The sequence below is a fragment of the Streptomyces sp. enrichment culture genome (assembly GCF_964272895.1).
GTDB lineage: Bacteria > Actinomycetota > Actinomycetes > Streptomycetales > Streptomycetaceae > Streptomyces.
On the sequence record NZ_OZ186832.1, the window covers coordinates 6752035 to 6807434 of the forward strand.

Genomic DNA, 55400 nt, shown 5'->3' on the forward strand with positions numbered 1-55400 from the left:
CATCCCCTTCGTGCTGGTCGACCGGGTGGCCGAGGGCGCCAGCGAGTGCTCGGTGTCCGTGGACGACGTGGCGGGCGGCGCGCTCGCGGTCCGGCACCTGATCGACGCCGGGCACCGCTCCATCGCGTACGTCAGCGGCCCGCCCGGCTTCAACCAGGTCCGCGACCGCCGCACCGGCGCCCTGAACGCCCTCGCCGAGGCCGGCCTGGGCCCCGAGTGCCTGCGCGAGCTGCCCACCGAGCGTCTCGACGTCGCCGCCGGCCGGGACGCCGGCGCCCGGCTGCTCGGCCTGGCCGACCGCCCCACCGCCGTGTTCTGCGCCAACGACCTGCTCGCCCTCGGTGTCCTGCAGGCGATGTACGCGGCCGGCGTCGACATCCCCGGCGACCTGGCGATCGTCGGCTACGACGACATCGAGTTCGCGGCCGCCGCGGCGGTGCCCCTGACCTCCGTACGCCAGCCCGCCGTCACCATGGGCGCCCTCGCCGCCGAGCTGCTGCTGGAGGAGACCGAGGAGGGCGACACGGTCCACGAACACCGCCGGGTCGTGCTCCAGCCGGAGCTGGTGGTACGCCGCTCCAGCCTGTCGGCGCGCTGAGCGGCGGTTCAGTAACGGTTCATGATCCCCGGGTTCGGCAGCAGCCGGTGCCTGTGTTGGACTGGGAGCAGACCTGCACGTGGAGCCTGCGATCCAGGCTCTCGACCGCACCGGGAGCACCGTTGACCCAGAGCTACCGCCAGCCCGGCGTCGTCCTCACCGACCGCCGCTTCACCGTGCCGCTCGACCACGACGACCCCGCGGGCGAGACGATCGAGCTGTACGCCCGCGAGGTCGTCGCGAGCGACAAGGCGCACCAGGGCCTGCCATGGCTGGTCTACCTCCAGGGCGGCCCCGGCTTCGGCGCCAACCGCTTCATCGGCAAGCCGGCCTGGCTCGGCCGCGCCCTGAAGGAGTACCGCGTCCTCCTCCTGGACCAGCGCGGCACCGGCCACTCCACGCCCGCCAACCGCCAGACCCTCCCGCTGCGCGGCGGCCCGGCCGAGCAGGCCGACTACCTCACCCGCTTCCGCGCCGACTCCATCGTCCGCGACTGCGAGGCCATCCGGCCCCAGGTCACCGGCGGCGCCCCGTGGACCGTCCTCGGCCAGAGCTTCGGCGGCTTCTGCACGGTCACCTACCTCTCCACCGCCCCCGAGGGCCTGGCCGCCGCCCTCATCACCGGCGGCCTGCCCTCCCTGCACGCCCACGCCGACGACGTCTACCGCGCCGCCTACCCCCGCATCGAGCGCAAGGTCGCCGCCCACTACGCCCGCTACCCGCAGGACGTCGACCGCGCCCGCGCCATCGCCGAGCACCTTCTGCACCACGAGGTGACCCTCCCGAACGGCTACCGCCTCACCGTCGAGGCGTTCCAGTCCCTCGGCATCCTCCTCGGCAGCGGCGACGGCACCCACCGCCTCCACTTCCTGCTCGAGAACGCCTTCGTCCCCACCCCGCAGGGCCCCGCCCTGTCCGACGCCTTCCAGGAAGAGGTCCAGAGCCTCCTCTCCTACGCGGGCCACCCCCTCTACGCCCTCGTCCACGAGGCCATCTACGCCCAGGACTCCCGCCCCACCGCCTGGTCCGCCGAACGCGTCCGCGCCCAGTTCCCCCAGTTCGACGCCGCCAAGACCCTCACCGGCGACGGCCCCCTGCTGTTCACCGGCGAGAGCATCCACCCCTGGATGTTCGACTGCGACCCGGCCCTGCGCCCCCTCGCCGAGACCGCCGGCCTCCTCGCCACCCGCACCGACTGGACCCCGCTGTACGACACGTCCCGCCTCGCCGCGAACGAGGTGCCGGTGGCGGCCGCGATCTACCACGACGACATGTACGTCGACACGGCCCACTCCCTGGAGACGGCTCGCGCCGTCCGGGGCCTGCGCACCTGGGTGACGGACGAGTTCGAGCACGACGGAGTGAGGGCGGGCGGCCCGAAGGTACTGGACCGACTCCTGGCTCTTGTCCGAGACGAGGTGTAACCCCCTGGGGCCGCGGGGAACTGCGCGAGCAACCACCACGAACCCGCGGTCAAAGGAAGGCAGTTACCCCTACGGCGCTACTCTGCACCCCATGACAGAGATCATCCAGCTCCAGCCGATGCCCGACGACTGGCAGCGCGCCCTCGCGGTCGTCGCCCACCCCGACGACCTGGAATACGGCTGCTCCGCGGCCATCGCCCAATGGACGGACGCCGGCCGCGAGGTCGTCTACGTCCTGGCCACCCGCGGAGAGGCCGGCATCGACACCCTGGAACCGGCCAAGTGCGGCCCGCTGCGCGAACAGGAGCAGCGGGCCAGCGCGGCGGTCGTCGGCGTGTCCGAGGTGGAGTTCCTGGATCACCGGGACGGCGTCATCGCATACGGCACCGCCCTGCGCCGTGACATCGCGGCAGCGATCCGCCGCCACCGCCCCGAACTGGTCATCACCCTCAACCACCGCGACACCTGGGGCGGCGTCGCCTGGAACACCCCCGACCACGTGGCCGTCGGCCGGGCCACCCTGGACGCGGCGGCCGACGCCGGCAACCGCTGGATCTTCCCGGAGCTGACCGAGCAGGGCCTGGAGCCCTGGAACGGCGTGCGCTGGGTCGCGGTGGCCGGCTCCAGCACCCCCACCCACGCAGTGGAGGCGACCGCCGGCCTGGAGCGGGCGGTGCGCTCGCTGCTGGAACACCGCAGCTACATCGAGGCCCTGACGACCGAGGACCCGGAGACGTACGTGCGCGGCTTCCTCACCGGCAACGCCGAGGCCGCCGCCGCCCGCTTCGGCGGCAGGCCCGCCGTGACCTTCGAGCTGTTCAGCCGGTGACGGCGCAGGCGTTCGAGGCGCATCGCGACCATCTGCGGGCCGTCGCCTACCGCATGCTCGGCTCCCTCGCCGAGGTGGACGACGCCGTGCAGGAGACATGGCTGAAGTACCGCGGCGCCGATGTCAGCGGCGTACGCAACCTCGGCGGCTGGCTCACCACCGTGCTCAGCCGGGTCTGTCTCGACATGCTGCGCTCGCGCGCCGCACGGCGTGAGCAGCCGATGGACGACACGTTCGTGCCCGACCCCGTCGTGCGGCCGCTGTCCGTGGTGGACCCCGAGCAGGAGGTGCTCCAGGCCGACTCGGTGGGTCTCGCCCTGCTGGTGGTGCTGGAGAACCTGGAGCCCGCGGAGCGGCTGGCGTTCGTGCTGCACGACATGTTCGCGGTGCCGTTCGACGAGATCGCGCCGATCGTGGAGCGCAGCACGGACGCCACCCGGCAGCTCGCCAGCCGGGCCCGGCGGCGGGTGCGCGGGGCCACCCCGCCCGTCGACGCCGACCTGGGCCGGCAGCGCAAGGTGCTGGACGCCTTCCTGGCCGCCGCCCGCGGAGGCGACCTCGCCGCCCTGGTCTCGCTGCTCCACCCGGAGGTCGTGCTGCGCGCGGACTCCGGTCCGCTGGTCGGCGGGGCCGCCGCGTCCAAGGTGGTCCGGGGTGCCGGTCCGGTCGCCGAACAGGCGCTGACCTTCCGGCAGTTCGCCCCGTACGGGCGCCTGGTGCTGCTGGGCGACATGGTGGGCGTGGCCAGTGTGGTGGACGGTCAGGTGCTGTCGCTCATGGGCGTCACCGTCGCCGAGGGCCGGATCACCGGCATGTACATCCTGGCCGACCCCGAGCGGCTGCACCGCCTGGACCTCTCCGCCCTCGCGGAGCAGTGAGCGCCGCCCGCGCAGCAACCGCGTCTCAGCGGTGGGTTCGCGCCCCGGCGGGCCTGCCCTCGCCCGCCGGGGCGGTCCGCCGGCGCAGCCCCAGCCGCAGACCCTGCGGCATCAGGGTGAGCCGCTCGGCGACCCGCAGCCGGTAGTCCGGGTCGGGCAGCAGCTCGTAGCGGCGCAGCAGCAGCCCCAGCACCAGCGTGGCCTCGTGCAGGGCGAACTGCCGCCCGATGCAGGCCCGTGCGCCCGTGCCGAACGGCTTGAAGGTGTGCGGCGGCCGGGAGCGCACCGCGGCCGCGTCGAAGCGGTCCGGGTCGAACCGCTCGGGATCGGGCCCCCACACGTCCGGGTCACGGTGCAGACACCCCGTCAGCACCAGCGCCCACGCCCCGCGCCGCATCGGATGCGTCCCGGCCAGCACCGTGTCCCGCCGGGCCTCGCGGGCGAACGCGGGCGCCGTGGGCCACAGCCGGAGCGACTCGTCCAGGACCCGGCGGACCTGACGCAGCTTGGCCACCTGCTCGTACCCCGGCGTCGGCGCGTCGCCCCACACCCGGTCCACCTCGGCGCGGGCGCGGGCGGCGATCTCCGGGTGGCGGGCCAGATAGTGCAGGGCGAAGGACAGCGCGCCCGAGGTGGTCTCGTGGCCCGCGACCAGGAAGGTGATCACCTGGCGCCGGACGTTCTCGGCGGACAGCCGCTCGCCGGTCCGCGGATGGGCGGTGTCGAGCATCAGGTCCAGCAGGTCCCCGTCGCCGCTGCCGCCGGACGCCCGCCGGGCGCGTACCACCTCGTCGACCGTGCGCTCCAGATACCCGATGTCGGCGGCGTTGCGGCGCGCGGCCCGCCGCAGGAAGAACGGCGAGGGCACGGTGTTGAGCCGCTGCGCGTAGCCGAGGGTGCCCACCATCGCGGTGACGAAGGGGTGCGGCCGGTCCCGTTCGAAGGAGCCGAAGTCATGGCCGAAGCCGGTGCGGGCGATCGTCTCCAGCGTCAGCTTGGTCATGTCACCGGGCACGTCCACGGACCGTCCGGCGGCCTCCGCCGCGTCCCAGTGGGCGGTGAGCCGCGCGGCCACGTCCAGCATCATCGGGTGGTACCCGGCCATCGCCTCGCGGCTGAAACCGGGCGCGAGCACGTCGTGGGCCAGCTGCCAGTTCGGTTCGTGGTTGTACGCCGTGAAGAGCCCGTCCCCGGCCACGGGCCGCAGATTGGCTATGCCGAGCCCGACATGCTTGGCGAACCGCGACTCGTCCGCGAGCTCGGCGACCAGCTCCGCGCCCCACACGAACACGAACTCCCGGCCGAACGCCCGCCGCCGGAAGATCGGCCCCAGTTCGGGCGCGAGCCGCATGGAGTCCTGCAGCGGCGAGCGTGGGTTCACGCCCAGCACATCGCCCAGCAGAGGGACGCGGCGCGGCGGGTGCGGGATGCGGTGCAGCTCCGGCCAGCCCTGCTCGGCGCTGCGGAATCCCCGGGGCAGCCCGTCCGGTGTCGTCTCCGCCATGACGTGATCTCCCTTGATCCAGCGGCCCGTCGACCGCTGTTGTACGCGGGTTCAACAGTGCGGCCAGTCTCGGGCCGTTGTTGAACCCACGTCAAGTAGAGTGCGGGCATGGCCGCGAACCAGGGTGAGCGCACACGCCGCCGGCTCAGCACCGAGCTGCGCCGTGAGCAGCTGCTGTCGGTCGGGGCGCGGCTGTTCTCGGAGAACCCGTACGACGACGTCTGGATCGAGCAGGTCGCCGAGATCGCCGGCGTCTCCCGCGGCCTCCTCTACCACTACTTCCCGACCAAACGGGACTTCTTCGCGGCGGTCGTCGAGCGCGAGAGCGAGCGCATGCTGCGGATGACGGCGGCGGTGCCGGGTGTCCCGGTCCGCGAGCAGCTGTCCGCCGGCCTCGACACCTATCTGGAGTACGTGGAGTCCCACGCCCACGGCTACCGCGCCTTCCACCGCGCCGACGCCGCGGGCGACCAGGCCGTCCGCCGTGTCTACCGGCGTGCCCTGGCCGCCCAGGAAGAGCAGATCCTCGCCGCCCTCGCCGCCGACCCCGAGTTCGGCCCCGCCTTCGCCACCCGCCCCGACCTCCCTCTCGCCGTCCGCGGGTGGCTCGCCTTCACCACCGCCGTGTGCCTGGAGTGGCTGCGCGGCCCGGACCTGACCCGCGATCAGGTCAGGGACCTGTGCGCACGGGCGCTGCTGGGCGTGGTGAACGGCTGAGGGGCAGCGGCCCGCACCTCGGGATGCGCCTTCATGCGCGAGGGCCTGCGACGGGCGACCCCCGCGCCGGACGTGCTTGGCGACCGGCGTGATCTCCGATAGGTTAGGTGAGCCTTACCTAATGAGGAGGACGACGTATGGGTGACACCTGGACGGCCGTGCCCGGCGCGGCGGAGCGGGCGCGATCGGTGCTCGCCACGGCCTGGTCGTGCGCGGTGACCGCGGACGGCGGCCGGGAGGAGCTGGTCGGCGCGCACACCGTCACCGAGGACGGCCGGGTGCTGCTGCGGGCACCCGAGGACAGCGCACTGCTGGCCGCCGCGATCTGCGCGCCGCGCGGTGAGCCGTCCGCGGTCCTGGAGTTCGCCGACGTCGCCCCCGTCCCCGTACGCAACCGGATCCGCGCCCGCCTGTGGATCGCCGGCTGGTTCGCCCCCGAGGACGGCGGTCTCGCGCTGCGCCCCACCCGCGTGGTGCTGCGCCGGCCCTCCGGTGCCGAACTCGTCGGCCTCGCCGACTTCACCGCCGCCGCACCCGACCCGCTGGCCGGCGCCGAGGCGCATCTGCTGACCCACCTCGCCGACGCCCACCCCGACGCCGTCGAGCGCCTCACCCGCCTCGTCGAACCCGACAGCCTGCACGGCGCCGTCCGCGTCCGCCCGCTCGCCGTCGACCGCCACGGCCTCACCCTGCGCATCGAACGCGCCCGCGCCCACGGCGACGTACGCCTGCCCTTCCACGCCCCCGCCGACACGGTCGCCCAGCTCACCGAGCGCATGCACGTCCTGCTCGCCCAGGCCGCCTCCGCCGCCTGCCCCCGCGCACTGCAACGGCACCGCGCAGACCGCGACCGGTGACGCGGGCCCGGCTTCCCCCGGCCCTACAGCGGCAGCGCGCAGACCGCGGCCGGTGACGCGAACGGCGGCCCCGCGAGCCGCAGTTCACCGCTCCCGGCGTCCACCCGGAAGACGCTCACCGTGCCCGACCGCTGATTCGCCGCGAACAACAGCCGCCCGTCCGGCGACAGCGCGATGTGCCGCGGGAAGTCCCCGCCGACCGGCACGGTGTCCAGCAGCCTCAGCCGCGCGCCGGCCTCCTCCACCGCGTACCGCGTGATGCTGTTGTGCCCCCGGTTGGCGAGATAGGCGAACGCCCCGTCCCCGGTGACCACGAGCTGCGCCGGATAGTTCTCGCCGGCCCCCGTCCCCGTCGGCTGCGGCTCCCCGGCCGTCAGCCGCCCGCTGTCACGGTCGTACGCGCACACGCTCACCGTGTTGTCCAGCTCGTTGGCCAGATACGCGTACCGGCCCCCCGGATGGAAGGTGAGGTGCCGCGGCCCCGCCCCCGCCCGGACGCGCTCCTGCCCGACCTCCTCCAGGGTGCCCCGGCGCAGGTCGAGGCGGTAGCTGTAGACGGTGTCCGTCCCGAGGTCCACCGCGAGGACCGTCTCCGGGTCGGGCCCGGTGACGAACTGGTGCGCGTGCGGCCCCTCCTGCCCCTGCCCGGGCGCCGGCCGCGTGTGCGTGACGACGTCGGTGCGCTCGCCGAGCGCCCCCGAGCCGTCGATCGGATGCACGGCCACGCTTCCGGACCCGTAGTGCGCGGTCAGCAGCCACCGCCCGCTCGGATGCACCGACACATGGCACGGCGCCGCCCCACCGCTGGGCCGCCGCCCCAGCACCCGGCGATCGGCCGGCCGCACCGCCGTCACGGCCCCGTCCTCGCGCTCGCTCACCGCGTACAGCGTCCGCCCGTCCGGGTGCACCGCGAGATACGACGGATCCTCGACCGCCGCGAGCAGCCCGCCCCCGCTGACCCGCCCGCTCTCCGGGTCGTAGGAGGCCAGCCCGATCCCCCGCCCGCCCCCCTCGGCGGAGGTGTAGGTACCGAGACAGAGAGGCCGCGGCCCGGCCGGTCGCGGGGTGGGAGCGGGGGAGACCGAGGGCCTGTGCGACGCGGAGGAGGAGGTCTCAGGGCCGCCCGCCGGAGGCGCGGACGTGCCGCAGCCGACCACCGGCAGCAGCGCCCCCGCCCCCAGAACCCGCCGCCTGCTCCACCCGCCACCCGCCATACCCCGACCCTCCCGACTCACCGGTCGCCAGCTCACAGCCCCCCACCTTGGCGCGACCGCGGCCCGAGGGCAAAGCGGGGGCGGCTCACCGGGAGCGGGCGCGGGTGCGGAGCGGGGCGCCCACGCGTTCGCGGATCCAGGCCAGCCAGGGGAGGCGTTCGCGCTGCTCCTGGCCGCAGCGGTCCAGTTCCTCCAGCAGGCGGCGGGAGCGGTGCTCCGTGTCCATCTCGTCGATGATGCGGTTGACCTCGGTCAGCACGGCGCCCCGCAGCTGCCACTGCGCGGGATCGTCGCGTACGTCCGCCAGGAGCAGGTCCGCCAGCTTGTCGCGGGTCGTGGCCGCCTGGCGCAGTTCGGCGGTGAGCCGGGCCTCCGCGGACTCGGCGTTCTCGCTGACGTGGGTGGTGACGAGGACGGCGAAGCTGACCACCGCGTCGGCGATCTCGGAGAGCAGCTGTTCAAGGACGGCACCGGTCTCCTCCTCGAACAGCGGCTCCGGCTCGCGCTCCTTGGCGAGGTCGGTGAGGGTGCGGGCGAGGACGCGCAGGACGACGGTGACGATCTCCAGGGTGTCCAGGCCGGTGCGCAGCACGATCCGGTACAGCAGGCCCTCGCGCACGCGCGGGTTGAGCCGCAGGCTGTCCTCGGCCTGCCGGAGGGCCGCGTCCACGCCGACGATGTCGTGGTCCAGGCGCCGCGCCTCGTGCAGCCGGGCCGCCGCCCGCGCGAACGGTGTCCGGCCCGCGGCCTCCTCGCCCAGGCGCAGCATCAGCTGGCGCACCCGGCGGGCCAGCCCCTCGATGGACTCGCCCGCCTCGCCGACCCACACGGGCGGCGGCAGCAGGATGTTGATGGCGAGGCCCACGACCGCGCCGATCAGCGTCTCCACCACCCGCGCCCAGGCGTAGTCGCCGACGGCGGTCACGCCGAGGACCAGCATGGCGCTGATCGCGACCTCGGGGACGTACTCGTCGACTCTGACCAGATGGCCCACGGCCAGCGAGGCCACGATCAGCAGCGCCAGGCTCCACCAGGTCAGGCCCACCAGCAGACTGAACGCGATGGCCACCAGGACGCCCGCGACCACCGAGTTCACCCGGCGGACGCCGTTGGTGAGGGTGGCGTAGAGGGTGACCTGGACGACCAGCAGCGCGGTGAGGGGAGCGGTGAGCGGCGGCGCGTCGTCGGGACTCAGGCGCAGAGCGATGACATACGCGATCGTCGCCGCGGCCGAGGACCGCAGCGCTTGCACCACCACAGGTTCCCGGCGCCGCCTCGCCATGCGCACGAGCGGCGCGGGCCACTCACGTACCACGCGCATCCTTTGGGCTGTTCCCCGTCGGAGGGCGGGTCGAACACGTCTCAGGTGTACAGCTTGTCCAGGAATGCGGAGAGATTCCCGGTGGCCCGTGCGATCTGCTCCTCCACGGTCAGCGACTCCTTGATGCGGGGGCCCGACTCGGGGACCTTCTTGCCGCGCAGGTAGAGGGAGCAGGCGAGATCCGTGCACATGTACAGGCCCACCGAGTTGCCCTCGCGGCCCGCCGTGCCCGCCTTGCGGGCCGTCATCAGGGACACGCCGTTGCCGGGGTGCACGGTCAGACACAGCGAGCACATGCTGCGGTGCAGGAACCCGCGCTGCGCCGACGGGAACCGCAGCGCGACGCCCACCAGCCGCCCGTCCCGCTCGGTCACCAGATAACTCCGGTCCGGCGCCCCGGGGTCCCGCCATCCGAGGAAGTCGAGATCGTCCCACGGCTGCTCCTCAAGATCCCGAGGCACCGCGAGCCGCTTCGCCTCGCCCTTGGAGCAGTTCACAAAAGAGTTGCGGATGTCGCGTTCGCCGAGTGACCTCATGAGGGCAGCCTTCCAGAAACCTAAACCTTTTAGGGACCGACCTAGGATAGGTAGCCCAGGGGAGGGGATCCAATGGATTTCACCGCCACCGCCACACCGTGGTCGACGGCCGCACTGACCCACGTCACGGCCCGCTCCTCGGGCCCGCCCCTCGACCCGGACCTGCGGATCACCCTCAACTTCCACCCCGACCGCCGGTCGGCCGGCCTCTCCGTCCTGCGCTCCCTGGCCCACGACGGCGCCTACCACTCGCAGTGGGTCACCGGCACCAGCAACGGCGGCCTCACAGCCCACCGCGGGGGTGACCGGTGGCGCTGGGAGAGCCGCATCTTCGGCGGGGCGTACGACACGGCTCCCGCGACCGAACGGCCGGTCTACGGCGCCCTCGACGTCCGCCGCCGCAGCGTCGGCGCGGCACCCCGCTTCGGCTCCTCGCACTTCCGCCTGAAGGGGGCCGTTCTCGCCCGCGCCAGCTTCTGCTACCCCGACAGCGCCGCCGAGCCCGTGGACTTCGGGGTGGCCGGCCGGATGGCTCTGGTGGCCCTCGCGGAGGCGGACGAGCGGGACGCCCTCAACGACTACATCGAGGCCCATGTGCACGGCGGTGTCGAGCTGGCGCGGGACGTGGAGGCGCTGGTGCTGGACGCGAGCTATCGCGGTACGCAGGTCGAGGCGGAGGCCCGGCTGCTGCCCTGCCCGGTGGAGTGGCACCCCGGCTACCGCATCACCGTCGCCGCCCTTCGCCGGCACGCCCACTACCGCGGGGCCGAGTACGCCGAGCTCGGGGCGCGGATCGCCGAGGGCGGGGTCGTGGATCCGCGGATCATCGGGGACGCGGCCCGCAGCGGGCGGTACGCGCTGCAGGATCTGAAGATGGTGTGGCACACGCTGGCCCGCTTCGGGTCGCCCGAGGGGGCGGGTGCGGGGGAGGGCGAGGAGGGGGCCCCGGAGGGGATCGCTTCGATCAGTACGTGAATTAAGGGCTGTCGGATGTCGCGTGGGGCCCGGTCCCGAGGGTATGTTGCAGGTCGGGCAGGGGGCGAAGGGAGCCACATGGCGGGGCGGAACGGGCGTACGGTACGGGATCTGCGGCGGGCCAACCGCACGGCCGTACTGCAACGGCTCTACTTCGACGGACCGCTCAGCCGCTTCGAGCTCGGCCCGGCCACCGGCCTGAGCTCCGGCTCCGTCAGCAATGTGGTCGCCGACCTGCTCGCCGACGGCCTCGTCGAGGAGGCCGGCAGCGTGGACTCCGACGGCGGCCGCCCGCGCACCCTGCTGCGCGTGGCCCCCGGCAGCGGCCACATGATCGGCGTCGACGTCGGCGAGACCCGCGTGCGCGTGGAACTGTTCGACCTCACCCTCACCGAACTCGCCCGCACCGAACGCCCCCTCGCCCCCCAGCGCTACGACGCCGACGTCGTCGCCGCCCACATCCGCGACGGCGTCGACGAGGTCCTCGCCGCCACCGGCATCGCCCCCGACCGGCTCCTCGGCGTCGGCATAGGCGTCCCCGGCATCGTCGAGCACACCCCCCACGGCGCCGTCGTGCACGGCCAGACCATCGGCTGGGACGCCGTCCCCCTGGAGGCGCTGCTGCGCGAGGGCTCACGGCTCCCGGACACCGTCTCCTTCTTCATCGACAACGGCGCCCGCACCCTCGGCCAGGCCGAGATGTGGTTCGGCGCCGGCCGCGGCGCCCGCAACGCCGTCGTCGTCCTCTTCGGCTCCGGCGTCGGCGCCTGCCTCGTCACCCCCGAGGTCGAGCACGGCCGTGCCGTCGAGTGGGGGCACCTGACGGTACGGGTCCGGGGGCGCCGCTGCCGCTGCGGCGCGCTGGGCTGTCTGGAGGCGTACGCCGGTGCCGAGTCGCTGCTCGAACGCTGGCGCGAGGCGGGCGGGCGGCCGCCCGAGGGTGCCGACGAGGAGACCGCGCTCACCGCGATGCTCACCGCCGCGTACCCGCCCGAGGGCACCGAGCCCGACCCGGTCGCCGTGGGCGTCCTGGAGGAGACCGCCGAGTACCTCGGCGCCGGGCTGTCCGACCTCATCAACCTCTTCCAGCCCGAGCGCATCCTCATCGGCGGCTGGGCCGGTCTCCAGCTCGGCCCGCACTTCCTGCCCGCGGTACGCCGTCACGCCGTCTCCTACGCCCTGCGCCACCCCGCCGAGAAGGTCACCGTCGACCTCGGCCGGCTCGGGCCCGACGCGGTGACCGTCGGCGCGGCGATCCTGCCGCTGGCCGACTTCTTCGCCCGCGGCGGGCGCCGGGAACCCGTCCCCACGGGACCGGCTCCGGCCTGGCGTACGGCACTCCAGGAGCGCGCCGCCCAGTGAGCGGCGTTTCGCCTGGTGCCGGCCGCGGTACCCGCGTGGGGCTCGCAGCATGCCGGGCGGAAAGGAGCGCGCCATGAACCAGGACCGCGAGGGTACGCCCGTACCGCGTGACATGCAGGACCAGGAGGCGGGTGCCGGTACCGAGGACCGCTGGGACGCGGCTCCCGAGCTCTCCGAGGACACGGCCGACGACGCGGCGCCCGACGTCCCCGACACGGACGAGGCGGGCACCGGGCGGCGGGGCGCGCCGCACGCGTCGGGCACGCATCCGGAGCAGCCGGTGCCGGACGAGCCTTCGGCGTAGGACGAGCGGGACGAGCGGTTCGGCACAGGGACGAGCCTTCGGCGTGAGGGAGGCGGGGAAGCACCCCGCCTTCGTCCCCGCTTTCGTCCCCTCCGTCGTCAATGCCCCCTCACCCCACCTTCCGCCCCCGCATCGGAACCGTCTGCGCGCCAGCGCCCTGGCGCAGTCCCTCCAGCAGTTCCTCCACCGCCTCCGTCGCCGTGTGCCTCGGCTCCCAGCCCAGTTCCGTGCGGGCCCGCGTGCTGTCCATCAGGGGCAGCCGGAGCACCGCGTCGAAGAGGTGCGGGGACGCGGGGAGCAGGCGGACGCCCCAGGCGGCGGCGATGGCGGAGCGGGCGGCCGAGCGGGAGAGGCGGAACGGGCGGGCGCCGAGCATCTCGCCGAGCAGCGCCGCGTCGAGGGGCGGATCGGCGGCCAGGTTGAACGCCCCGCGCACCTCCGCGTGGACCGCGAGCCGGTACGCCTCGGCCGCGTCGTCGGTGTGCAGCGCCTGCACCCGCAGTCCGGGGACGTCCGGCAGGAACGGCAGCAGGTCGGGACGGGCCAGCGGACCCGGCAGGAACCGCCCGCCGAAGATGCGCCGCTGCTCGCTCGCCGACTCCCGCTTGAACAGGAACGCCGGCCGCATCCGCACCACCCGCATCTCGGTGTGCTCCCGCTCGAAGGCGTCCAGGGTCCGCTCCAGATATGCCTTCTCCCGGCAGTACGCGGCGTCCGGCCAGCCGTGCGTGGGCCACGACTCGTCCACCGGGCGGTCCTTCGGCCCCGGCGAGTACGCGCCGACCGACGAGGCGTGCACCAGCGCCGGCACGCCCGCGGCCGCGGCCGCCTCGAACACCCGGATGGAACCCAGCACGTTCGTCGACCAGGTCACCGTCGGATCGTGCGTCGGCTGGAACGCCCACGCCAGATGCACCACCGCGGAGGCGCCCTCGAACTCCCGCGCGAGATCGGTCCGCTCGTCGGCCAGATCGACCGCCGACCACTCGGTCTTCGCGGGCGTCCACTCCGGCAGCCGCCGGGCCAGCCCCCGTACCGACTCCACCCGTGGGTCCTCCGCGAGCAGGCGCACCACGCTCGTGCCCACGTTCCCGGTGGCCCCGGTCACCACGATCCTGCTGCCCGCTGTGCTGCTCACTGTCGGCTCCTCTCGGCCGTTCGCCGGACGGTGGCTGCCCGAGTACCCGGTGGGGGCGGGCCGAACGCGGAAGTCGGTAGGGTGCGTGACGTGGCACGGAACTTGGGAGAACGGGTGCATCCGTCGGTGGCCGCGCCGGTGCGCCCGCAGCACGAACCGCGGGCGGTGGCCCGATGACCGGCTTCGACGCCATCGACGCCCTGCTGGCCGGCGTCCGCCAGGAAGCCCCGCTGCCCCCGGCCGAGGAGCGGCGCCTGCTGCGGGAGGGCCTGAACCTCTCCCGTGCCCAGGTCGCCCAGGCCCTCGGCGTCAGCCCGTCCACGGTCGCGGGCTGGGAGACGGGCCGCGACCCGAGCGGCGAGACGCGCGAGAAGTACGCCTACTTCCTGGACGGCGCCCGTACGAAGCTGGCGGAGCGGGAGGCGACGGTCCAGGAGCCCGTCGAGGGGGAGCAGCGGGAGCGCGAGCAGCCGGACGAGTCCGCCGACGACCCCGGCCCGGACGCCGCCGGTCCCGACGACGTCGAGGCCCTCACGGAACCCCGCCCCTGCGTGCTGTGCGGCGCCCCCGCCCGTCATCAGGTCGCCGGTTTCCCGCAGCACCTGGACCCGGCCGACTGCGGCACGCCCTCCCCGCCGTCGTCGCCGTCGCCCTCCCCGTCCTCGTCGGCCTCCCCGTCCCCCTCGGGCTCCGAGGCCCGCTCCGCCTCCCCGGCCCCCTCCGCCCGGCCGGCGCCCGCCCCCCGCAAGGACCCCGCGACGGCGCGGCCCCAGTCCGGATCCGTCCGTCTCGTCCCCGTGGGCCGCCGACTGCGCACCGCCGCCTCCGACGCGCCCGACCTGATCGGCGAGAAGGTCGCCGCGGCCCTGGACAAGCACGGCGGCGATCTGGAGGCGGCCACCGCGGCCCTGGTCAAGCGGGCGATCCCGGACGCGATGGAGCTGCTGGACGAGACCCGCAAGGGGGGCCGCTACGACATCGTGGCGCACCCCTGGATCCCGGACATCCTGCGCAAGCAGACCGCCCGCGGCGCGGACCAGATCTGGGAGGCCCGCCCCAAGTGGGCCCGCCCCGCCCTGCCGCCGGGCGCGCACGAGGTGACCGCGCTCGACATCAACGGCGCCTACCTCTCGGCACTCAAGACGCATCTGCCGATCGGCCAGCTGGAGCACTCCACCGGCTTCGACCACGACCGCCGCCGCTCCGGCGTCCACCTGATCACCCCGCCCGCCTGGGAGCACGGCGACGAGCTGCCCAACCCCATCGGCAACCGCGACGAGCCCGGCCCCCTGTGGGTCACCGAGCCCACGCTGCGGCTGCTGCTGAGGCTGTCGGGACCGAAGTACGGGCTGTGCGACCCGCCGCAGATCCACGAGTCGTTCACCTCGGGCGCCACCGAGAGCCTGCTGGAGAAGTTCCGTGTCGCCCTCAAGGACGCCCGCGACCGGGCCATCGCCGAGGGCGACGAGGTGACGCTGGAGTATGTGAAGGCGATGTACTCCAAGTTCGTCTCGACCATGGGCGAGTCGAACTACAACCGGGAGCTGTACCGCCCGGACTGGATGCACATCATCCGCTCCCAGGCGTTCGCCAACCTCTGGATGAAGGCGTACAAGGGGCACGAGGAGGGCCTGCTGGTCGTCCGCGCGATGGGCACCGACGAGCTGCACGTCGTCGGCGACTGGCGGCGGGTCTTCCCGGAGGGCCGGGGCGTGTCCGAGGTGAAGATCAAGGACGTGTACACCGTCGGCGAGGACATCGACCCCGCGGCCGCGGGCGACCCTGAGGAGTAGCCCAGGGAGAAGGGGGAGCCCCGGCCGTGACGGGGGAATCACGACCGGGGCGGCTGGGGGTGGGTGCGTGCGCCCACGTTCTGTTCAACGTGCAACCGTCCGTCGGTGTTCCGCCGTATGTCCGGCTTCATGGTGATCCGGGTCACCCTCCGTGCGTCCACTCCAGCAGCCGCTCCACCGGCCATGTGGTGACCACCCGCTCGGCGGGCACCCCGCACTCCTCCGCCCGCGCGCACCCGAGGATCTGCCAGTCCAGCTGGCCCGGCGCGTGCGCGTCGGTGTCGATCGAGAAGAGCACACCCGAGTCGACCGCCTGCCGCAGCAGCCGCCGCGGCGGGTCCAGCCGCTCCGGCCGGCTGTTGATCTCCACGGCGGTGCCGGACTCGGCGCACGCGGCGAACACCTCGTCCGCGTCGAACTGCGACTCCGGCCGCCCCCGGCCGGTGACCAGCCGCCCGGTGCAGTGCCCGAGGATGTCGGCGTGCGGATCGCGTACGGCCCGCACCATCCGGCGGGTCATCGCGCGGGCGTCCATGCGCAGCTTGGAGTGCACCGAGACGACCACCACGTCCAGCCGGTCCAGCAGCTCCGGGTCCTGGTCCAGCGTGCCGTCCTCCAGGATGTCGCACTCGATGCCGGTGAGCAGGCGGAACGGCGCCCAGGTGCGGTTGAGGCCGGCCACCACGTCCAGCTGCTCGCGCAGCCGCTCGGCGGACAGTCCGCGGGCCACCGTCAGCCGGGGGGAGTGGTCGGTGAGGGCGGCCCACTCGTGGCCGAGCGCGGCGGCCGCCCGGCCCATCTCCTCGATCGGGCTGCCGCCGTCCGACCAGTCGGAGTGCAGATGGCAGTCGCCGCGCAGCAGCGCCCGCAGCGCCGCGCCGGGCCGGTCGGCCGCCACCGCGGCGTCGGCGGCCTCGCCCTCCAGCTTCTCCAGATAGCCGGGCACCTGCCCCGCCAGCGCCTCCCGCACCACCTGCGCCGTCTTCGGGCCGACCCCCTTCAGCGCCTCCAGCGTCCCGGCGTCCGCCCGCCGCCGCACCTCCTGCGGACCCAGCGCGTCCAGCGTCCGGGCCGCCGTACGAAAGGCGCGTACGCGGTACGACGGCGCGAGGGAGCGCTCCAGCAGGAACGCGATCCGTTCCAGTGCCTGTACGGGGTCCATGGCCACCTCCTCCTCCAGGGTTGCCCGAGCCCCGGCGGCCCGCACCCGTTTGCGGTCCGGGGGCGCGGGTACTCCCTGAGGCCGTGAGACTGCGTACTGTGTCCTGCGACCGGCCGGGCTTCTCGCGCGTGCGCTGCGGACGCGGCTTCCGCTACCGGGACACCGACGGCCGGCCGCTCACCGACCCCGCGCAGCTCGCCCGGATCCGCGCGCTGGTCATCCCGCCCGCCTGGCGGGACGTGTGGATCTGCCCGCTGCCCGACGGCCACCTCCAGGCCGTGGGCACCGACGACGCCGGGCGGCGGCAGTACCTGTACCACGAGGAGTTCCGCGCCCGGCAGGAGAAGGCCAAGCACGAGCACGTCCGGGAGGTCGCCCGCGCCCTGCCCGAGCTGCGCGTCCGGGTCGCCGACGGGCTCGCCGACCGGGGGCTGAGCCGCACCCGGGTCACCGCGTGCGCGGTACGCCTGCTGGACCTCGGCTTCTTCCGGATCGGCAGCGACCGCCACACCCGCCGTAACGAGACCTACGGTCTGACCACGATGCTGCGCGAGCACGTCACCTGCGGCCGTGAGGAGATCGCGTTCCGCTATCCGGCCAAGGGCGGCACCGAGATGGTCCGCGCGCTCGTCGACGAGCAGGTCTGCGCGGTCGTCCGCGCCCTGCTGCGGCGCCGGCGCGGCGGGGAGCGGCTGCTGGTCTACTGGGAGCGCCGCCGCTGGCACGATCTGCGCGGCGAGGACCTGAACGAGGCCCTGCGGCGGCTGGCCGGGACCGAGATCACCGCCAAGGACTTCCGGACCTGGCACGCCACCGTCCTGGCGGCCGTCGCCCTCGCCGTGACCACCGAGGACGCCCGCGACAGCGCCACCGCACGCCGCCGGCAGATCGCGCGGGCCGTGCGGGAGGTCAGCCACTACCTGGGCAACACCCCGGCCGTGTGCCGCTCCTCCTACATCGACCCGCTGGTCTTCGAACGGTTCGAGGAGGGTCGCACCATCGCGCCCGCCCTGTCCCGGCTCGGGGAGCACGGCGCCTTCGGCCGTCCGGCCACCCAGGGTGGCATCGAGGCGGCGGTGCTGGAGCTGCTGGAGGGACGAACCGGATGAACCGGACCGGTCACCGTGGCCGGATCCGCTCTACTCTCTAAGACATGACCGAAATCGCGAGCCCGCACATCTCCCATCCGAGGATCATGGTGCTCGGCGTCCAGCCGGGTACGCCGCCCTTCCGGATCATGGAGATCGACGGAGAGGTCGTCGGTGAGGCCCGGACCATCACCGACGTGCTGGAGACGGCCGCCGCCTTCGGCATCACGGTGCACGACCTGGACGACCCGGAAGTGGTCCGCTGGGTCGGCGGCGACAAATTCACCTGGACACCCCGCCACCGCTAGACCGCGTGCCGGCGCGCGTGCACCGCGCGGCCCAGGCGACGGCCGAGCAGGCGGTGGCCGACGAGGGCGCCTGCGGTGTTCAGCAGCACGTCGTCGATGTCGAAGGCGCGCCCGGTGACCAGGGCGCCCTGCGCCATCTCGACCAGCAGCATGACCGTGGCGGTGAGCAGCAGGACGCGGAGCAGGCCGCGGGCGTGCGGGGCGAGCACCGGCACGAGGACGCCGAAGGGGACGCCCAGCAGCAGGTTCCCGCCGATCTGGCGGACGGCGTCCAGGGGGTCGGGCCCGTTCAGGTAGGCGCGCAGCGAACGGCCGGGGTGCAGATTGCTGTGGGTCAGCGCCTCCGAGGCCGGGGACGGCTCCAGGGTGAGCCGGGCCAGCACGACCGAGAAGGCCACCATGCACACGAACGCGGCCGCCATCGCGAGCAGCCGCACGGGAAGCGGCAGCGGCCGCACCTCGGTCCCGGGCGCCGCGGAGCGCGGGCGCCGACGCGGCAGCACACCGCGGGGACGCGGCCGCCCCTCCGCCTCGGGTGCCGCGGAGCGGGGCCGCCACCACCGTGATGCGTTGCGGTGACGCGATCGCACCTCGCTCCGGGCCGTCGCCGGACGAGGGCGCCGTCGCGGGCGTACGAGCGGAAAAGCGCGCCGCATTCGGTCCTCCAGCCGTCAACTTCCGTGGGTGACACCCCGGTTACCCCGCGTCGGCGGGCGCATGCCGGGCGCGGTGTCCCGCCGTCGCCGCAACTCCGGCGCCGGGGTCGCGGTTCGGCCGCGGCGCCGTCAGTCGCCGTAGGTCACCCGCACCCGGGTGAAGCCGAGGGAGTGCAGCAGGCCGCGCAGCATGCCGGTGGTGTTGCGCTCGGCGCGCTCGGTCAGCCCGCTCTCCTTCGCCGCGTCCGCGATGTGCCGCACCGCGAGCTGCTGCACGGCCTGTTCGCCGTTCGGGTTGTCGGAGAACAGGTCGCCGAGCCGGTCCAGCAGACCGCGCTGCTTGGAGACGGCGTAGGAGCGGTCGGGGTCGAGGGCGGGCCTGCCGAGCCGGGCGCGGGGCAGCCGCAGCGTGGCCGTGGTGCGCTCGGCGTCCACCCGGACGTCGTCCGCGCCGACCTCGCCGAGGTCGACATAGGCGTCGACGGTGCCCGCGCCGACGTACAGGGTGCGGGTGCCGCGGACGGCGTCCGGCAGGTACTTCGCGTCCTTCTCCAGGTCCACCACCACCTGGAAGGCGCCGGACGCGGCCTCGTAGCGGCTGATGTCCTGGATCGATTCGAGCAGCGGCGGGCCGGTCCGGTCGCGGGTCTCGGTGCCGAAGACGTCCTTCAGCCCCGGCAGCGCGCTCAGCGCGAGCCCGGCGGCCAGCAGGGCGAGCACCAGCAGCACACTGCCGGCCGCCCAGGCCCAGCGGGGCAGCCGGGGGTGCCGGGCTCTGGTTCCACGGGTCGTCGTCACGGGGGTCTCCTTCCTCCGTGCTGTCCGAATGCCCGTCATCGGCCGTCCCAGACAGGCCGGTTGGGGGCGTACGGGCGCGAGCGCCCTGTTCGAGTGCGGGCGCAGCGCCTACACATGACTCAGGAGGGCGCACGGCTCGGCAGCAGCGAGGTGACCAGGAGGCCCGTAGTGGCGAAGGCGAAGTTCGAGCGCACCAAACCGCACGTCAACATCGGCACCATCGGCCACATCGACCACGGCAAGACGACCCTGACGGCGGCCATCACGAAGGTGCTGCACGACCGGTTCCCCGACCTCAATCCCTTCACGCCGTTCGATCAGATCGACAAGGCGCCGGAGGAGCGGCAGCGCGGCATCACGATCTCGATCGCGCACGTGGAGTACCAGACGGAACGCCGGCACTACGCGCACGTCGACTGCCCGGGGCACGCCGACTACATCAAGAACATGATCACCGGGGCGGCCCAGATGGACGGGGCGATCCTGGTCGTCGCGGGCACGGACGGGCCGATGCCGCAGACCAAGGAGCATGTGCTGCTGGCCCGGCAGGTCGGGGTGCCGTCCATCGTGGTCGCCCTGAACAAGGCGGACATGGTGGACGACGAGGAGATCCTGGAGCTGGTCGAGCTGGAGGTGCGCGAACTGCTCACCGAGTACGACTTTCCCGGCGACGACGTGCCGGTGGTGCGGGTCTCCGCGCTCAAGGCGCTGGAGGGGGACCCGGAGTGGGGGCACTCGGTGCTGCGGCTCATGGACGCCGTCGACGCGTTCGTGCCGGAGCCGGCGCGGGACGTCGACCGGCCGTTCCTGATGCCGATCGAGGACGTCTTCACCATCACCGGCCGCGGCACCGTCGTCACCGGCCGGATCGAGCGCGGGGTGCTGCGCGTCCACAGCGAGGTCGAGATCATCGGCATCCGCGAGCGCAGGACGAAGTCGACCGTCACCGGCATCGAGATGTTCCGCAAGCTGCTGGACGAGGGCCGGGCGGGGGAGAACGTCGGGCTGCTGCTGCGCGGGGTCAAGCGGGAGGAGGTCGAGCGAGGGCAGGTGGTGATCCGGCCGGGATCGGTCACCCCGCACAAGCGGTTCGAGGCGCAGGCGTACATCCTGTCCAAGGACGAGGGCGGCCGGCACACGCCGTTCTTCCAGAACTACCGCCCCCAGTTCTACTTCCGTACCACCGACGTCACCGGGGTGGTGACCCTGCCCGAGGGCACCGAGATGGTGATGCCGGGCGACAACACCGGCATGCTCGTCGAGCTGATCCAGCCGGTCGCCATGGAGGAGGGCCTGAAGTTCGCGATCCGCGAGGGCGGCCGGACGGTGGGCGCCGGTCAGGTCACGAGGATCCTGGACTAGCGGAGCGGGGTCGGCTCGGGTCCGCTCAGGTCACACGGAGCCGTGCGTGTCATAAAGGAGCCGTACGTGTCATAAGGAGCCGTACGTGCTCTCGGGCTGCTCCAGGGCGACGTCCAGCGTCGGCTGCGGGGGCAGCAGACGGCTCACGCCGGTCACCCGCAGGACGCGCAGGATCAGCGGGTGGGTGCACACCAGGTGCAGCCGCCCGCCCCCGCGCAGCACGCGGAGTCTGGCACGGGTGAGCAGGCGCAGCCCGGAGCAGTCGAAGAACTCCACACCGCCCAGGTCCAGCACGACCCGCGCGCCGCGCCGGGCGGTGACGGCGTCCAGGTGCGGCAGGATCTCCGCCGCCGCGGCGATGTCGATCTCACCGCGGAACTCCAGGACCGTGTAGCCCCGGTCCGTACGGACGCGGAGATGCCGGCTCAGCGGCACGGGATCCTGCTGCACGACGACGTCGCCTCCAACCGGACGGGCCCAATTCCGTTTCCTGACAGGCAAGTTACCCTCGAACGCATGAATTGCAGCATGTTCGATTGACATATGTCGTTGATTTGTGGGGGAGGTCGTCCACAGGCGTTCATCCACGGTTCGCGCCGGACGCCGAGGGGGCGGGGTTCCGGTGCGCGGCCCCGCGCTCCGCGGCGCTCGCCCGGGGAACCGGCCCGGTGATCCCGGTACGGAGGGGGAGGGGAGGTCACACTGGAGGTCTCCGGCCATCCCCACACCAGGAGGGCTTTCCATGAGCAACCCGGAGTCCCTAGGGCCCACCGAGCCGCGGTTGCAGGACGTGCTGCGGCGGCTGGAGGAGGCCGTCGACGCGTGGGTCGCCACGGCGGGGGAGGAGCCGGGCGCACCCTATCTCGTACCGCTGCCCTCCGTGTGGGACGGCACCTCGCTGCTGATCGCCACACCCGCCGGGTCCCGTACCGGCCGGGACCTCGCCGCGAACGGGCGCGCCCGCGTCGGGATCGGCGGACCACGGGACGTCGTGCTGGTGGAGGGGGTCGCCGACGCCGTGCTCCCGGCCGACCTTCCCCAGGACGAGGCGGACGCGTTCGCCGCGAGGACGGGCGTCGATCCGCGCGAACTGTCCACGCCCTACCTGTACTTCCGTATCCGCCCCGTGCAGATCCAGGCGTGGCGGGAGACCGGCGAGGGCGGCGGGCGGGAGCTGATGGCGGGCGGTACCTGGCTCGTGACCGACTGAAACGGCGGCTCCGGGGGATCCGGGACGAGGGGCGTCACCGCGCCCCGGACCCCACGGAGGAGACATGACACTGGTGACCGCGTGCGTGGTCGTGCTCGACTGTGCCGAGCCGGAGAAACTCGCCGAGTTCTACAAGGAGTTGCTGGGGGCCGACGAGGTCCACTCGACCGCCAACCGGGTGGAGGTCCGCAGCGCCGCCGGCACCCTGCTGGCCTTCCGCCGCGATGTCAACGCCACCCCGCCGAGCTGGCCACGCCCCGAGAACTCCCTCCAGGTGCACCTCGAACTGGAGGCCGACGACCTCGACGCCGCCGAACGCCGCATCGTCTCCCTCGGCGGCCGCCCCACCGACACCAGCGGCCCCCACGAGGAACGCGCCTACGCCGACCCCGCCGGCCACTCCTTCGTCCTGCGCCGCCGCCCCCCGACCGCCCCCAAACAGGGCTAGGGCCTGTCGCGCCGGGCTCCTGACGCCCCCGCCTCTCGTCCTCCCCATGAAAAAGGCCGACCGCCTGCTCGGCGGTCGGCCTCGGTCGAACTCGGTCAGGCCCGGCCCTTCTTCTCGTCGCCCGGCCAGATGCCCGTCCGGCGTTCGACGGCCTTGGCCCCGCTGCGGTCCACCACGCTGCGGACCGCGGCGAAGATGGCGCCCTGGAGGGCGGCGGCCAGGAGGATCTCGCCCCAGCCCCGGTCGCGGTCGAGCGGGTCGGGGGCGTCGTCCTCGTGCCGCAGCGCCCGCCAGGTCCGGCGGAAGGCGAGCCCGGACAGCGTTCCGCCGGCATAGCCGAGGACGAAGCCGAGCGGCTTGTAGGCGATCGGGAGCTTGGCTTTCTTCTTCTTCCTGGCCACGAGGGCTCCTTTCCGGATACGCACGGTGGTGACGGACACGTACGACGTCAGGGCCGGCCCGCGGCCGGGACCTCCTCGTCCCGCCGCACCGGCCCCGGCGGCGTACCGTCGCCGAAGGGCCGCCCGCCCAGCTGCTCCCGGTGATGTGGGGTGAGCCAGCCGGACAGATCCGGCCCGAGCGGCACCAGCCGGGTCGGGTTGATGCCGGTGTGCACCTGGTAGTAGTGCCGTTTGATGTGGTCGAAGTCCACGGTGTCCCCGAACCCCGGCGTCTGGAACAGATCGCGGGCGTACGCCCACAGCACCGGATCCTCCGCCACCTTCCAGCGGTTGCACTTGAAGTGGCCGTGGTACACCGCGTCGAAGCGGACCAGCGTGGTGAACAGCCGGATGTCCGCCTCGGTGAGCGTGTCGCCGACCAGATAGCGCCGCCGCTCCAGCCGCGAGGACAGCCACTCGAGCCGCCGGAACACCCCCGCGCAGGCGGCCTCGTACTCCGCCTGCCCGGTGGCGAACCCCGCCTGGTACACCCCGTTGTTGACGTCCGTGTACACGGCCGCCATCACCTCGTCGATCTCGTCCCGCAGCCGCTCGGGGTACAGGTCCGGCGCGCCCTCGCGGTGCAGGGCCGTCCACTCGGTGGCGAGGTCGAGGGTGATGCGCCCGTAGTCGTTGGTGACCAGCACACCGCTGGGCACGTCCACGATCGCCGGCACGCTCACCCCGTCCGGATGGCCCTTCTCCCGCCGGTCGTACGCCTCGCTCAGGAAGCGGATGCCGAGGACCGGATCGCGGCCGTCCGGGTCCAGCGTGAAGCGCCAGCTGCGGTCGTCCTGGATCGGATCCGCGATCGCCAGCGACAGCGCGTCCTCCAGACCCAGCAGCCGCCGGGAGATCACCGCCCGGCTCGCCCAGGGGCAGGCGCGGCTCACCACCAGCCGGTAGCGGCCGGCCTCCACCGGCCAGCCGTCCCGGCCGTCCGCGGTGATCCGGTCCGTGAAACGACTCTTGGACCGCCTGAAGCTCCTCCGGCCGTAGGCGCTGTTGCCCTCGCCGCTGTCGGTCATGCCACGCCATCCTCCCCACCACACGGCTGCTGCCGTACGGGTACCCCGTTTCGCCGCCCGGAACGGTGTGATCCGTGACCGGCGGGGGAGTCGACGTGGGTGAGTGATGCGTCGACACCCCGGAAGGCAGACCACAGGACCGATGGCAGGACCGAGCGCGGGACCGAGGGCAAGAACGGTGGCAGGACCGAACGCCGGACCGACCGGAGGTCGGACCGAAGGACCCGCGTCACCGTGCTGGTGGCCCTCGGCGCGAACCTGGTGATCGCGGCCGCGAAGGTGGTCGGAGGACTCGTCGCCGGGTCACCCGCCCTGCTGTCGGAGGCGGCGCACTCCGTCGCCGACAGCCTCAACGAGGTCTTCCTGCTCACCGCGCTGCGCCGCAGCCGCCGCCCCGCCGACCGCCGCCACCCCTTCGGCTACGGCAAGGAACGCTTCTTCTGGGCACTGCTCGCGGCCGTCGGGATCTTCGTGATGGGCGGCTGCTTCTCCTTCTTCCAGGCCCTGGAGGCGCTGACCGGCTCGGCGCGCGAGGACTTCACGGGCTACGCCGCCGGCATGGTCGTCCTCGCTGTGGCGTTCCTCGCCGAGGGCGCCTCGCTGCTGCGGGCGCTGTACCAGCTGCGCGCCCACGACGGGCACGACGGTCTGCGCGACCCGGCCCTGCGCACGGTCGTCGCCGAGGACGGCACAGCGGTGATCGGCGTGGCCCTCGCCTTCGCGGGCATGGCGCTGCACCGGGCCACCGGGCAGGCGGCGTGGGAGGCCGCCGCCTCGCTGGCGATCGGCGCGCTGCTGGTCCTGGTCGCCTACCGGCTGGGCCGCGAGGCCCGCGACCGGCTGATCGGGCAGGCCGCCGACCCGGAGGCGAGCGGCCGGATCCGGGCGCTCCTTGAGGCGCAGCCCGAGATCGACAGCGTGGAGGCGCTGTTCACCATGCAGATCGGGCTGGACTCGACGCTGGTCGCGGCCCGGATCGATCTGGTGCCCGGCATCGACAGCGAACGCGTCGAGCAGGTCGCCGTGCGCATCAAGCGCTCGATCGCGCGGGCCGTGCCCGAGGCCGAGCAGATCTTCCTCGACGTCACCGACCGGCCCGCGCGCGAGGCAGAGCAGAGCCCCGCCGCGACGGGGGAACGCGGCGGGGCCTGACACCCGGATGCCCGGCCCGGCGTCATTCATGCCTGCCGGGCGCGGAAATCCTCGGATCCGGCGTGATCAGTGCGCTTCCTCGACCGGTTCGAGCACGAAGACGGGGATCCGCCGGTCCGTCCGCTCCTGGTACTCGGCGTACGGGGGGTAGGCGGCGACCGCCCGCTCCCACCACACGGCCCGCTCCTCGCCGGTGACCTCCCGTGCCTTCATGTCCCGCCGGACGGGGCCGTCCCGCAGTTCCACCCGCGGATCGGCCAGGAGGTTGTGGTACCAGACAGGGTGCTTCGGGCCGCCGCCGGCCGAGGCCACGGCCGCGTAGCTGCCCTCGTGCTCGACCCGCATCAACGGCGTCTTGCGGATCCTGCCGCTGCGTGCGCCCAGCGTGGTCATGATGACCACCGGCAGCCCGGTGTCGCCCAGCGTGGTCCCCTCGGTGCCGCCGGAGCTCTCGTACAGCTCCACCTGCTCGCGGACCCACCGGGTCGGGCTCGGTTCGTACTCGCCCTCAAGAGGCATACGGACTCCGTTTCCGTCGTCGCCTACGGGTGATGCGGCACCGCGTCGCGAAGCGGCCGGTACCGGAGCCATCCCTACCCGCCGCCCCGCCGGCCCTGGCGGCTTTCGGCCACCGGCAGGTCCACCGGGGGCCGGGGAGCGCGGCGCGATTGCCCCCCGCCCGATCGCACCGGGGCGCGCCTCTCGGGCACAGTCGTGATCATCGCGCGAACCGCCCGCGAGAACTCCCGAAGGAGAACGAACGTCCATGACCGCCACCCCCCGCCCGACGACCCGCGGCGTCGTCGAGGAACTGCTGCGCCGCATCGGCCAGGGCGACCCGGACCGCATCGCCGACCTGTACGCCGAACGGGTGGACTGGCGCCTGAACTGGCCCGAGCCCGAGCACGGCCGGGCCGCCACCCCCTGGGTCCGGCACCGCTCCACCCGCGCCGACGCCGCCGCCCACTACCGGGACCTCGCCGAACACCACGTCGGCGACGAGTCCGCCACCCGTGTGGAGCGGATCCTCGTCGACGGGGCCGACGCCGTGGTCCTCGGCGAGATCCGGCAGACCTCCAAGGCCACGGGACGTCCGTATCGCGCCAGATTCGCCCTGCACCTGACCGTCGAGGACGGCCTGCTGGTCCGCCACCACCTCTACGAGGACACCCTCGCCGTGGCCCGCGCCTTCACCGACGAGACGTCCCAGGGGCCGTCCGACTGATCCGGCCCGCTCGGCCAGGCACCGGCTACCCCACCGCGGTACGCAGCGCGAGGGCCGCCATCACCGCGCTCGACACCAGGGCCGTCACCAGCCGGCCCCGATGACCCGTCAGGGCGCGGCCCAGCAGGGCGCCGCCGCCGGCGAGCAGCAGCTGCCAGCTGGCGGAGGCGGCGAAGGCGGCCAGCACGAACACGGTCTGTGCCGTGGCGCCGCTGTCCTGGATGCCGTTTGCGCCGGTGCCCAGGACGAGGGCGGCGAAGTAGATGACGGTGGTCGGGTTGAGGAGGGTGACGCCGAGCAGGCCCAGATACGCCCGGTGGGCGCTGGGCGGGGGCGGGTCCGTGCGGGTGCGCAGGTCGCGGGCGCGGTGGCGGCGCAGGGCGCCTGCCGCGCCGAGGACCGCGAGGGCCAGCAGGACCAGGACCGACGCCCAGCGCAGCGGGGTCACGGCCGGGCGCAGGGTGTCGGCGAGCGCGGAGCCGCCGGCGGTGGCGAGGAGGGCGTACAGGCCGTCGGCCGAGGCGACGCCGAGCGCCGCGGCGGCTCCCGTGCGCAGGGTGGTGCGGGCGGTGAGCGAGACGAGGTAGGTGCCGACCGCGCCGACGGGTACGGCGATGCCGTAGCCGGCGACCAGCCCGGCCACGAGCGGTTCCATGGGGTGGATCCTGGGGGTTCCTCGGGGCGGCGGGCAACCGGATTTCGCCTGTGCGGCTGCCTGGCCGGCCGTCGCTCCCGGCCAAGGGTGCGGTGTGGCCCTTCGCGCCCGCGCGGCGGAGCCGCACATCGGTACGACCTCGCGCCCCCAGGGGCGTCTCACCCGGCGGAGAGCAGAGTGCTCGCCGCTTCTCTCGCCTCTCGGGCCGGCTGCGTCGTGCCCGTGATGCCCGCCGTCACCATCGCTCCCTCCGCCAGCAGGAAGAGCGGACCGGCGAGATGTCCGGGCCGCCCCGCGGACGTCACCAGGTCGGTCAGGTAGGCGCGGAACGCCGTCTTGTGGGCGCGGACCTGCTCCGCCACGCGGGGCGAGGTCGCGCCCAGTTCGCCGTGGGCGTTGATCCAGGCGCAGCCGCGGAAGCCGGGCTCGGCGAACCAGTGCTCCAGCCAGTCGAAAACGGCGAGAATCCGACGTTCCGGATCCTTGTGCCCGGCGACATGGGCGGCGAGCCGGCCGCGCCAGCGCTCGTCGCGGCGCTCCAGATAGGCGACGACCAGCTGCTCCTTGGCCGGGAAGAGCTGGTAGAGCCGCTTGAGCGAGACGCCCGAGGCGCCGCGTACGTCGTCCATGCCGACCGCCTGGACGCCGCGCCCGTAGAACAGCGTCTCCGCGGCGTCCAGGGCCTTCTCGCGGGCGGTCGCGCTGTCCATGGGCACTCCTTGACGTGAGAACGAGCGTTCTCCTACGGTAGCAGCCACCGGGAGAACGCTCGTTCTCCCTCTCCCTCAGGAGGACCCGTGACCAGCCGACCGCCCCTGCCGCCGTTCACCCGCGAGACCGCCGCGCAGAAGGTCCAGGCCGCCGAGGACGCCTGGAACACCCGCGACCCGCACAAGGTGGCCCTCGCGTACTCCGAGGACTCGGTATGGCGCAACCGCGACACCTTCCTCACCGGCCGCGACGAGATCGCCCGGTTCCTCACCGCCAAGTGGGCCCGCGAGCGGCAGTACGCCCTGCGCAAGGACCTGTGGGCCTTCGACGGCGACCGCATCGCCGTACGGTTCCAGTACGAGTGCCAGGACGCCGCCGGCCGCTGGTGGCGGTCGTACGGGAACGAGCTGTGGGAGTTCGACGAGCGGGGCCTGATGACCCGCCGGGAGGCGTCGATCAACGACGTCCCCATCGAGGAGCACGAGCGCCGCATCCACGGGCCGCGCCCCGAGACCGAACGCGGCCTCACCTTCCCGCTCCAGTAGGGTTCCCGGATGACCGGAGACGCCCCCGAGCCCTTCCTCTACGTCGTCGTCTGCGCCGCCGGGATCGCCGACGGCGTCGGCACGCTCGTCACCGCCGCGCAGGCGAGGGGCTGGCAGGTCGGCGTCATCGCCACGCCCCACGCCATGAACGGCTTCTTCGACGCGGACGCCGTCGAGGCCCTCACCGGCCGCCCCGTCCGCTCCGCCTGGCGCTCACCCGCCGACCCGCGCCCCTTCCCGCCGCCGGACGCCGTCGCCGTGGCGCCCGCCACCTTCAACACCGTCAACAAGTGGGCCGCCGGCATCGCCGACACCCTCGCCCTGGGCACCCTCAGCGAGGCATGCGGACTGGGTGTCCCCATCGCCGTGCTGCCGTGCGTGGCCGGCGCCCTCGCCGCCCACCCCGCCTACCGGGACAGCCTGATACGCCTGCGCGGCATGGGCGTGCGCTTCGGCGAGCCCTTCACCGGCGACCCCGGACCGGACGGCCGGCGCCCCGGGTTCCCCTGGGAGCGGGCACTGGACCTGCTGGAGCGCTGACGCCGTAGGCTCCCCTCGGACACCCACCGCCGACGAGGGGAACAGCGACGATGCAGTACGTGAAGCTGGGTTCGACGGGACTGGACGTGTCCCGCATCTGCCTGGGCTGCATGACCTACGGCGAACCGGACCGGGGTGTGCACGAGTGGACCCTCGGCGAGGAGGCGTCCCGCCCGCTGATCCGGCAGGCCCTGGAGGCCGGGATCACCTTCTTCGACACCGCCAACGTCTACTCCGACGGCACCAGCGAGGAGATCGTCGGCAAGGCGCTGCGCGACTTCGCCCGCCGTGACGAGATCGTGCTGGCCACCAAGGTGCACGGCCGCATGCGGCCCGGCCCCAACGGCGCCGGCCTGTCCCGCAAGGCCATCCTCACCGAGATCGACCACAGCCTCACCCGCCTCGGCACCGACTACGTCGACCTCTACCAGATCCACCGCTTCGACCCGCACACCCCGGTCGAGGAGACCATGGAGGCCCTGCACGACCTGGTGAAGGCGGGCAAGGTCCGCTACATCGGGGCCAGTTCGATGTACGCCTGGCAGTTCGCGAAGATGCAGCACACCGCCGAACTGCACGGCTGGACGAGGTTCGTCTCCATGCAGAACCACTACAACCTCCTCTACCGCGAGGAGGAACGCGAGATGCTGCCCCTGTGCGCCGACCAGGGCGTCGGCGTCCTGCCCTGGAGCCCCCTCGCCCGCGGCCGCCTCACCCGCGACTGGGGCACGGTCACCGACCGCAGCGCCACGGACGGCTTCGGCAGCACCCTCTACCAGGACGGCGACCGCGCCGTCGTCGAGGCGGTCACCGCCATCGCCCAGTCCCGAGGCGTCCCCCGCGCCCAAGTGGCCCTGGCCTGGCTGCTGAACAAGGCCCCGGTCACGGCCCCGATCATCGGCGCGTCCAAGCCCCACCACCTCGAGGACGCGGTGGCGGCGACGGAACTCCGGCTCACGGAGAAGGAGATGGAGGAGCTGGAACGCGCCTATACCCCGCATCCGATCGCCGGGCACTGAGAGACAAGGGGCGCGGGGCACTGCGCGAGAACCACAGGCGGCCTGCACACGGGGGTGAAACCGCGACCGCGACGGCGCTACTCCTCGAACAACCCCAGCTCCGCCCAGATGGTCTTCCCGTCGGCCGTGTGCCGGCTGCCCCACCGCTGCGTCAGCTGAGCGACCAGCAGCAGCCCGCGCCCGCCCTCGTCCCACGTCTTCGCCCGCCGAAGATGCGGCGCGGTGTGACTGGTGTCGGACACCTCGCAGATCAAGGTGTCCGTGTCATGGATCAGCCGCAGCCGAATGGGCCGGGCCCCGTAGCGGATCGCGTTGGTCACCAGCTCACTGACCACCAACTCCGCGGTGAACGACGCCTCGTCCAGCCGCCATGTGGCCAGCTGCTCCACCACCTGCTTGCGGATGGGGGCGACCAGCGCGGGGTCGGCCGGAATGTCCCAGGTGGCCACCCGCTCCGGCGGCAGCCCGCGCGTGCCGGCCAGCAGCAGCGCCACGTCGTCGGCGACCCCGTCCGGCGGCAGCAGCGCGGCGAGGATCCGGTCGCAGGTCTCGTCGAGGGAGCCGGTGTGCACCGCCAGCGCCTCCCGCAGCAGCGCGCGCCCGGCCTCGGGGTCCCGCGCCCGCGACTCGACCAGACCGTCGGTGTAGAACGCGAGCAGGGTGCCCTCGGGCAGATACAGCTCACCGCACTCGAACGGCAGCCCGCCATGGCCCAGCGGTGGACCCGCGGGCACGTCCACCTCCCGCGGCGGCCCGTCCGGCGGCAGCATCAGCGGGGCGGGATGCCCGGCCCGCGCCAGGGTGCACCGCCGGGACACCGGGTCATACACCGCGTACACACAGGTGGCGCCCAGCTCGCCGGGCCGGCCGCCCTCGCCGTTCTCCTCCGACAGCCGTACGACGAGATCGTCGAGGTGCGTGAGGAGTTCGTCCGGGGTGAGGTCGATGTCGGCCAGGGTGCGCACGGCCGTGCGCAGCCGGCCCATCGTCGCCGACGCCTGCACCCCGTGGCCGACGACGTCGCCGACGACCATGGCGACCCGCATGCCGGACAGCGGGATGACGTCGAACCAGTCGCCGCCCACCCCGGCGCGGGCCGCGGGGAGATAGCGGGAGGCCGCCGCCACCGCGGCGGTGCGCGGCAGCCGGCGGGGCAGCAGGCTGCGCTGGAGCGCGAGGGCGGTCTCCCGTTCGCGGGAGAAGCGGCGGGCGTTGTCGATGCAGACCGCGGCGCGGGCCGTGATCTCCTCGGCCAGCAGCACGTCGTCGGGAGTGAAGGGGTCGGGCCGCCGGAACCGGGTGAGCACCGCGACGCCGAGGGTGGTGCCGCGGGCCTGGATGGGCACCGACATCGTGGAGTGGATGCCGTACTCCTGGACCCGTTCGCGACGGGTCCGCGACCGGGTCAGCCACTGCTCCAGGTCGCCTGCGGCCACCGAGGCGACGGTGGTGCGGCCCGCGACGAGCGAGGCGGCCTGCGGCGAGGTGGCCGGGTAGTGGTCGAACTCCCCGGGCTTGACCACCGCCTCGGGGCTGCCCGGGTTCACCGACTGGTGGGCCACCCGGCGCAGCCCCACGGGCACGGTGATGCGCGCCGGGGGATCACCGCTCTGCTCGTCGGCGTCCAGCAGATCGACGCTGACGAAGTCGGCCAGCGCCGGCACGCACACATCGGCCAGCTCCTGGGCCGTGCGGGTGACGTCGAGCGTGGTGCCGATGCGCACGCTCGCCTCGTTGACCAACTGCAGCCGCTCGCGGGCCAGATAGCTGTCGGTGAAGTCGTGCGCCGTCAGGCACACCCCCCGCACCCGGCCGGTGGCGTCCACGACCGGCGTCATCCTGGCGAGCCAGGCGTGCGCCCGGTCCTCGCCGCCGGTGCGCAGATACGTCTGCACGTCCCGTGGCCGGCCGGTGGCCAGCACCTCCAGCGCGTTCTCCTCCAGCTCCTCGCTCTGCGGCTTCCCGCCGATCTCGGACAGCCTGAGGCCCAGGATGCGCTCCTCGGGCAGGCCGAGCGTGCGGGCCATGGCCTCGTTGACCGACAGCAGCCGCAGCCGCTCGTCGTAGACCGCGAGCGCGCACGGGGACTGCGCGAGCGCCGACACCTGCACCGGGTCGTCGGGCGGGCGCGGCGCGGGCCGTTCCAGCGGGGTGACGACGAGCCAGTGGCCGGGGCCGCCGTCCGGGGGCAGCCGGTGGTGGGCGAGCAGCCACACCTCGACCGTACGGCCGTCGCGGTGGCGCAGGGTCAGCGTCCCGTCCCAGCGGGCGCCCCGCAGGTCGGGGACGGGGCCGTCGACGAGCCGGGTCGCCGGACGGCCCAGCACCTCCTCGGCGGTCCATCCCAGCAGCCGCCGGGCACCCTCGTTCCACGCGGCCAGCGTGCCGTCCTCGGCGATGACAGCCCGGGCCGTCGCGGCCTCGTCGAACGGATAGACCAGGCTCATCGTCGCCACTCCATCGCGCACACTCACAGTTGACAGGCGCGTCGCTTCCGTTCCAGCGTAGTGGTTCCCGCTGTCCCGGCCCACGGGAGCCCCGCCCGACGACAGGGGGTCACCCCCGCTCGCCGTGCGCGGGGCCGGCGGCCCCCAGGCCCAGGGCGGTCAGGGCCGCCTCGCCCGCGGCGGTGTGCGCGCCGCCCGCCAGCAGCAGGGTGCGGGCCGCCTGATAGGGGCAGCCGGCCGCTTCGAAGGCCGCCGCGGCGGCGAGCTGGCGGGGCACGTCGCCCGCCAGCAGCGCCTCGGCCCGCTCCACCTGGGCGGTGGCCACGGGATTGCCCGCCACGACGGTCCGCGCGGTGTCGATCCGGGCGCGGGCCCGCGGGTCACCGGCCAGCACGGCCGCCTCCGCCCGTAGGGCCACGTACCAGTGCAGCCAGATCCAGCACACCCACTTCCACACCTCCTCCGGCTCCGGCGCGAGCCGCTCCAGGGCCGCGTCGGCGTCCCCGTGGTGGAGCAGCACCATGGCGTCGAGGACCGCGCCGTAGCCGTGCCGGTGCTGCACCGCCGTGTCCGCCCGGTCGACGACGCCGCACCAGCGCGCGCGGGCGGCGTGGTCGCCGCGCAGCCCGTGGACCATGGCCACCGACGCCGCGGCGGCACCGAGGGACAGCGACCGGGGGCGGCCGCTGTGCTCCCACGACTCCAGGAAGCGCGCACTGCGGGTGATGACCTCCTCGGCGTGCCCGGCGAACGCCTCCGTGGTCAGCAGCCAGGACATGGCGTGGTGCCCGGCCTCGGCGAGCAGCGGGTGCTCGGCGAGCTGCCGGCCCCAGCGCCGGGCGCGCGGCAGATCGCCCACCCCGAGGGCGGTTCCGGAGGCCATGGCGAGGGCGTCCATCAGCTCGTGCGTGGGCACGGGCGTGGCCGGCACCGAGGCCAGCAGGTCGATACGGCGCCGGATGGCGTCCGCGACGGCGAAGGCGTCGCCGGTCCAGCTGCCCGCCCCGGACAGCGCGTCGAGGGCGGCCGACTCCGCCACCGGGTCGCCCGAGCGCCGGGCGAGCCGCACGGCGTGCTCGGCGCTGCGGACGCTCTCCTCGGCGGTCAGCCGGGTCTCCGCCTGGAGCGCGCCGAACGCGTCCGCGACCACCGCCGCCTCCGCCAGCGCCACGGCCGCCCGCGCGTCCGGGTCGTCACCCGCGAGGTCCCGGGCCCGCTCCAGCAGGGCCCTCGCCTCCTCCTCGGGAGGGATCCGGGTGAAGGAGGTCGAGAAGCGGTACGCGACGGTGGCGGCGGTCGCCAGATCGCGTCCGGCCCCGGCCCGGTCCCCGGCCCGCAGCGCGGCCTCGGCGGCGGCGCGGTGCAGCCGGAACATGTCGTCGCCGAGCCTGCGGCATCCGGCCACCCCGGCGGCCTGCCGCAGGGTCTCGGCCGCGGCGGCCGCGTCGGCGAGCCCGGCCGCCTGCTCGTAGCGCTGCTGGGCCTCCCCGAGCAGGGTGCGGGAGAACGCCAACCCGGCCAGCGCCGAGGCCAGTTCGTAGGCGTCGCCCCGCCGTTCCGGACGGCCGGCGGCCCAGGCGAGGGCGGTGCGCAGATCGTCCGCGACGGCGTCGAACCGGGCCCGCAGGTCCGCACCCTCGGCCTGGCCGAGCGAGACGGCGGCGGCCAGGCACCAGCCGGTGTGCCGGGCCGGCACCTCCTCGTGCTCGCCGGCGTCCTCCAGACGCTCCCTGCCGTACTGGCGGATGGTCTCCAGCGCCTGGTAGCGGGTGCCGGTCCGGGAGGGCAGCACCGTCAGCAGGCTCTGCTCGGCGAGCCGGCCGAGCCCGTCCACCACCGCGGCCGGGTCCAGCGGCGCGAACCCGGCGACCTCGGCGGCCGCCGCCGCGGTGAACGGCGCGACGAACACCGACACCCGGCGCAGCAGCACCCGGTCCGGCGGCTCCAGCAGTTCGTGGCTCCAGTCCAGCACGGCCCGCACGGAATGGTGCCGGTCGTCGGCGCGCGGGCCGCCGGTGAGGATCCGCAACGGGTCGCAGAGGCCGGCCGTGAGACCGTCCAGGCCCAGCGTGGCCCAGCGTGCCGCCGCCAGCTCGATCGCCAGCGCCATCCCGCCGAGCCGTTCGCACACGGCGACGACCCCCTCGCCGACCCCCGGAGGCGGCGCCTGGCCGACCGCCGCCGCCCGGTTCAGGAACAGCGCCACGGCGTCCGACTCCTCACCGCCCTCCCGCGACAGCGGCGGCACCGGGAAGACCCGCTCGAACGGCACCATCAGCCGCGCCCGGCTGGTCACCAGGACCCGCACCTCGGGACAGGCCGCCAGCAGCCGCTCCACGAACGGCGCCACACCGTCGCGCACCTGCTCGCAGTTGTCGAGCACCAGCAGCGCCCGGTGGTCCGCGAGCGAGGCCAGGACGGCGTCGTCGACGCCGCTCCCGGGCTGCTCGCCCACCCCCAGGGCCGCCGCGACCGCCGCCCCGACCCGCCCCGGATCGGTGACCGGCACCAGGTCGACGAACCACACCCCGTCGGCGAACTCCCCGGCCGCGTCGGCCGCCACCGCCAGGGCGAGCCGCGTCTTGCCGACACCGCCCGGCCCGACGGCGGTCACCTGCCGGTGCTCCCGCAGGGCCGCGGCCAACTCCCCGCGCTCACGCGCCCGTCCGACGAACGCCGTCAGCGCAGCGGGCAGCGCGGGCGCAGGCCGGGACGGCCCGGTGCGCGGTGCCGCGGCCGCGTGCCGGGCCAGCGCGCGCCGGTCCGGCATCTCCAGCTTGCGCAGCAGGGAGGAGACATGGGACTCGACGGTGCGCACGGAGAGGAACAGCCGCGCGGCGATCTCCGCGTTGGTCAGGTGCTCCCCGAGCAGCGCGAGCACCTCGGCTTCGCGGGCGGAGATCTCTTCGGCGGACACCGGGTCATTATCCGGGCGCCCGCGGTGCGAGGGGCCGGCGGGGGAAAGCGAGTCGTTGTGCCCGGACCGTTGACTGGGCGTCGCCACTGCCACACCATGTGCCTCGTCCGAGTTTTGGGAGCGCTCCCACGGGAGCGCGGCACCGCACCTCCGAGGAGCCGAATCCGTGAACAGACGCAGTACCGCCCTGCTCCCCCTCACCGCGCTCCTGGCGGCCGCCCTGACCGCACTGCCCGCGCCGAACGCCACCGCCGAGGAGGTCGAGCAGCTCAAGAACGGCACCTTCGACAGCGGAACCGCGCCCTGGTGGGCCTCGGCCAACGTCACCGCCGGCCTCTCCGAGGGCCGGATGTGCGCCGACGTCCCCGGCGGCACCGCCAACCGCTGGGACGCCGCCGTCGGCCAGAACGACGTGACCCTGGTCAAGGGGGAGTCGTACCGCTTCTCCTTCAGCGCCACCGGCACCCCCGAAGGACACGTCGTGCGCGCGATCGTCGGCCTGGCGACGGCCCCGTACGACACCTGGTTCGAGGTGACGCCGCAGCTCAGCGTCTCCGGGAACGCCTACGCGTACACCTTCACCTCGCCCGTCGACACCACCGGCGCGCAGGTCGCCTTCCAGCTGGGCGGCAGCCCGGACGCCTGGCGCTTCTGCATGGACGACGTTTCGCTGCTGGGCGGTGTGCCGCCCGAGGCGTACGAGCCGGACACCGGGCCGCGGGTGCGCGTCAACCAGGTCGGCTATCTGCCCGCCGGGCCCAAGAACGCCACGCTCGTCACCGACGCCACCGCACCGCTGCCCTGGCAGCTGAAGAACGCCGGCGGAACCGTCGTCGCCCGGGGCCGGACCGTGCCGCGCGGCACCGACGCCTCCTCCGGACAGAACGTCCACTCCATCGACTTCGGCGCCTACCGCACGGCCGGCGAGGGCTACACGCTGACCGCCGACGGCGAGACCAGCCGCCCCTTCGACCTCGGCACTGCCGCCTGGGAGCGGCTGCGCCTGGACGCGCTGAAGTACTACTACACCCAGCGCAGCGGCACCCCCATCCGTGACGACCTGCGCCCCGGCTACGGCCGCCCCGCCGGACACGTCGGCGTCGCCCCCAACCAGGGCGACACGGCCGTGCCCTGCCAGCCGGGCGTGTGCGACTACACCCTGGACGTGTCGGGCGGCTGGTACGACGCCGGCGACCACGGCAAGTACGTCGTCAACGGCGGCATCTCCACCTGGGAGGTGCTCAGCACCTACGAGCGCGCCCGGTTCGCCCGCACCGGCGAGCGCGAGCGGCTCGCAGACGGCACCCTCGCCCTGCCCGAGAGCGGCAACAAGGTGCCGGACATCCTCGACGAGGCCCGCTGGGAGCTGGAGTTCCTGCTGAAGATGCAGGTGCCGGACGGACAGCCGCTGGCCGGCATGGCCCACCACAAGATCCACGACGAGCAGTGGACCGGCCTGCCGCTGATGCCGCACGACGACCCGCAGAAGCGCGAACTGCACCCGCCGTCCACCGCCGCGACCCTCAACCTCGCGGCGACGGCGGCCCAGGCGGCCCGCGTCTACCGGCCCTACGACCGGCGGTTCGCCGCCGAGACCCTGGCCGCCGCGCGCAAGGCATGGGCGGCAGCGCTCGCCCACCCCGACATCTACGCCTCCGAGAGCGACGGCATCGGCGGCGGCACCTACGCCGACCGGGACGTCACCGACGAGTTCTACTGGGCGGCCGCCGAGCTGTACCTCACCACGGGGGAGAAGCAGTTCGCCGAGCACATCCTGAAGTCGCCGGTCCACACCGCCGACATCTTCGGCCCCCTCGGCTTCGACTGGGCCCGCACCGCCGCCGCCGGCCGTCTGGACCTGGCCCTGGTGCCCAGCGCCCTGCCGGGCCGCGACAAGGTGCGCCAGTCCGTCGTCCGCGGCGCCGACCGCTACCTGGCCACCCTCAAGGCCCACCCGTACGGCATCCCGTACGCGCCCGCCGGCCAGACCTACGACTGGGGCTCCAACCACCAGATCCTCAACAACGCCGTCGTCCTGGCCACCGCCTACGACCTCACCGGCGCCGACAAGTACCGCGACGGCGCGCTCCAGGCCATGGACTACCTCTTCGGCCGCAACGCCCTGAACATCTCCTACGTCACCGGGTACGGCGAGGTCAGCGCACAGAACCAGCACGCCCGCTGGTACGCCCACCAGCTGGACGCCGACCAGCCGAACCCGCCGCGCGGCACCCTGGCCGGCGGACCGAACTCCAGCATCCAGGACCCCTTCGCGCAGGCGAAGCTGCGGGGCTGCGTCGGCCAGTTCTGCTACATCGACGACATCCAGTCCTGGTCCACCAACGAGCACACGATCAACTGGAACGCCGCCCTGGCCCGGATGGCGTCCTTCGTCGCCGACCAGGGCTGAGGCCCGGTGGCGCACGGTACCGTCTCGGGGCGCTGCTGACCAGGGAGTATTTACTGGCCAGTACCCGAGCGGTACCGTGGCGTCATGCCAGCTCTGAATGTGGAGTTCAGCGAGCGCGAGCTTGAGGACCTGCGGCAGATCGCCAAGGAGCGCGGTACGTCGATGAAGGCCCTCGTGCGGGAGGCCGCCGCGGCCGACATCGCCCGGCACCGGGCGCTCCAGGAGGGTGCCGAGGCATTCCGCCGCTTCTTCTCCGCCCATGCCGACGAGTTCGCCGCCGCTTTCCCGGAGGACGAGACGCCCGGCCAGGGCGAGGGGCGGGTCGCCTGACCGATGACGCCTGTCATCCACATCGACGTGCCCTGGCTGCTCCAGCGCCACGAGGAAGTGCTGCCGGAGCAGCCCACGATCAACGACTTCTCCGCGCTGGTGGCCGCCGTCGCCCGGCACCGCGTGGACCCGCCGCGCCTCGGGGTGGACTCCGACCCCGCCTGGCGCGCCGCCGCCCTGCTGCACACCCTCGCCGTGCTCAAGCCGCTGCCCGCGGCCAACGCCCGCTTCGCCTGCGCCACGGCGGTCGCCTACATGTTCGTCAGCGGCGTCGGCATCGATCCGCCCTACGGTGCCCTGGTCGACCTGGCCCGAGATCTCATCGACGGCAAGGCGGACGTCTACGGGGCGGCCGACCGGCTGCGGTCCTGGCAGATATAGCGCCTGCGGGGGCCGCCGGCCCCCTCCGAGGAAGCCGTGCCCCCGGCCGGACGCTCGGGGCCGCCGACCGAGGGCGGGAGGAACGGGGCCGGCGGCCGTTTCGCGCGAAGAGCCGCCGTTTCGCGCGGGGCCTGCCGAGGAGGCCGGTACACAGTCCACTACGCGCCCTCCTTCCATGGGAGCGTGCGCGACGGACGGGCGTGTGCGTGCCATTCACACGGGGCGCATGGAATGGCGAAAAGCAGCCCGATTCGCCGGGCGGAACTTCTTCCTGACTTTCTTTCAGCGATACGCATGTTGCCCAAGTGCCTTGTTGGCCTTGTGCGCGCTATGGAAAGGTGATGCGCCCGGAGTCCGGACGCTTTTTCCGGTCGCCCGAACTCCTGTGTGTCGCACACGCGTGGGAAGGAATCCGTTCAGTGCCACCCACCCCCCACCCTCCCCGTCCGCCCTACCCTCCCCCAGCCTTCGGCCGGGGGGACGCCCAGCGCGGCGCGTTTCCCGGAGAATCCGACGAGTCCCTCGCCGGCCGGCTCCGCGGCGGTTCCGATACGGAGGTCTCCCGTTCCACCGCCCTGCTGGTCGCGCGGCATTGGCGGTCCGCGCACGAGTACGCGGTCATCTGCCTCGCCGACGCCGGACCCGCCGCGTCCATGGTCACCGCGGCCGCCGTCCACCAGCTCCTCGACCGCCTCACCCTCGGCGAACCGGGCGTCGCGCTGCGCCCGCGGCTGCTGACCGGCGTACGGGACACCGTGCGGCTGTGGGCCGCCGAGGACCGGATATCGGCCGTTCTGCCGGGCCTCAGGAAACCGGCCGGAGGGCGCGGTATGCGGGCGGCGGCCTCCTTGATGCCGGAAAACCGCAGACTTGTCGAACGCGCATTCCAGTCGTTGCCGAGAGTCGACCAGTGCCTGCTGTGGCACACCGAGGTCGAGGCGGAAGCGGTTTCCGTTCCCGCGGCGCTGCTGGGTATGGACGCCGGGCTCGCGGCGGCGTCCGTCGAACAAGCGCGTGAGAAACTCCGGGAAGGCTGTGTCCGCGCGCATAGGGAACTCGCGCCGACAAAGGAATGCCGCTTCCACAACCGCCTTCTGGACGTCCCGATGCGGCGGGGCGGGGCGCTGCTTCCGGATGTGCGGCGCCATCTCGACGAGTGCGGTTACTGCCGTGCCGCCGCCGAACAACTGAGTTATTTCGACGGCGGTCTGGGCGATGTGATCGCCGAGGCGGTACTCGGCTGGGGTGCCCGCCGCTATGTCGACTCCCGTCCGGGACGCGTCCGCCCGGCAGCGGTCCCGCGCCGGTCCGCCCGGCACGGCGCGCCGAGGGTCCGGGGCGGCACACGCCGCCGCCTGCCGCGTACCGCCGCTGACGGGCGCTCACCGCGCGCCCTGCTCACCGGAGTCGGGCTGGCCTCGGCCGGTCTGCTCGCCGTCCTCGTCGGCGCCGGGATGTGGGACGGCGACGGCGGGGCCGAGCCGATGGCCTCCACGGGCGCCCCCTCGCCGGGCGAGGACTCCGCGAGCCCGCCGGCCGCACCGCACGGCAGCGCCGGGATGCCGACCGCGCCCCGCCGCTCCGCGCTGTTCAACGTGGGCGCGAACCGCTGCCTCGACATCGCGGGCCCGCCACGGGCCGGGGCCGGGGTCCAGCTGGCGGAGTGCTCCTCGGCGGGCACTCAGCTGTGGTCGTACACGGACGACGGCCGCCTCCTCAGCGCCGCCGCCCCCGCCCTGTGCCTGGACTCCCACATGGACGCCGGAGTCGTGATCCTCGCGGGATGCGCCGACGCCGGCACCCCGCGCGCCGACGACGTCCGCTACGACCTCACCGAAGCGGGCGAGTTCCTGCCCCGCTGGGACGACCGCCTGGCCCTGGCGGTCGCCGCCGATGACATCGTGGTCAAGGTGAGAGACGGATCCCGTGACCAGCGCTGGTCCACGACGAGGGCCACCGCGTCCGTACGCTCGGCTTCTCTGCCGCACGGGGAGCCCCAACGCCCTTGAGCGGAGCCGCAGCTACGCGGCTTCGCCGTGGGGCGCGACGAGCCACGACCGGCGGCCGGAGACCCCACCACCGGTCGTGGCCCGCCCCGCGGCGCGAGAGATCACCCCGACTCCTCGAGGATGTCGGCCGGCGACACCGTCCCCGGCCTCGCATGCCCCGAGAGCGCCAGCGTCAGATCGAACTCCGCCAGCAGGCACCGCACGACATGCTCCACCCCCGCCTGCCCGTCCAGAGCGAGACCGTACGCATAGGGCCGCCCCAGAAGCACGGCCCGAGCCCCCAGCGCCAACGCCTTGAACACGTCGTCCCCGGTCCGCACCCCACTGTCGAACAGCACGCTGATCCGGTCACCCACGGCCGCCGCGATCCGCGGCAACGCGTCGGCCGCGCCCACCGCTCCCGCCACCTGGCGTCCCCCGTGGTTGGACACCACCACCCCGTCCATGCCTGCGTCGGCCGCCAGCCGGGCGTCGTCGGGATGCAGCACCCCCTTGAGCACGATCGGCCCGTCCCAGTTCTCCCGCAGGAACGCCAGATCCGGCCATGTCTTGCCGGGATCGGCGAACATGCCGACGAAGTGCATCACGGCGGCGTCCGGATCCTCGTGCACCGGCTTGGCCAGGCCCGCCCGGAACGCGGGGTCGGAGAAGTAGTTCGCGGTTCCCACCCCGTGCAGGAACGGCAGATACCCGCGGTCGAGATCGCGCGGCCGCCAGCCGAGGAGCGGGGTGTCCAGGGTGACGACCAGGACACCGAACCCGGCCGCGCGGGCGCGCTGGAGGAAACTCCGCGTCACGTCGCGGTCCTTGGCCCAGTACAGCTGGAACCAGCGCTCGGCGTCCCCCATCGCCTCGGCGACCTGCTCCATGGGCGTGCTGGAGGCCGACGACAGGATGTACGGCACACCCTGCGCGGCCGCGGCCCGCGCGGCGGCCGGTTCGGCGTCGGGGTGCAGGATCGACAGCACGCCGACCGGGGCGAGCGCCACCGGCGCGGGCAGCCGGCGGCCCAGCACCTCGACGGACAGATCCCGGTCGCGCACGTCCCGCAGCAGGCGCGGGACGATCCTGCGCCGGTCCAGGGCGGCCCGGTTGGCGCGCATCGTGCTGCCCTCGCCCGCCGCGCCGGCCACGTAGCCGACCGGGCCCGGACCGAGGCGCTGCTCGGTGAGCGCCTCCAGCCGGGTCAGGTCCGTCGGGAGCCGCGGGACCGCGCCCGACATGCCGTGGAGATAGATCTCGTACTGGAAGTCCGCCCAGTGCCGCCCCATCCGTACGCCCCGCCTCTCGTCGCCCTGCCGTGCCGTCGCCCGGCATCCTGGTGGGTGCCGCCGGGCGCGTCCACAGGGCGGAGCGCGAAAGGGACGGTCAGTCCTCGTCCTGCGCGTCGGGCCCGCGTTCCCTGACCTGCTGGACGTGCTCCAGGGAGTCCCGCAGTTCGGTCAGCCAGTCGTCGGTGTGGCGCTTGACCAGACGGACGCACCAGGCGAGGGCGTCGCTGCGGCTGCGGGCCACGCCGGCGGCGACGAGGGTGTCGAGCACCTGGCGTTCGCTCTGCCGCAGCCGGGTCATCACCGGAGCGGCGAGATGGGTGAACAGGGCGCGGTGCGGCCCGCACCGCACGCCCCAGGAGACCTTCCTGCCGAACCGGTGCTCGGCCTCGCGGGCGACCGCCATGCGGTCCTGACGGGTGCGTTCCCGGAACTCCTCGATCCGGCGCCGTACGGCCGCCTCCCGTTCGGCGGGCGAGGCGTCCTCGGCCGGCCGGGGCTCGGGGATGCGGCCGATGACGGTGATCTCCTCGCGGTCGGCCGAGACCTCGGTCAGCTCCTCGAAGAGGCCGTCGGGCAGACGGCCGGCGAACCAGCCGCGCAGTTCCTCCTGCTGCTGCTTCGTAAGCATGTAATGACGATTACTCGCGCGCTTCATGAACACAAGGGGTCGCGGACGTGTCCGGGAGACGCGGATCCGGAATGTTTCAGGCCGATTACCCAGCGTGATAAAAGCGGTCATTCGGCCACTCCAGATGATCATGGAGCGGACTAATCGGGGCCTGGAGCGGTCGATTCCGTCACTTCTGGCCACTGATTCAATACGCAAGGTTACCGAAACCCGTGCGGTCGATGTGAATTCCGGCTGCGTTCTCGGCAGACTCGCGCTCGCCGGTCCGGCACCGCACCCGGAGGCCGTCCGGCAACCCTCGAACCGAGCGGAAGGATGCACACAATGCGAACCACCGCGCGCTGGGCAGCGACCATCGGCCTCACGGCCGGCGCCCTCTGCGGACCTCTGACCGGGGCCGCCACCGCCGCCCCCGGCAGCGCACCGGCCTCGCTCTACGCCCCGTCGGCCCTGGTGCTCACCACGGGCCACGGCGAGAGCGCGAGCGCCGCCACCGTCGAGCGTGCCGTCACGCTGGACTGCTCCACGGCACCCACCGGCACCCACCCCGACCCGGCGGCGGCCTGCGCCGAACTGCGCGCCGCCGACGGTGACCTGACGGCGGTCGCCACGCCCGAGCCCGGTGTCATGTGCACCCGGCAGTGGGACCCCGTGGTCATCACCGTCGACGGTGTCTGGCAGGGGCAGCGCGTCTCCTACGAGCGCACCTTCGCCAACGAGTGCGTGAAGAGCTCCTACGAGTCGAGCGTCTTCGCGTTCTAGGACCGGGACCGCACGGACGCGTGGATCGCGGCCGGACCCGCGGATGGGGAGTGCGGGCACGGTCGTGTGAGAAGTGCGGTTCCCGCGCCGGGGACCGGCCGGGCGGAGTGGGGCCGCCCGGCCGGACCCCGGCATCATGCGTTCTCGCCCTGATTCCGGGGCTGTTCGTGGTCGTCACCGGCGGGCCGTGCGGTCCGCCGGTGACTTGTGTCGCACCAGGGGAAGGTCCGGCTGCGGGCACAGGTGCACAGCGCCACCTTGAAGCGGTCCGAGGTCACCACGGAGCCGTCCTCCAGCTCCACCTCCACCGGGCCCTCGACGAGCAGGGGCCCCCGGCGCCGGGCGGCGATCCTGCGCGGCGGGTCGGCGGCGGAGTGCGGGGGGTCCACGGGGGAGGACGGGGGCTCTGCGGGGGAGTGCGGGGACTCTGCGGGGGAGTGCGGCGGGTCAGCGGGGGAGTTCGGCACGGATGACCACCAGTTCCTCGGTCTCGTCGGCGGCGGACAGCAGACCCCGCTCGCACAGCCACTCCCGCCGGGCCCGCAGCACCCGCCCGAAGGCGATGCGCCGACGCCGGACCACCGTGGCCTTCAGCCCGGCGGCACGCAGCCGGCCGAGGGTGCGGTCGGGCCCGCTCAGCGCCGAGTGCACCAGCAGCAGCACCCCGCCGGGGCGCAGCAGTGCCGGGGCCTCCAGGCAGATCCGGTCCAGCAGCAGCCTGCCGTCCGGCCCCGCGTCCCAGGCCCGTGCCGCACCACGCGGTGCGCCGGCCCGCGGCGGCGCCGGTACGTACGGCGGATTGGCCAGGATGAGGTCGAACGACTGTCCGCGCACGGGGTCGAAGAGGTTCCCGCGCCGCACCCGGACCGGCTGCCCGGCCAGCAGCGCGTTCACGCGGGCCGCGAGCGTCGCCCGCCAGGACACGTCCACCGCCGTCACCCGCGAGCCCAGCCGCGCCGCGTCCAGCGCCAGCGCACCGCTTCCGGTGCCGACGTCCAGGACTCGCGCGCCGGGCGGGAGCGGTTCGTCACCGAGAGCCTCGGCCAGGAGGGCGGTGTCCTCCTGTGGTGGATAGACCCCAGGGGGGCTGAATCGACTCATGCGCGCCAAGTACCCCACCCGGTCACGATGTACCGGGGGTGGTGCCGAGGGGCGTGTGCAGCGACGATGTCCCCGCGCGCCAGGCGTCGAGCAGGTGGGCGGCGAGGCGGTCCTCCAGCAGGACGGTGGTGTCGATACCGAAGACGACGTCGGCGGCGAGGTGCGGCTCGTCCTCCAGCAGGCCGTCGACCACCTCATGGCGTACGACCTGCTCGTGCACCGCGTCGGCCTCGACGTGCTCGTCGTAGAAGAACGCGGCCGCGGGGCCCGCGCCCGCGCGGCGCATCGCCTTCGCCAGGCGCCGGGAGGCGGGGGAGGAGGTGACCTCGACCGTGGCGAAGTGCCCGACCAGCGCGCCGCGCAGCGAGCGGTGCAGGCCCATCAGCGACATGAGGTTCACCGTCGCCAGGGCCGCGGCGGAGGCCGAGTCCGCGTAGCGGCCGTATGCCGGATCCAGGTCCAGGTCGCTCATCAGCCGGGCGAACAGCTCCGCGTGCACCCGGTCGGCCCGGCCGCCGCCGTACTCGTCGAACTCCACCGCCGCCATCCCCGCCTTCGCCCGGCCGTGCAGCCGCGGCAGCACCCAGGCGTGCGGGTCGGCCTCCTTCAGGTGGTACACGGACCGCTGGGCGGCGTACTCCCGCAGCTGCCACAACTCGCCCTCGGCGGCCAGGAAGTGGCTCACCCCCGAGCCCTCGGCGGGCTCCTCCAGCAGCTCGTCGAGGGCGCCGGTCACATCGTCGTGGGCCGGTACGTCCGAGCGCAGCGCGGTGAGGAAGCGGCCCTCCAGGGCCGCCCGGGTGCGCAGCAGCTCGGGGTCCCACTCGCACTCCGGCGCGACTCCGGCCAGGCCCCGGTAGTGCAGCTCGTAGCACAGATACAGGGCCATCTGCAGGTCGTCGCCGTAGGCGTCGGCGGCCGCGACCGCCTCGGAGGGCGGCAGCGGGCCCCTGCCGAGCAGATGATCGCGTACGGCCGCGGAGACCGGGCCACGAGCGGCGGGCGGGCGCGGAGCGGCGGGATCGAGATCCGTCCGCTCCTGCGTGCGGGACACGGCGAGGTCGTGATTCATGCGCCCCCGGGTACCCGGCTGAACGCGGACCACCGCATCCGACGCCGCACGGCGATGCCGGCCAGCCGGAACGCCCCCTCGCCGGCCCCCACCCGTCCCGGAGCCACCGCGCGGCCCCGCCGGCCCCCGCAGACCCGCCGGACCCGTCAGACCCGCATGCCCCCCGGACCCGTCGGATCCCTGGGCCCCCGCCTGGCCCGGACGGACCTCGGACTCGGCAGGCCGCCAGATCTCGCCGGAGTCTCTGGACTCAGCTGGACCGGACGGTCGGCCGGACCCACTGGACTCCGCTGGGCCGGACGGCCCGCCGGGCCCCGCAGGCGCGCCGGCCTCGAGGTGTCCCGCAGGCCCGCGGCATCTCGCCGGATCGTTCGACCTTCCTGGACCGGAGGGTCGCTGGACTCCACGGGCCGCCGGATGCAGCCGGCCCCGTGGGGACTCTGGTGGCCGCGCAGGCCGCCGGATCTCGCCGGAGTCTCTGGACTCCGCTGGACCGGACGGTCGGCCGGACCCTGCTGGGCCCCGCCGGAGCCCGCAGGCGCGCCGGCGTCGCTGGGGTCCCGCGGGACCGTCGGATTGCCGGGTCTCGCCTGGATCGGACGGTCCGCTGGACTGCCTGTGCCGCCGGACCCACCGGACTTCGCTGGGCCGGACGGCCCACGGGGCCCCGCGGGCCCGCAGGCCCGGCGGACCTCCAGACCCGCAGGCCCGCGGACGGGCCGCGGGGCCGGGGGTCACTCGCCCTGGGATTCCTCCTGCGCCTGCGTGTTCGGGGTGATCGCGTCCCCGGCCTCACCCCGGTGGCGGCGGTCCTCCTCGTCCTCGCGGGTGCGGCGCTCGGCGTCGCGGATCTCGCGCAGGACCTCCTCGCGGGCGGTCTCGGGGCGTTCCTCGGGGCGGATCTCGTCGTCGGTCATGGCGGCTCCTCGGTACGGCTCGGGAACGTGCGGGCACGGGGTCGCGAGGGGCGAGTACCCGCCCCGGTCCCGCGGGAACGGCGTCTTGTCGCCGTCCGGGGGTGTACGGATCCCGGCATTGCGGGAGGAATGGGGCATCGTACGGCTCCCGAAGGAGTGATCCAGCATGCCCGCCGAGCTGACCGGAAGCTTTCTCGCCCTGGACGACGGCCGCCCCGCCGTCGTCCTGGCCCGTGCCTACGCCCGTCCCCCCGAGGGGGTCTGGTCCCTGCTGTTCGAGCCCGGCTGGTTCCCCGCACGGGCCGAGTTCGAGCTGCGCCCCGGCGGCACGGTCCGGTTCAGCGGCGACCCGAACCAGCCGGACTCCACGGGCCTCGTGCTGGCCGCCGAGGAGCCTCGCCGACTGGCGTTCGAGTGGGGCGGCGACGAGATCCGCCTGGACGTGACCGAGGAGGACTCCGGCCGCACCCGGCTCACCCTCACCGACGTCCTCGCGGATGCGGAGGCCGCCGCCCGCAACGCCGCCGGCTGGGAGGTGTGCCTCACCGCGCTGGACGCCCTCGCCCGCGGCGAGTCCACGGACGGCCCGCATGCGGCGGACGCCGAGGCGCTGTGGCGGGAGTGCTACGACGGCTATGTGGAGGCCGGTTTCCCCTCCGGCGCCCCCGTCCCCGGCCCCGGCGAGGGATGACGCTCAGGCCAGCTGCCGCCGCACCAGCTCGTGCAGCCGCCCGCCGGGATCCGCGAGGAGCTGCGCGGGCGGGCCCTGCTGGACGACCTTGCCGTGCTCCATGACGACGACCCGGTCCGCGTCCAGGACCGTGGACAGCCGGTGCGCGATCACGACACGGGTGGCGTCGAGCGCCTTGGTGGACTCGATGACCCGGCGCTGGGTCTCGTTGTCCAGGGCGCTGGTCGCCTCGTCGAAGAACAGGATCCGCGGACGCCGGATCAGCGCCTGGGCGATCATCAGCCGCTGCCGCTGCCCACCGGAGACCGAACCCCCGCCGGAGACGATGGTGTGCAGGCCCATCGGCATCCGCCGGATGTCGTCGGCGAGCCCGGCCAGCTCGGCCGCCGCCATCACCTCCTCCGGTGTGTACGGCTCGGTGCCGCAGATGACGTCCATGATCGAGCCGGTGAACGGCTGCGCGTGCTGGAGCACCACCCCGCACTGCCGCCGCACCGCCGACTGGTCCAGCGCCGCCAGGTCCTGCCCGTCGTAGAGGACACTCCCGGACACCGGCCGGTCGAAACCGATCAGCAGCCGCAGCAGCGTCGACTTGCCGCAGCCGCTCGGGCCGACGACGGCCACGAACTCCCCCGGCCGCACCTCGAACGACACGTCGTCCAGCACCAGCGGCCCGTCGTCGGAGTACCGGAACGACAGCCGCCGCGCCTCCAGCGCCCCCGACAGCGGCCCCGGCCGGGTGCTGCCCGTGCGCACCTCCGGTGTCGCCGCCAGCACCGGCTTGATCTCCTCGTACAGCGGCAGTGCGGCCACCACCGACACGAACGCGCCCGTCAGCTGGGTGACCGAGGTCAGCAGCATGGTCACCGCGGTGTGGAAGGCGAGGAAGTCGGCGGCGGACATCGCACCCCGCGCCGGGCCCGCGAGCAGCATGAACAGCAGCAGCGAGCACAGCGGCAGATACACCGCGCCCAGCACCGCCGACAGGTTCTTGATCCGGCCCACCCGCTGCTGGAGCTCCCGGCTGCGCGCGAACTCGCCCGCCCAGGAGGCGTACGCGTAGTTCTCCGCCGCCGCGACCCTCAGCTTCGGCAGTCCGCGCAGCGTCTGGTAGGCCCGGTTGTTCAGCCGGTTCGTCAGCTTCACCAGCCGCCGCTGCCAGCGCACCTGCCACAGCCCGAGGCCCAGGAACACCCCGGCGACCAGCACCAGCATGCCGATGGCCGCCATCGCCATCGGCACGCTGTACCACAGCAGCAGCGCCAGGTTCATCGCGCCGACCGTCACCGACTGCGCGACCGTGGGCCCGACGCCCGCGAGCAGCCGCCGGATCGCGCTGACGCCCATGGCGGCGCTGGCCAGCTCCCCCGTGGACCGCCCGGCGAAGAAGCTCGTCGGCAGCCGTAGCAGCCTGTCCCACACGGCGGGCTGGAGGGTGGCCTCGATACGGCCCTCCAGGCGCAGGATCGTCAGGTTCTGCAGCAGCATGAACGCCGCCGCCACCAGACTGCTGACGATCACCGCCAGACACACCTGGCCGATCAGCCCGGACTGCGCCTTCGGCACGTACGCGCCGAGCACCTTGCCCGTCGCCACCGGCACCAGCGCGCCGATGCCCACGGTCACCAGCCCGGCGAGCAGCAGCGTCGTCACATCGCCGCGCGTGCCGCGCAGCACGAACCGCGCCAGCCCCAGCGGGCCGAGCCGCCGCTCGGGCAGCGGACGGTAGAACATCACCGCCCGCGGCTCGAACTCGCCCGCGTTCGCCTTCTCCACCGGCGTCTCCCGGCCGGTCGTAGGCTGTACGGCCACATAGCCGCCGCGCCGCCACAGCAGTGCCACCGGCGCCCCGGACAGGGCACGCCGGCCCACCAGCGGGCCCATGTCGTCACGCCACCAGCGCCCGTCCAGCCGTACCGACCGGGTCCGCACCCGCGAGGCCAGCGCGATCCGCTCGACCGGGTCGAGGCGGTCGCTCTCGGTGCCGCCGTGCGCGGGTTCGGCCAGCGTGATCCCGGCCGCGCTCGCGACCAGCCTGCAGGCGGCGTACGTGGCGTCCGCGTCGGCGGCCGTGTGGCGCCGCCCGGAGCCCTTGCCGATGGACGCGAGCAGGGTGCGGTCGGCCTGCGCGCGTACCGCCTCACCGGCCTTGATGCCGGCGGCCGTCCGGGTCTCGTGGGTGTGCTCCAGCTGCTCGATCCAGCGGTCCAGGGTGGTCAGCAGGCGGTACTGCTGCTCGACCATGCTCTGCCACAGCGCCGGGTCCATCAGCAGATCGCCGGCCGCCTCCGCCCCGTAGAGCGAGCCGTACTGCACGCTGCCGGGCGGCACCTGCATCCACAACACGTCGTCGTCGGCCGGTGCCGCGGACGGATCGGCCGCCATCGGCGCCTGGAACAGCACGGACAGACCACGGCCCACCCCGAGGGCGAGGGCGTGCTCCAGGGGACTCGGCTGCGGGGCCACGGGGTTGCCCCACTCGTCGTACGACCAGGTCACCGGCTGCTGCTGGTACAGCTCCCGCAGCCCGATACGGTGCACCACGCAGTCCCGCGACGGCCGGGCGATCAGCGTGTGCCGCGCCCCGGTCGCCGGTCCCAGCAGCAGCGCGCCCGCCTCCAGCCGGCCCACGTGATGCCAGTGGCCCTGCTCCACGGCGTCCACCGCGAACAGGTCCAGGGCACCGCCCGCGACCAGCCACAGCACCTGCGGACCCTCCAGGTCCAGGCGGCCGAAGCCCGCGCAGTCGATGCGCGTGCCCATCCGCCCGAGCGCGCAGAGCACCGGATCGCCCTCGTACAGGCCCTCGTCCACGGCCGTCATCTCACCGCTCCCTGACCAGCGCCGCGTACGCCCCGCCGAGCGCCAGCAGCTCCTCGTGCCGGCCGCGCTCGACGACCGTGCCGTGCTGGAGCACCACGATCTCGTCGCTGTCGCGCACGGTGGACAGCCGGTGCGCGATCACCACGCACGCACAGCCGCGCCGGCGCAGGTTGTCCATCACCACCTGCTCGGTCTCCGCGTCCAGCGCGCTGGTCACCTCGTCCAGCACCAGGATGCTCGGCCGGCGCACCAACGCCCGCGCGATCTCCAGGCGTTGGCGCTGCCCGCCGGAGAAGTTGCGCCCGTCCTGCTCGACCGGGCTGTGGATGCCGCCCGGCCTGCGCATCACCACGTCGTACAGCGCCGCGTCCTTCAGCGCCTCGATCACCGCCTCGTCCGGGATCGACGGGTCCCACAGCGCCACGTTGTCCCGCACGCTCCCCTCGAACAGGAACACCTCCTGGTCGACGAAGGAGACGGACGCCGCGAGCGCCCCGCGTGGAATGTCCTCCAGGCGCCGTCCGTCGATACGGATGACTCCCTCCCAGGGCGTGTACAGACCCGAGATCAGCCGCGACACCGTCGACTTGCCGCTGCCCGAGCCGCCGACCAGCGCCACCTGCCGGCCCGGCCCGACCGTCAGGTCGAACCCGGACAGCAGGGGCTTGTCCAGCGGGCTGTAGCCGAACGTGATGTTCTCCAGCTCCACATGCCCCTGGAGCCGCCGCGTCGACTCGCCGCCCTTGCGTGCGTACAGCGGGTCCGCGCGGAAGTTCTCCACGTCCTTCAGCCGGGCCACGTCCGCGGCGAAGTCCTGGATGCGCCCCACCACACCGTTGAGCCGGGTCAGCGGAGCGGTGAACCGGGTCACCAGCGCCTGGAAGGCCACCAGCAGACCGACCGACACATGTCCCTCGACGGCCCGCAGACCGCCGATCCACAGGATCAGCGCGCTGTTCAGCGTGGCCAGCGTCGGCGCGACGATTCCCAGCCACGCGCCCGGCACCCCGAGCCGCTGCTGCTCCTCCAGCGTGGTGGCGTGCTGCCCCGCCCACTTGCGGAAGTAGCCGTCCTCGCCACCGGTCGCCTTCATCGTCTCGATCAACTGCAGCCCGGTGTACGCCGTGTTGGTCAGCCGCGCGTTGTCGGCGCGCAGCTTGGCCGTACGGGTCGCGCGCAGCCGTACGACGATCCGCAGCGCGACGACGTTCAGCAGGGCCACGCCGATGCCGACCCCGGTCAGCTGCGGGTCGTAGGTGTACAGCAGCAGCGCGTACAGCACCACGACCACCGCGTCCACGCCCGCCGCCGCGAGGTCGCGGGCCAGGGTCTCGGCGACCGCGTCGTTGGACTGCAGGCGCTGCACCAGGTCGGCGGGGCTGCGCTGGGAGAAGAAGGTGACCGGCAGCCGCAGCAGATGGCGCAGGAAGCGGGCGCTGGACAGGGTGGAGGAGATGATCCGGCCGTGGTGCAGGTTGGCCTGCTGCAGCCAGGTCAGCACCACGGTCAGCAGCACGCACGCGGCCATCGCGGCGAACAGCACGCCCAGCAGCGAGGTCTGACCGCCTATCAGAAAGGTGTCGATGTAGGTGCGGCTGAGCGCGGGCACCGCCGCGCCGACCAGCACCAGCAGCAGGCTCGCCAGCACGGCCGCGGGCAGGGTGCCCGCCGTGCCGCGCAGCCGGGCGGGCATCGCGCCGAGGACGCCGGGCCGGCGCCCGCCCCTGGTGAAGTCCTCGCCCGGCTCCATCACCAGCACCACACCGGTGAAGCTGCCGTCGAACTCCTCCATCGGCACGAACCGCCGGCCCTTGCCGGGGTCGTTGACGAAGACACCGCGCCGGCCGAAGCGGCGGCCCATGCCGTCGTAGACGACATAGTGGTTGAAGTTCCAGAACAGGATCGCCGGGCCCTGCACCCCGGCGAGTGCCGCCAGGTCCATCTGCATGCCCTTGGCGGTCAGACCATAACTGCGGGCCGCCTTCAGCAGGTTGGAGGCGCGCGAGCCGTCGCGGGAGACACCGCAGGCGATGCGCAGCTCCTCCAGCGGGACATGGCGGCCGTAGTGGCCGAGCACCATCGCCAGGGAGGCGGCGCCGCACTCGACGGCCTCCATCTGGAGCACGGTGGGGGTGCGCACGGTCTTCGTGCGGGTCTTCGGGGGCGGGGCGGCCGCGGCCCGGCGCCGGGTGGCGGTCACGGCAGCAGCCAGTCGACGGGACGCTGGTCGGCCAGATGGATCGAGCCGTCGGCCAGGGTCATGGAGGTCAGCCGCTGCGGCGGACCGTCGGAGGTCGACCAGCGGTAGCCGCTCTTCGTGCCGGACGCGCGGTCCAGGCGGACCAGCACGGCCACCGGGCGGCCGTCACGGGTGAACTGCTCGCCGAGCTGGCCGTCGCCGAGGAACGCGCCGATCTGCTGGGCGGACTGCGGGGAGGGGTCCACGGACTGCACATGCCCGCGCAGCACCCCGTACCGCTGGGCGGGGACGGTCTGCACGGTCAGGTCCACCGCGGCGTTCGCGGGGATCGAGGCCGCGCTCTTCGCGGGCACGTAGACCGTCGCGTACAGCGGGGCGTCGGCTCGGGTGACCTTCTCCACGGCGGCGAGGTTCGTGCCGGTCGACACGATCTGTCCGACGGACGCGGCGAGCGCGGTCACCCGTCCCGCGGCCACCGCGCGGACCACGGTGTCACCGTCGGCCGTACGGACCTTCAGCACGGCTGCGTCGGCGGGCAGTTGCTCGCCCTGCTCGGCCAGGATCTCGGTGACCTGGCCCGCGACGGGGCTCTGCAGGATGTAGCTGCCCTTGCCGTGGGTGAGCACGGCGGGCGCGCTTACGGTCGAGGACACCTCACCCGTCACCGCCCACACGGACGCGGCCGCCATCGCGACCAGCGTCACGGACAGCACGAGCCAGCCCTGCGGGCGGGCCAGCCGCACCGGAAGGTCGAGCTCGTCCGGGGAGTTGAGCCTGGCGAGGGCCTGTTGGCGGAACTGCACGGATCTTCCTCACCCAGGGATGGTGCGCGTCGGGACAGACCGAGTCCCGGGACCGGCAGGACCGGCCCCGGGACTCAAGAGCACGTCAGGGTGTGCTCCGGCTGCGGTCAGAGACCGGCCACGAAGCCCTGGGCCGGGGCCAGGTTCACGCCGGTGACGCCCTGGGCGACACCGGAGACCGTGTTGACCAGGCCGAAGGCGCCCGGGGCGATCTCCTGGGCCAGGCCCAGGGTGCTGTCGAGGGTGTTCAGGTGCAGACCGCCGGAGACGTTGTCGAGGTCGGCGTCAGCGATCTCGGCGGTCTCGACCTGGGGGGTGGAGTTCATGATGGAACTTCCCTTCCTATGGAAATTTCACAAGGGGGAGAGCGGCCCCTCTGCGCACAGACGGACGGCCGCGGCCCGCGGGCGCCGGACGCCCGTGGAGGGGGAGCCCCGAGCAGGCCCCGCGGTGCGATGGATCAAAGCACGCGCCGACCGCGCGCTTCCAATCAACCAGGCCCCTCACCTGCGCACTTGAGTCCCGCAGGAGACCTATTGGTGCAGGCGTGGGCACGGCTTGACGGCGACTTCTTCACAACCCGCGCGGCAGCGGGGCGAGGGGCGCCGCGGGGTGCGGGCGGCGAATCCGGCACTCCCGCCGCAACCTCGCAACCGGCCCACGGCGCTTGTGCAGATCTGCCGGGTGCCGTGAGCCGGTTGGGTAATCGGTGTGCAGATTCGCTGAAGCGGGGATTCCGCCACATGTTCGCGACCGACCGCTTCTGTTCGGTCGCGGTGCGTGTCGGACCGTGTTCGGTGAAGCTGTGCGCGTGTCTGTCCGTCGGTGCGTCAAGGGGCTCAGCCCAGAAGCGCGTAGACCGTGCTCGCCTTCGCCGCGAGTTCCCCGCTCGCCTCCTCCGTCATCGCGATGTCGGCGAACGCCATCCGGCGGCCCAGCTTCGTCAGCGCCGCCTCGATCAGTACGTCCGACCCGGTCACCGCGCGCTGGAACGACGTCGACTGCTGAACGGTCGTCATCGGTACGAAACCGCCCCGCGCCGCCGACACCGCGATCACCGTCGCCGTGTCCGCCGCGGCCATCAGCGCCTGCCCCGACAGCGCCCCGCCCTCCCGGGCCAGCGCCGCCGACCAGGGCAGCCGCAGCACCGCCCGCCGCTCGTCCAACGCCTCGACCGTGAGCCCCAGTTCCAGGACCCAGGGGGCGAAGTTGGCGGAGAGGATCTTGTCGGCTTCGTCCGTCGTCATCGTCATAAGGGGGATTGTTCCCCCCGCCCCACCGCAATTGAACGCCCCGCGCGCCCCCTGCGTACCCCTGACCAACCAGGCGCCCCGACAGCCGCCGCCCGGCGGCCCGAGACTCCGTCCCCCAGGAGGTCGAGAAGGTTGAGTCACAAGCGAATGCCGAAGCGCAACGCCGCGATCGCGGCGGGAAGCGTGGTGGCGCTCGGCGCGGCGGCCCTGCTGCTGCCCCACGCCAACGCCTCCCAGGACGGCGCGACGGACGCGGCGGCGCCCAGAACCCTCAAGGCGGGCGACGCGGGATCGCTCGCCGAGCAGCTGGCCGCCGCCCTCGGCGACGCCTTCGCCGGCTCCTACTACGACGCCGGCAGGCAGCAGCTCGTCGTCAACGTGGTCGGCGACAACAACCAACTCGTCGTGCAGGCCAAGAAGGCCGGCGCGGCCGTCCGCCAGGTCGACAACAGCATGGCCGAACTGGAGGCCGCCGCACGCACCCTCAAGGCCGACGCCACCATTCCGGGCACCGCGTGGGCCGTCGACCCGCGCACCAACAAGATCGTCGTCACCGCCGACCGCACGGTCACCGGCGACAGGTGGGACACGCTGGAGTCCACGGTCGAGGGCCTCGGCTCCGGCATGGCGACGCTGCGCAAGTCCTCCGGGACCTTCAAGCCGTTCGCCTCCGGCGGCGACGCCATCTTCGGCGGTGGCTCCCGCTGCTCGCTCGGCTTCAACGTCGTCGCGGACGACGGCAGCCCCGCCTTCCTGACGGCCGGTCACTGCGGAGTCGCGGTCGAGCAGTGGTCCGACGCCCAGGGCGGGGCGCCGATCGCCACGGTCGACCAGGCCGTGTTCCCCGGCGCGGGCGACTTCGCGCTCGTCAGGTACGACGACCCGGCGACCCAGCCGCCCAGCGACGTGAACCTGGGCAATGGGCAGACGGTGGCCATCGACCAGGCCGCCGAGGCGGCGGTCGGACAGCAGGTGTTCCGGATGGGCAGTACGACGGGACTGCGCGACGGCCAGGTCACCGGACTGAACGCCACCGTCAACTACCCCGAGGGCACGGTCACCGGGCTCATCCAGACGAACGTCTGCGCCGAGCCCGGCGACAGCGGCGGCTCCCTGTTCACCCAGGACGGCAGCGCCATCGGACTCACCTCCGGCGGCAGCGGCGACTGCACCTCCGGCGGGGAGACGTTCTTCCAGCCGGTCACCACGGCGCTGGAGGCGGTCGGAGCGACCCTGGGCGGGGGCGGCGCGCAGGGCGCCGGCGAGGGCGACGCGGGCGCCGGATCCGGGGGAGACGAGGCCGGCGGGGGCCAGGACGCCGGTGCCGGTGCCGGTGCCGGTGCGGATGAGGGCGAGGACGCGGACGGCGGCGGCATCGGCGACGGTGACGGCGACAGCGACGGGGTCGGTGACGCCGACGGCAACCGCGACGGAATCGGCGCCGGCAACGGCATCGGCGCCGGACGGGAGGACGCTCCGGGACTGGTGCAGACCCACTGACACCCGCTCAGGGGACCGAGGAGCCGCGCGACCCCACCGCCCGGCTCACCCCACCTCGGTCCCCGGCCCCGCCGACCGCCCGTCC

54 protein-coding genes (1 of these 54 running past the window's edge) are annotated in these 55400 nt (G+C 73.7%); 27 read left to right on the forward strand and 27 right to left on the reverse strand.

Annotation, left to right across the window (positions count from 1 at the left end; genetic code table 11):
* From ACSU6M_RS30130 to ACSU6M_RS30145, 4 genes are all read left to right on the forward strand, one after another.
* Window positions 1-598 carry the 3' portion of a LacI family DNA-binding transcriptional regulator gene (locus tag ACSU6M_RS30130; protein ID WP_437073924.1) on the forward strand. 422 nt of this gene lie to the left of the window's left edge, so 598 of the gene's 1020 nt are visible here — the last part of the coding sequence; its start codon lies beyond the left edge, outside the window; the stop codon is at window positions 596-598.
* Between the two features lie 122 nt (window positions 599-720).
* Complete coding sequence (locus ACSU6M_RS30135; protein ID WP_437073926.1) at window positions 721-2022, forward strand: alpha/beta fold hydrolase; 1302 nt, start codon at window positions 721-723, stop codon at window positions 2020-2022.
* Between the two features lie 91 nt (window positions 2023-2113).
* Window positions 2114-2851 (forward strand): PIG-L deacetylase family protein, encoded by a 738-nt coding sequence (locus ACSU6M_RS30140; protein ID WP_437073928.1) that lies wholly within the window; start codon window positions 2114-2116, stop codon window positions 2849-2851.
* Window positions 2848-3729: a sigma-70 family RNA polymerase sigma factor gene (locus tag ACSU6M_RS30145; RefSeq protein WP_437073930.1), complete on the forward strand. Its 882-nt coding sequence runs from the start codon at window positions 2848-2850 to the stop codon at window positions 3727-3729. Before ACSU6M_RS30140 ends, ACSU6M_RS30145 begins: the two co-directional genes overlap by 4 nt.
* 25 nt (window positions 3730-3754) lie before the next feature.
* Here the strand turns inward: ACSU6M_RS30145 and ACSU6M_RS30150 are convergent, their stop codons facing one another.
* Window positions 3755-5233 (reverse strand): cytochrome P450, encoded by a 1479-nt coding sequence (locus tag ACSU6M_RS30150; protein WP_437073932.1) that lies wholly within the window; start codon window positions 5231-5233, stop codon window positions 3755-3757.
* A gap of 108 nt (window positions 5234-5341) precedes the next feature.
* On the opposite strand from ACSU6M_RS30150, the gene ACSU6M_RS30155 reads away from it, so the two are divergent.
* Both ACSU6M_RS30155 and ACSU6M_RS30160 read left to right on the forward strand, forming a co-directional pair.
* A complete protein-coding gene (locus ACSU6M_RS30155) occupies window positions 5342-5950 on the forward strand; it encodes a TetR/AcrR family transcriptional regulator (protein WP_437073933.1) in 609 nt (202 codons plus the stop codon).
* A gap of 137 nt (window positions 5951-6087) precedes the next feature.
* Entirely contained in the window at window positions 6088-6807 is a 720-nt protein-coding gene (locus tag ACSU6M_RS30160; protein WP_437073934.1) for a DUF2470 domain-containing protein, read from the forward strand.
* A 23-nt stretch (window positions 6808-6830) separates the two neighbouring features.
* On the opposite strand, the gene ACSU6M_RS30165 is transcribed toward ACSU6M_RS30160, so the two are convergent.
* The 3 genes from ACSU6M_RS30165 to ACSU6M_RS30175 all read right to left on the reverse strand — a co-directional run bounded on the left by ACSU6M_RS30165 (window position 6831) and on the right by ACSU6M_RS30175 (window position 9878).
* The gene (locus tag ACSU6M_RS30165; protein WP_437073936.1) at window positions 6831-8021 is read right to left on the reverse strand and encodes a lactonase family protein; all 1191 of its coding nucleotides are present in this window, start codon (window positions 8019-8021) and stop codon (window positions 6831-6833) included.
* Window positions 8022-8106: 85 nt separating this feature from the next.
* Entirely contained in the window at window positions 8107-9342 is a 1236-nt protein-coding gene (locus ACSU6M_RS30170) for an FUSC family protein (RefSeq protein WP_437073938.1), read from the reverse strand.
* Window positions 9343-9383: 41 nt separating this feature from the next.
* A complete protein-coding gene (locus ACSU6M_RS30175; RefSeq protein WP_437073939.1) occupies window positions 9384-9878 on the reverse strand; it encodes an FBP domain-containing protein in 495 nt (164 codons plus the stop codon).
* A gap of 72 nt (window positions 9879-9950) precedes the next feature.
* Here ACSU6M_RS30175 and ACSU6M_RS30180 point away from each other — a divergent pair, with 72 nt between their 5' ends.
* The 3 genes from ACSU6M_RS30180 to ACSU6M_RS30190 all read left to right on the forward strand — a co-directional run bounded on the left by ACSU6M_RS30180 (window position 9951) and on the right by ACSU6M_RS30190 (window position 12519).
* On the forward strand, window positions 9951-10853 hold the full coding sequence (locus ACSU6M_RS30180; RefSeq protein WP_437073941.1) for a DUF3626 domain-containing protein: 903 nt from the start codon (window positions 9951-9953) through the stop codon (window positions 10851-10853).
* Window positions 10854-10931: 78 nt separating this feature from the next.
* Window positions 10932-12215 (forward strand): ROK family protein, encoded by a 1284-nt coding sequence (locus ACSU6M_RS30185; protein WP_437073942.1) that lies wholly within the window; start codon window positions 10932-10934, stop codon window positions 12213-12215.
* Between the two features lie 73 nt (window positions 12216-12288).
* Complete coding sequence (locus ACSU6M_RS30190) at window positions 12289-12519, forward strand: hypothetical protein (RefSeq protein ID WP_437073944.1); 231 nt, start codon at window positions 12289-12291, stop codon at window positions 12517-12519.
* Window positions 12520-12628: 109 nt separating this feature from the next.
* Here the strand turns inward: ACSU6M_RS30190 and ACSU6M_RS30195 are convergent, their stop codons facing one another.
* Window positions 12629-13657, reverse strand: a complete 1029-nt coding sequence (locus ACSU6M_RS30195; RefSeq protein WP_437073946.1) for an SDR family oxidoreductase — start codon at window positions 13655-13657, stop codon at window positions 12629-12631.
* A 173-nt stretch (window positions 13658-13830) separates the two neighbouring features.
* Here ACSU6M_RS30195 and ACSU6M_RS30200 point away from each other — a divergent pair, with 173 nt between their 5' ends.
* On the forward strand, window positions 13831-15450 hold the full coding sequence (locus ACSU6M_RS30200) for a helix-turn-helix domain-containing protein (protein WP_437073947.1): 1620 nt from the start codon (window positions 13831-13833) through the stop codon (window positions 15448-15450).
* 142 nt (window positions 15451-15592) lie between these two features.
* Here the strand turns inward: ACSU6M_RS30200 and ACSU6M_RS30205 are convergent, their stop codons facing one another.
* Window positions 15593-16612 carry a PHP domain-containing protein gene (locus ACSU6M_RS30205; RefSeq protein WP_437073948.1) on the reverse strand — a complete coding sequence of 340 codons (1020 nt, stop codon included), beginning with the start codon at window positions 16610-16612 and terminating at the stop codon, window positions 15593-15595.
* Between the two features lie 83 nt (window positions 16613-16695).
* Between ACSU6M_RS30205 and ACSU6M_RS30210 the strand changes: the two genes are divergently transcribed.
* Both ACSU6M_RS30210 and ACSU6M_RS30215 read left to right on the forward strand, forming a co-directional pair.
* Window positions 16696-17721, forward strand: a complete 1026-nt coding sequence (locus ACSU6M_RS30210) for a DNA topoisomerase IB (protein ID WP_437073950.1) — start codon at window positions 16696-16698, stop codon at window positions 17719-17721.
* 44 nt (window positions 17722-17765) lie between these two features.
* Window positions 17766-18008 (forward strand): hypothetical protein, encoded by a 243-nt coding sequence (locus ACSU6M_RS30215; RefSeq protein WP_437073951.1) that lies wholly within the window; start codon window positions 17766-17768, stop codon window positions 18006-18008.
* Here ACSU6M_RS30215 and ACSU6M_RS30220 read toward each other — a convergent pair.
* Window positions 18005-18664: a VanZ family protein gene (locus ACSU6M_RS30220; protein WP_437073953.1), complete on the reverse strand. Its 660-nt coding sequence runs from the start codon at window positions 18662-18664 to the stop codon at window positions 18005-18007. The genes ACSU6M_RS30215 and ACSU6M_RS30220 overlap by 4 nt on opposite strands.
* A 129-nt stretch (window positions 18665-18793) precedes the next feature.
* Window positions 18794-19501, reverse strand: coding sequence for a DUF4230 domain-containing protein (locus ACSU6M_RS30225; RefSeq protein WP_437073955.1), 708 nt, complete (start codon window positions 19499-19501; stop codon window positions 18794-18796).
* 129 nt (window positions 19502-19630) lie between these two features.
* Between ACSU6M_RS30225 and tuf the strand changes: the two genes are divergently transcribed.
* Complete coding sequence (gene tuf, locus ACSU6M_RS30230) at window positions 19631-20824, forward strand: elongation factor Tu (protein ID WP_437073957.1); 1194 nt, start codon at window positions 19631-19633, stop codon at window positions 20822-20824.
* A 69-nt stretch (window positions 20825-20893) separates the two neighbouring features.
* Here tuf and ACSU6M_RS30235 read toward each other — a convergent pair whose 3' ends face one another.
* Window positions 20894-21274 carry an anti-sigma factor antagonist gene (locus tag ACSU6M_RS30235; RefSeq protein ID WP_437073959.1) on the reverse strand — a complete coding sequence of 127 codons (381 nt, stop codon included), beginning with the start codon at window positions 21272-21274 and terminating at the stop codon, window positions 20894-20896.
* 292 nt (window positions 21275-21566) lie between these two features.
* Here ACSU6M_RS30235 and ACSU6M_RS30240 point away from each other — a divergent pair, with 292 nt between their 5' ends.
* Window positions 21567-22034: a pyridoxamine 5'-phosphate oxidase family protein gene (locus ACSU6M_RS30240; RefSeq protein ID WP_437073961.1), complete on the forward strand. Its 468-nt coding sequence runs from the start codon at window positions 21567-21569 to the stop codon at window positions 22032-22034.
* 64 nt (window positions 22035-22098) lie between these two features.
* On the forward strand, window positions 22099-22482 hold the full coding sequence (locus ACSU6M_RS30245) for a VOC family protein (protein WP_437073963.1): 384 nt from the start codon (window positions 22099-22101) through the stop codon (window positions 22480-22482).
* A 95-nt stretch (window positions 22483-22577) separates the two neighbouring features.
* Here ACSU6M_RS30245 and ACSU6M_RS30250 read toward each other — a convergent pair whose 3' ends face one another.
* On the reverse strand, window positions 22578-22883 hold the full coding sequence (locus ACSU6M_RS30250; RefSeq protein WP_437073964.1) for a DUF4235 domain-containing protein: 306 nt from the start codon (window positions 22881-22883) through the stop codon (window positions 22578-22580).
* Between the two features lie 47 nt (window positions 22884-22930).
* Window positions 22931-23950, reverse strand: a complete 1020-nt coding sequence (locus ACSU6M_RS30255) for a glutathione S-transferase family protein (protein WP_437073965.1) — start codon at window positions 23948-23950, stop codon at window positions 22931-22933.
* Between the two features lie 234 nt (window positions 23951-24184).
* Here ACSU6M_RS30255 and ACSU6M_RS30260 point away from each other — a divergent pair, with 234 nt between their 5' ends.
* Window positions 24185-25102: a cation diffusion facilitator family transporter gene (locus tag ACSU6M_RS30260; protein WP_437073967.1), complete on the forward strand. Its 918-nt coding sequence runs from the start codon at window positions 24185-24187 to the stop codon at window positions 25100-25102.
* Between the two features lie 66 nt (window positions 25103-25168).
* Here the strand turns inward: ACSU6M_RS30260 and ACSU6M_RS30265 are convergent, their stop codons facing one another.
* Window positions 25169-25621 carry a nitroreductase family deazaflavin-dependent oxidoreductase gene (locus ACSU6M_RS30265; RefSeq protein WP_437073969.1) on the reverse strand — a complete coding sequence of 151 codons (453 nt, stop codon included), beginning with the start codon at window positions 25619-25621 and terminating at the stop codon, window positions 25169-25171.
* Window positions 25622-25868: 247 nt separating this feature from the next.
* Here ACSU6M_RS30265 and ACSU6M_RS30270 point away from each other — a divergent pair, with 247 nt between their 5' ends.
* Window positions 25869-26327: a nuclear transport factor 2 family protein gene (locus ACSU6M_RS30270; protein WP_437073971.1), complete on the forward strand. Its 459-nt coding sequence runs from the start codon at window positions 25869-25871 to the stop codon at window positions 26325-26327.
* 25 nt (window positions 26328-26352) lie between these two features.
* Here the strand turns inward: ACSU6M_RS30270 and ACSU6M_RS30275 are convergent, their stop codons facing one another.
* Window positions 26353-26982 (reverse strand): LysE family transporter, encoded by a 630-nt coding sequence (locus tag ACSU6M_RS30275; protein WP_437073973.1) that lies wholly within the window; start codon window positions 26980-26982, stop codon window positions 26353-26355.
* A 158-nt stretch (window positions 26983-27140) separates the two neighbouring features.
* Window positions 27141-27692, reverse strand: coding sequence for a TetR/AcrR family transcriptional regulator (locus tag ACSU6M_RS30280; RefSeq protein ID WP_437073974.1), 552 nt, complete (start codon window positions 27690-27692; stop codon window positions 27141-27143).
* 87 nt (window positions 27693-27779) lie between these two features.
* On the opposite strand from ACSU6M_RS30280, the gene ACSU6M_RS30285 reads away from it, so the two are divergent.
* The 3 genes from ACSU6M_RS30285 to ACSU6M_RS30295 are packed head-to-tail and all read left to right on the forward strand — an operon-like array spanning window position 27780 to window position 29797.
* Window positions 27780-28238 carry a nuclear transport factor 2 family protein gene (locus ACSU6M_RS30285; protein WP_437073976.1) on the forward strand — a complete coding sequence of 153 codons (459 nt, stop codon included), beginning with the start codon at window positions 27780-27782 and terminating at the stop codon, window positions 28236-28238.
* 9 nt (window positions 28239-28247) lie between these two features.
* Window positions 28248-28778 (forward strand): flavoprotein, encoded by a 531-nt coding sequence (locus ACSU6M_RS30290; protein WP_437073978.1) that lies wholly within the window; start codon window positions 28248-28250, stop codon window positions 28776-28778.
* A 50-nt stretch (window positions 28779-28828) separates the two neighbouring features.
* Window positions 28829-29797, forward strand: a complete 969-nt coding sequence (locus ACSU6M_RS30295; RefSeq protein ID WP_437073980.1) for an aldo/keto reductase — start codon at window positions 28829-28831, stop codon at window positions 29795-29797.
* Window positions 29798-29874: 77 nt separating this feature from the next.
* Here ACSU6M_RS30295 and ACSU6M_RS30300 read toward each other — a convergent pair whose 3' ends face one another.
* Together ACSU6M_RS30300 and ACSU6M_RS30305 are read right to left on the reverse strand one after the other, a co-directional pair.
* A complete protein-coding gene (locus ACSU6M_RS30300) occupies window positions 29875-32244 on the reverse strand; it encodes a SpoIIE family protein phosphatase (RefSeq protein WP_437073982.1) in 2370 nt (789 codons plus the stop codon).
* A gap of 109 nt (window positions 32245-32353) precedes the next feature.
* Window positions 32354-35161: an ATP-binding protein gene (locus tag ACSU6M_RS30305; protein WP_437073984.1), complete on the reverse strand. Its 2808-nt coding sequence runs from the start codon at window positions 35159-35161 to the stop codon at window positions 32354-32356.
* 166 nt (window positions 35162-35327) lie between these two features.
* Between ACSU6M_RS30305 and ACSU6M_RS30310 the strand changes: the two genes are divergently transcribed.
* The 4 genes from ACSU6M_RS30310 (at window position 35328) to ACSU6M_RS30325 (ending at window position 40291) form a co-directional block, all read left to right on the forward strand.
* Window positions 35328-37571: a glycoside hydrolase family 9 protein gene (locus tag ACSU6M_RS30310; RefSeq protein WP_437073986.1), complete on the forward strand. Its 2244-nt coding sequence runs from the start codon at window positions 35328-35330 to the stop codon at window positions 37569-37571.
* Window positions 37572-37655: 84 nt separating this feature from the next.
* On the forward strand, window positions 37656-37901 hold the full coding sequence (locus tag ACSU6M_RS30315) for a hypothetical protein (protein WP_437073988.1): 246 nt from the start codon (window positions 37656-37658) through the stop codon (window positions 37899-37901).
* Window positions 37902-37904: 3 nt separating this feature from the next.
* Complete coding sequence (locus tag ACSU6M_RS30320) at window positions 37905-38282, forward strand: toxin Doc (RefSeq protein ID WP_437073990.1); 378 nt, start codon at window positions 37905-37907, stop codon at window positions 38280-38282.
* Between the two features lie 419 nt (window positions 38283-38701).
* On the forward strand, window positions 38702-40291 hold the full coding sequence (locus ACSU6M_RS30325; RefSeq protein ID WP_437073992.1) for a ricin-type beta-trefoil lectin domain protein: 1590 nt from the start codon (window positions 38702-38704) through the stop codon (window positions 40289-40291).
* Between the two features lie 101 nt (window positions 40292-40392).
* Here ACSU6M_RS30325 and ACSU6M_RS30330 read toward each other — a convergent pair whose 3' ends face one another.
* Both ACSU6M_RS30330 and ACSU6M_RS30335 read right to left on the reverse strand, forming a co-directional pair.
* A complete protein-coding gene (locus tag ACSU6M_RS30330; protein ID WP_437073994.1) occupies window positions 40393-41562 on the reverse strand; it encodes a lactate 2-monooxygenase in 1170 nt (389 codons plus the stop codon).
* Window positions 41563-41659: 97 nt separating this feature from the next.
* Window positions 41660-42193: a hypothetical protein gene (locus tag ACSU6M_RS30335; RefSeq protein ID WP_437073996.1), complete on the reverse strand. Its 534-nt coding sequence runs from the start codon at window positions 42191-42193 to the stop codon at window positions 41660-41662.
* Between the two features lie 324 nt (window positions 42194-42517).
* On the opposite strand from ACSU6M_RS30335, the gene ACSU6M_RS30340 reads away from it, so the two are divergent.
* Complete coding sequence (locus ACSU6M_RS30340; protein ID WP_437073998.1) at window positions 42518-42955, forward strand: subtilase-type protease inhibitor; 438 nt, start codon at window positions 42518-42520, stop codon at window positions 42953-42955.
* Window positions 42956-43089: 134 nt separating this feature from the next.
* Here the strand turns inward: ACSU6M_RS30340 and ACSU6M_RS30345 are convergent, their stop codons facing one another.
* The 4 genes from ACSU6M_RS30345 to ACSU6M_RS30360 all read right to left on the reverse strand — a co-directional run bounded on the left by ACSU6M_RS30345 (window position 43090) and on the right by ACSU6M_RS30360 (window position 46045).
* Window positions 43090-43344 (reverse strand): CDGSH iron-sulfur domain-containing protein, encoded by a 255-nt coding sequence (locus ACSU6M_RS30345; RefSeq protein ID WP_437074000.1) that lies wholly within the window; start codon window positions 43342-43344, stop codon window positions 43090-43092.
* A gap of 58 nt (window positions 43345-43402) precedes the next feature.
* Window positions 43403-44056 (reverse strand): HemK2/MTQ2 family protein methyltransferase, encoded by a 654-nt coding sequence (locus tag ACSU6M_RS30350; protein ID WP_437074002.1) that lies wholly within the window; start codon window positions 44054-44056, stop codon window positions 43403-43405.
* 22 nt (window positions 44057-44078) lie between these two features.
* Window positions 44079-45128: an iron-containing redox enzyme family protein gene (locus ACSU6M_RS30355; protein WP_437074004.1), complete on the reverse strand. Its 1050-nt coding sequence runs from the start codon at window positions 45126-45128 to the stop codon at window positions 44079-44081.
* A 734-nt stretch (window positions 45129-45862) separates the two neighbouring features.
* Window positions 45863-46045 carry a hypothetical protein gene (locus tag ACSU6M_RS30360; RefSeq protein ID WP_437074006.1) on the reverse strand — a complete coding sequence of 61 codons (183 nt, stop codon included), beginning with the start codon at window positions 46043-46045 and terminating at the stop codon, window positions 45863-45865.
* A gap of 166 nt (window positions 46046-46211) precedes the next feature.
* On the opposite strand from ACSU6M_RS30360, the gene ACSU6M_RS30365 reads away from it, so the two are divergent.
* Window positions 46212-46736, forward strand: coding sequence for an SRPBCC domain-containing protein (locus ACSU6M_RS30365; RefSeq protein WP_437074008.1), 525 nt, complete (start codon window positions 46212-46214; stop codon window positions 46734-46736).
* Between the two features lie 3 nt (window positions 46737-46739).
* Here ACSU6M_RS30365 and ACSU6M_RS30370 read toward each other — a convergent pair whose 3' ends face one another.
* The 5 genes from ACSU6M_RS30370 to ACSU6M_RS30390 form a co-directional block, all read right to left on the reverse strand.
* On the reverse strand, window positions 46740-49559 hold the full coding sequence (locus ACSU6M_RS30370) for an NHLP bacteriocin export ABC transporter permease/ATPase subunit (protein ID WP_437074010.1): 2820 nt from the start codon (window positions 49557-49559) through the stop codon (window positions 46740-46742).
* A gap of 1 nt (window position 49560) precedes the next feature.
* Entirely contained in the window at window positions 49561-51759 is a 2199-nt protein-coding gene (locus ACSU6M_RS30375) for an NHLP family bacteriocin export ABC transporter peptidase/permease/ATPase subunit (RefSeq protein ID WP_437074011.1), read from the reverse strand.
* Window positions 51756-52562: an HlyD family efflux transporter periplasmic adaptor subunit gene (locus ACSU6M_RS30380; RefSeq protein WP_437074013.1), complete on the reverse strand. Its 807-nt coding sequence runs from the start codon at window positions 52560-52562 to the stop codon at window positions 51756-51758. Before ACSU6M_RS30380 ends, ACSU6M_RS30375 begins: the two co-directional genes overlap by 4 nt.
* A gap of 107 nt (window positions 52563-52669) precedes the next feature.
* Window positions 52670-52888: a type A2 lantipeptide gene (locus tag ACSU6M_RS30385; RefSeq protein ID WP_437074014.1), complete on the reverse strand. Its 219-nt coding sequence runs from the start codon at window positions 52886-52888 to the stop codon at window positions 52670-52672.
* Between the two features lie 513 nt (window positions 52889-53401).
* Window positions 53402-53815 (reverse strand): PaaI family thioesterase, encoded by a 414-nt coding sequence (locus ACSU6M_RS30390; RefSeq protein WP_437074016.1) that lies wholly within the window; start codon window positions 53813-53815, stop codon window positions 53402-53404.
* Window positions 53816-53947: 132 nt separating this feature from the next.
* On the opposite strand from ACSU6M_RS30390, the gene ACSU6M_RS30395 reads away from it, so the two are divergent.
* Window positions 53948-55315, forward strand: coding sequence for a S1 family peptidase (locus tag ACSU6M_RS30395; RefSeq protein ID WP_437074018.1), 1368 nt, complete (start codon window positions 53948-53950; stop codon window positions 55313-55315).
* The last annotated feature ends 85 nt before the right edge of the window (window positions 55316-55400 follow it).

What these genes read in the sequence shown, in the direction of transcription:
- ACSU6M_RS30140 (WP_437073928.1), top strand. Translation starts at nt 2,114, where the DNA reads ATGACAGAGATCATCCAGCTCCAGCCGATGCCCGACGACTGGCAGCGC.
- ACSU6M_RS30150 (WP_437073932.1), bottom strand. Translation starts at nt 5,233, where the DNA reads ATGGCGGAGACGACACCGGACGGGCTGCCCCGGGGATTCCGCAGCGCC.
- ACSU6M_RS30155 (WP_437073933.1), top strand. Translation starts at nt 5,342, where the DNA reads ATGGCCGCGAACCAGGGTGAGCGCACACGCCGCCGGCTCAGCACCGAG.
- ACSU6M_RS30160 (WP_437073934.1), top strand. Translation starts at nt 6,088, where the DNA reads ATGGGTGACACCTGGACGGCCGTGCCCGGCGCGGCGGAGCGGGCGCGA.
- ACSU6M_RS30165 (WP_437073936.1), bottom strand. Translation starts at nt 8,021, where the DNA reads ATGGCGGGTGGCGGGTGGAGCAGGCGGCGGGTTCTGGGGGCGGGGGCG.
- ACSU6M_RS30170 (WP_437073938.1), bottom strand. Translation starts at nt 9,342, where the DNA reads ATGCGCGTGGTACGTGAGTGGCCCGCGCCGCTCGTGCGCATGGCGAGG.
- ACSU6M_RS30175 (WP_437073939.1), bottom strand. Translation starts at nt 9,878, where the DNA reads ATGAGGTCACTCGGCGAACGCGACATCCGCAACTCTTTTGTGAACTGC.
- ACSU6M_RS30180 (WP_437073941.1), top strand. Translation starts at nt 9,951, where the DNA reads ATGGATTTCACCGCCACCGCCACACCGTGGTCGACGGCCGCACTGACC.
- ACSU6M_RS30185 (WP_437073942.1), top strand. Translation starts at nt 10,932, where the DNA reads ATGGCGGGGCGGAACGGGCGTACGGTACGGGATCTGCGGCGGGCCAAC.
- ACSU6M_RS30190 (WP_437073944.1), top strand. Translation starts at nt 12,289, where the DNA reads ATGAACCAGGACCGCGAGGGTACGCCCGTACCGCGTGACATGCAGGAC.
- ACSU6M_RS30200 (WP_437073947.1), top strand. Translation starts at nt 13,831, where the DNA reads ATGACCGGCTTCGACGCCATCGACGCCCTGCTGGCCGGCGTCCGCCAG.
- ACSU6M_RS30205 (WP_437073948.1), bottom strand. Translation starts at nt 16,612, where the DNA reads ATGGACCCCGTACAGGCACTGGAACGGATCGCGTTCCTGCTGGAGCGC.
- ACSU6M_RS30215 (WP_437073951.1), top strand. Translation starts at nt 17,766, where the DNA reads ATGACCGAAATCGCGAGCCCGCACATCTCCCATCCGAGGATCATGGTG.
- ACSU6M_RS30220 (WP_437073953.1), bottom strand. Translation starts at nt 18,664, where the DNA reads ATGCGGCGCGCTTTTCCGCTCGTACGCCCGCGACGGCGCCCTCGTCCG.
- ACSU6M_RS30225 (WP_437073955.1), bottom strand. Translation starts at nt 19,501, where the DNA reads ATGACGGGCATTCGGACAGCACGGAGGAAGGAGACCCCCGTGACGACG.
- ACSU6M_RS30240 (WP_437073961.1), top strand. Translation starts at nt 21,567, where the DNA reads ATGAGCAACCCGGAGTCCCTAGGGCCCACCGAGCCGCGGTTGCAGGAC.
- ACSU6M_RS30245 (WP_437073963.1), top strand. Translation starts at nt 22,099, where the DNA reads ATGACACTGGTGACCGCGTGCGTGGTCGTGCTCGACTGTGCCGAGCCG.
- ACSU6M_RS30255 (WP_437073965.1), bottom strand. Translation starts at nt 23,950, where the DNA reads ATGACCGACAGCGGCGAGGGCAACAGCGCCTACGGCCGGAGGAGCTTC.
- ACSU6M_RS30265 (WP_437073969.1), bottom strand. Translation starts at nt 25,621, where the DNA reads ATGCCTCTTGAGGGCGAGTACGAACCGAGCCCGACCCGGTGGGTCCGC.
- ACSU6M_RS30270 (WP_437073971.1), top strand. Translation starts at nt 25,869, where the DNA reads ATGACCGCCACCCCCCGCCCGACGACCCGCGGCGTCGTCGAGGAACTG.
- ACSU6M_RS30275 (WP_437073973.1), bottom strand. Translation starts at nt 26,982, where the DNA reads ATGGAACCGCTCGTGGCCGGGCTGGTCGCCGGCTACGGCATCGCCGTA.
- ACSU6M_RS30280 (WP_437073974.1), bottom strand. Translation starts at nt 27,692, where the DNA reads ATGGACAGCGCGACCGCCCGCGAGAAGGCCCTGGACGCCGCGGAGACG.
- ACSU6M_RS30290 (WP_437073978.1), top strand. Translation starts at nt 28,248, where the DNA reads ATGACCGGAGACGCCCCCGAGCCCTTCCTCTACGTCGTCGTCTGCGCC.
- ACSU6M_RS30295 (WP_437073980.1), top strand. Translation starts at nt 28,829, where the DNA reads ATGCAGTACGTGAAGCTGGGTTCGACGGGACTGGACGTGTCCCGCATC.
- ACSU6M_RS30300 (WP_437073982.1), bottom strand. Translation starts at nt 32,244, where the DNA reads ATGAGCCTGGTCTATCCGTTCGACGAGGCCGCGACGGCCCGGGCTGTC.
- ACSU6M_RS30315 (WP_437073988.1), top strand. Translation starts at nt 37,656, where the DNA reads ATGCCAGCTCTGAATGTGGAGTTCAGCGAGCGCGAGCTTGAGGACCTG.
- ACSU6M_RS30320 (WP_437073990.1), top strand. Translation starts at nt 37,905, where the DNA reads ATGACGCCTGTCATCCACATCGACGTGCCCTGGCTGCTCCAGCGCCAC.
- ACSU6M_RS30330 (WP_437073994.1), bottom strand. Translation starts at nt 41,562, where the DNA reads ATGGGGCGGCACTGGGCGGACTTCCAGTACGAGATCTATCTCCACGGC.
- ACSU6M_RS30335 (WP_437073996.1), bottom strand. Translation starts at nt 42,193, where the DNA reads ATGCTTACGAAGCAGCAGCAGGAGGAACTGCGCGGCTGGTTCGCCGGC.
- ACSU6M_RS30340 (WP_437073998.1), top strand. Translation starts at nt 42,518, where the DNA reads ATGCGAACCACCGCGCGCTGGGCAGCGACCATCGGCCTCACGGCCGGC.
- ACSU6M_RS30350 (WP_437074002.1), bottom strand. Translation starts at nt 44,056, where the DNA reads ATGAGTCGATTCAGCCCCCCTGGGGTCTATCCACCACAGGAGGACACC.
- ACSU6M_RS30355 (WP_437074004.1), bottom strand. Translation starts at nt 45,128, where the DNA reads ATGAATCACGACCTCGCCGTGTCCCGCACGCAGGAGCGGACGGATCTC.
- ACSU6M_RS30360 (WP_437074006.1), bottom strand. Translation starts at nt 46,045, where the DNA reads ATGACCGACGACGAGATCCGCCCCGAGGAACGCCCCGAGACCGCCCGC.
- ACSU6M_RS30365 (WP_437074008.1), top strand. Translation starts at nt 46,212, where the DNA reads ATGCCCGCCGAGCTGACCGGAAGCTTTCTCGCCCTGGACGACGGCCGC.
- ACSU6M_RS30370 (WP_437074010.1), bottom strand. Translation starts at nt 49,559, where the DNA reads ATGACGGCCGTGGACGAGGGCCTGTACGAGGGCGATCCGGTGCTCTGC.
- ACSU6M_RS30385 (WP_437074014.1), bottom strand. Translation starts at nt 52,888, where the DNA reads ATGAACTCCACCCCCCAGGTCGAGACCGCCGAGATCGCTGACGCCGAC.
- ACSU6M_RS30390 (WP_437074016.1), bottom strand. Translation starts at nt 53,815, where the DNA reads ATGACGATGACGACGGACGAAGCCGACAAGATCCTCTCCGCCAACTTC.